This window comes from Streptomyces sp. T39, assembly GCF_008042045.1.
Classification (GTDB): Bacteria; Actinomycetota; Actinomycetes; order Streptomycetales; family Streptomycetaceae; genus Streptomyces.
On record NZ_RDBP01000037.1, the window covers coordinates 823,392 to 881,062 of the forward strand.

General features: G+C 72.0%; 54 protein-coding genes (1 of these 54 only partly in view). 47 read left to right on the top strand and 7 right to left on the bottom strand.

The window, feature by feature from the left end; genetic code table 11:
* Positions 1-11: 11 nt before the first annotated feature.
* A complete protein-coding gene (locus EAO77_RS26280) occupies positions 12-1,676 on the bottom strand; it encodes a hypothetical protein (RefSeq protein WP_147990736.1) in 1,665 nt (554 codons plus the stop codon).
* A 153-nt stretch (positions 1,677-1,829) separates the two neighbouring features.
* Entirely contained in the window at positions 1,830-4,040 is a 2,211-nt protein-coding gene (locus tag EAO77_RS26285) for an elongation factor G-like protein EF-G2 (protein WP_147990737.1), read from the bottom strand.
* Positions 4,041-4,301: 261 nt separating this feature from the next.
* On the opposite strand from EAO77_RS26285, the gene pgsA reads away from it, so the two are divergent.
* The 15 genes from pgsA to EAO77_RS26360 all read left to right on the top strand — a co-directional run bounded on the left by pgsA (position 4,302) and on the right by EAO77_RS26360 (position 19,735).
* On the top strand, positions 4,302-5,003 hold the full coding sequence (gene pgsA, locus EAO77_RS26290; RefSeq protein ID WP_147990738.1) for a phosphatidylinositol phosphate synthase: 702 nt from the start codon (positions 4,302-4,304) through the stop codon (positions 5,001-5,003).
* Positions 5,003-5,899, top strand: a complete 897-nt coding sequence (locus EAO77_RS26295) for a phosphatidylinositol mannoside acyltransferase (RefSeq protein ID WP_147991041.1) — start codon at positions 5,003-5,005, stop codon at positions 5,897-5,899. Before pgsA ends, EAO77_RS26295 begins: the two co-directional genes overlap by 1 nt.
* Positions 5,896-7,059 (top strand): glycosyltransferase family 4 protein, encoded by a 1,164-nt coding sequence (locus tag EAO77_RS26300; RefSeq protein WP_147990739.1) that lies wholly within the window; start codon positions 5,896-5,898, stop codon positions 7,057-7,059. Before EAO77_RS26295 ends, EAO77_RS26300 begins: the two co-directional genes overlap by 4 nt.
* Positions 7,060-7,240: 181 nt before the next feature.
* Positions 7,241-7,735, top strand: coding sequence for a hypothetical protein (locus EAO77_RS26305; protein ID WP_187283430.1), 495 nt, complete (start codon positions 7,241-7,243; stop codon positions 7,733-7,735).
* Positions 7,736-8,037: 302 nt separating this feature from the next.
* Positions 8,038-8,955: a pyridoxal 5'-phosphate synthase lyase subunit PdxS gene (gene pdxS, locus EAO77_RS26310; protein ID WP_147990741.1), complete on the top strand. Its 918-nt coding sequence runs from the start codon at positions 8,038-8,040 to the stop codon at positions 8,953-8,955.
* A complete protein-coding gene (pdxT, locus tag EAO77_RS26315) occupies positions 8,955-9,539 on the top strand; it encodes a pyridoxal 5'-phosphate synthase glutaminase subunit PdxT (RefSeq protein ID WP_147990742.1) in 585 nt (194 codons plus the stop codon). Before pdxS ends, pdxT begins: the two co-directional genes overlap by 1 nt.
* Before the next feature lie 62 nt (positions 9,540-9,601).
* Positions 9,602-10,354: a YebC/PmpR family DNA-binding transcriptional regulator gene (locus EAO77_RS26320; protein WP_147990743.1), complete on the top strand. Its 753-nt coding sequence runs from the start codon at positions 9,602-9,604 to the stop codon at positions 10,352-10,354.
* A 120-nt stretch (positions 10,355-10,474) separates the two neighbouring features.
* Positions 10,475-11,038: a crossover junction endodeoxyribonuclease RuvC gene (gene ruvC / locus EAO77_RS26325; RefSeq protein ID WP_147990744.1), complete on the top strand. Its 564-nt coding sequence runs from the start codon at positions 10,475-10,477 to the stop codon at positions 11,036-11,038.
* Positions 11,035-11,643: a Holliday junction branch migration protein RuvA gene (ruvA, locus tag EAO77_RS26330; RefSeq protein ID WP_147990745.1), complete on the top strand. Its 609-nt coding sequence runs from the start codon at positions 11,035-11,037 to the stop codon at positions 11,641-11,643. Before ruvC ends, ruvA begins: the two co-directional genes overlap by 4 nt.
* A 132-nt stretch (positions 11,644-11,775) precedes the next feature.
* Positions 11,776-12,846, top strand: a complete 1,071-nt coding sequence (gene ruvB / locus EAO77_RS26335; protein ID WP_147990746.1) for a Holliday junction branch migration DNA helicase RuvB — start codon at positions 11,776-11,778, stop codon at positions 12,844-12,846.
* A 164-nt stretch (positions 12,847-13,010) separates the two neighbouring features.
* Complete coding sequence (gene yajC, locus EAO77_RS26340) at positions 13,011-13,466, top strand: preprotein translocase subunit YajC (RefSeq protein ID WP_147990747.1); 456 nt, start codon at positions 13,011-13,013, stop codon at positions 13,464-13,466.
* A gap of 145 nt (positions 13,467-13,611) precedes the next feature.
* Entirely contained in the window at positions 13,612-15,399 is a 1,788-nt protein-coding gene (gene secD, locus EAO77_RS26345; RefSeq protein ID WP_147990748.1) for a protein translocase subunit SecD, read from the top strand.
* A 1-nt stretch (position 15,400) separates the two neighbouring features.
* A complete protein-coding gene (gene secF / locus EAO77_RS26350; protein WP_147990749.1) occupies positions 15,401-16,516 on the top strand; it encodes a protein translocase subunit SecF in 1,116 nt (371 codons plus the stop codon).
* Positions 16,513-17,058 (top strand): adenine phosphoribosyltransferase, encoded by a 546-nt coding sequence (locus tag EAO77_RS26355; RefSeq protein WP_147990750.1) that lies wholly within the window; start codon positions 16,513-16,515, stop codon positions 17,056-17,058. The genes secF and EAO77_RS26355 overlap by 4 nt, the downstream gene beginning before the upstream one ends.
* Positions 17,059-17,248: 190 nt before the next feature.
* Positions 17,249-19,735, top strand: coding sequence for a RelA/SpoT family protein (locus tag EAO77_RS26360; protein WP_147990751.1), 2,487 nt, complete (start codon positions 17,249-17,251; stop codon positions 19,733-19,735).
* Positions 19,736-19,816: 81 nt separating this feature from the next.
* Here EAO77_RS26360 and EAO77_RS26365 read toward each other — a convergent pair whose 3' ends face one another.
* The gene (locus EAO77_RS26365; protein ID WP_147990752.1) at positions 19,817-21,046 is read right to left on the bottom strand and encodes a DUF349 domain-containing protein; all 1,230 of its coding nucleotides are present in this window, start codon (positions 21,044-21,046) and stop codon (positions 19,817-19,819) included.
* 173 nt (positions 21,047-21,219) lie between these two features.
* The gene (locus tag EAO77_RS26370) at positions 21,220-22,014 is read right to left on the bottom strand and encodes a peptidylprolyl isomerase (protein ID WP_147990753.1); all 795 of its coding nucleotides are present in this window, start codon (positions 22,012-22,014) and stop codon (positions 21,220-21,222) included.
* A gap of 231 nt (positions 22,015-22,245) precedes the next feature.
* On the opposite strand from EAO77_RS26370, the gene EAO77_RS26375 reads away from it, so the two are divergent.
* The 4 genes from EAO77_RS26375 to EAO77_RS26390 all read left to right on the top strand — a co-directional run bounded on the left by EAO77_RS26375 (position 22,246) and on the right by EAO77_RS26390 (position 26,434).
* Positions 22,246-22,956 carry an MBL fold metallo-hydrolase gene (locus EAO77_RS26375; RefSeq protein WP_147990754.1) on the top strand — a complete coding sequence of 237 codons (711 nt, stop codon included), beginning with the start codon at positions 22,246-22,248 and terminating at the stop codon, positions 22,954-22,956.
* Between the two features lie 12 nt (positions 22,957-22,968).
* A complete protein-coding gene (hisS, locus tag EAO77_RS26380; protein WP_147990755.1) occupies positions 22,969-24,231 on the top strand; it encodes a histidine--tRNA ligase in 1,263 nt (420 codons plus the stop codon).
* A 172-nt stretch (positions 24,232-24,403) separates the two neighbouring features.
* A complete protein-coding gene (locus EAO77_RS26385; RefSeq protein ID WP_187283407.1) occupies positions 24,404-25,039 on the top strand; it encodes a vitamin K epoxide reductase family protein in 636 nt (211 codons plus the stop codon).
* 45 nt (positions 25,040-25,084) lie between these two features.
* Positions 25,085-26,434 carry a replication-associated recombination protein A gene (locus tag EAO77_RS26390; protein ID WP_147990757.1) on the top strand — a complete coding sequence of 450 codons (1,350 nt, stop codon included), beginning with the start codon at positions 25,085-25,087 and terminating at the stop codon, positions 26,432-26,434.
* Between the two features lie 126 nt (positions 26,435-26,560).
* On the opposite strand, the gene EAO77_RS26395 is transcribed toward EAO77_RS26390, so the two are convergent.
* The gene (locus tag EAO77_RS26395; protein WP_147991042.1) at positions 26,561-27,253 is read right to left on the bottom strand and encodes a DUF2470 domain-containing protein; all 693 of its coding nucleotides are present in this window, start codon (positions 27,251-27,253) and stop codon (positions 26,561-26,563) included.
* A 206-nt stretch (positions 27,254-27,459) separates the two neighbouring features.
* On the opposite strand from EAO77_RS26395, the gene rpsD reads away from it, so the two are divergent.
* The gene (gene rpsD, locus EAO77_RS26400; protein WP_147990758.1) at positions 27,460-28,074 is read left to right on the top strand and encodes a 30S ribosomal protein S4; all 615 of its coding nucleotides are present in this window, start codon (positions 27,460-27,462) and stop codon (positions 28,072-28,074) included.
* Positions 28,075-28,157: 83 nt separating this feature from the next.
* Here rpsD and EAO77_RS26405 read toward each other — a convergent pair whose 3' ends face one another.
* Positions 28,158-30,338 carry an ATP-binding protein gene (locus EAO77_RS26405; protein WP_147990759.1) on the bottom strand — a complete coding sequence of 727 codons (2,181 nt, stop codon included), beginning with the start codon at positions 30,336-30,338 and terminating at the stop codon, positions 28,158-28,160.
* 161 nt (positions 30,339-30,499) lie between these two features.
* On the opposite strand from EAO77_RS26405, the gene EAO77_RS26410 reads away from it, so the two are divergent.
* The 15 genes from EAO77_RS26410 (at position 30,500) to nusB (ending at position 44,747) form a co-directional block, all read left to right on the top strand.
* Positions 30,500-30,931, top strand: a complete 432-nt coding sequence (locus EAO77_RS26410) for a DUF948 domain-containing protein (protein WP_147990760.1) — start codon at positions 30,500-30,502, stop codon at positions 30,929-30,931.
* 6 nt (positions 30,932-30,937) lie between these two features.
* Complete coding sequence (locus tag EAO77_RS26415; protein ID WP_147990761.1) at positions 30,938-31,327, top strand: hypothetical protein; 390 nt, start codon at positions 30,938-30,940, stop codon at positions 31,325-31,327.
* Positions 31,327-33,996: an alanine--tRNA ligase gene (gene alaS / locus EAO77_RS26420; RefSeq protein WP_147990762.1), complete on the top strand. Its 2,670-nt coding sequence runs from the start codon at positions 31,327-31,329 to the stop codon at positions 33,994-33,996. Before EAO77_RS26415 ends, alaS begins: the two co-directional genes overlap by 1 nt.
* A 100-nt stretch (positions 33,997-34,096) precedes the next feature.
* Complete coding sequence (gene ruvX / locus EAO77_RS26425) at positions 34,097-34,561, top strand: Holliday junction resolvase RuvX (RefSeq protein ID WP_147990763.1); 465 nt, start codon at positions 34,097-34,099, stop codon at positions 34,559-34,561.
* 101 nt (positions 34,562-34,662) lie between these two features.
* Positions 34,663-36,561, top strand: coding sequence for an endolytic transglycosylase MltG (mltG, locus tag EAO77_RS26430; protein WP_147990764.1), 1,899 nt, complete (start codon positions 34,663-34,665; stop codon positions 36,559-36,561).
* Complete coding sequence (locus tag EAO77_RS26435; protein WP_147990765.1) at positions 36,551-37,387, top strand: shikimate dehydrogenase; 837 nt, start codon at positions 36,551-36,553, stop codon at positions 37,385-37,387. The genes mltG and EAO77_RS26435 overlap by 11 nt, the downstream gene beginning before the upstream one ends.
* 50 nt (positions 37,388-37,437) lie before the next feature.
* Entirely contained in the window at positions 37,438-37,854 is a 417-nt protein-coding gene (locus tag EAO77_RS26440) for a hypothetical protein (RefSeq protein ID WP_147990766.1), read from the top strand.
* 162 nt (positions 37,855-38,016) lie between these two features.
* Positions 38,017-39,201: a chorismate synthase gene (gene aroC, locus EAO77_RS26445; RefSeq protein ID WP_147990767.1), complete on the top strand. Its 1,185-nt coding sequence runs from the start codon at positions 38,017-38,019 to the stop codon at positions 39,199-39,201.
* Positions 39,198-39,755 (top strand): shikimate kinase, encoded by a 558-nt coding sequence (locus EAO77_RS26450; protein WP_261994145.1) that lies wholly within the window; start codon positions 39,198-39,200, stop codon positions 39,753-39,755. The genes aroC and EAO77_RS26450 overlap by 4 nt, the downstream gene beginning before the upstream one ends.
* On the top strand, positions 39,752-40,846 hold the full coding sequence (gene aroB / locus EAO77_RS26455; RefSeq protein WP_147990768.1) for a 3-dehydroquinate synthase: 1,095 nt from the start codon (positions 39,752-39,754) through the stop codon (positions 40,844-40,846). Before EAO77_RS26450 ends, aroB begins: the two co-directional genes overlap by 4 nt.
* Positions 40,843-41,283, top strand: coding sequence for a type II 3-dehydroquinate dehydratase (gene aroQ, locus EAO77_RS26460; protein WP_147990769.1), 441 nt, complete (start codon positions 40,843-40,845; stop codon positions 41,281-41,283). Before aroB ends, aroQ begins: the two co-directional genes overlap by 4 nt.
* Positions 41,284-41,466: 183 nt before the next feature.
* On the top strand, positions 41,467-42,300 hold the full coding sequence (locus EAO77_RS26465) for a Pro-rich N-terminal domain-containing protein (RefSeq protein WP_147990770.1): 834 nt from the start codon (positions 41,467-41,469) through the stop codon (positions 42,298-42,300).
* Between the two features lie 285 nt (positions 42,301-42,585).
* The gene (locus EAO77_RS26470) at positions 42,586-43,692 is read left to right on the top strand and encodes an aminopeptidase P family protein (protein WP_147990771.1); all 1,107 of its coding nucleotides are present in this window, start codon (positions 42,586-42,588) and stop codon (positions 43,690-43,692) included.
* A 57-nt stretch (positions 43,693-43,749) separates the two neighbouring features.
* Positions 43,750-44,316, top strand: a complete 567-nt coding sequence (efp, locus tag EAO77_RS26475) for an elongation factor P (RefSeq protein ID WP_147990772.1) — start codon at positions 43,750-43,752, stop codon at positions 44,314-44,316.
* Between the two features lie 2 nt (positions 44,317-44,318).
* Positions 44,319-44,747, top strand: a complete 429-nt coding sequence (nusB, locus tag EAO77_RS26480; protein WP_147990773.1) for a transcription antitermination factor NusB — start codon at positions 44,319-44,321, stop codon at positions 44,745-44,747.
* 194 nt (positions 44,748-44,941) lie between these two features.
* Here nusB and bldD read toward each other — a convergent pair whose 3' ends face one another.
* The gene (gene bldD / locus EAO77_RS26485) at positions 44,942-45,442 is read right to left on the bottom strand and encodes a transcriptional regulator BldD (protein ID WP_015032294.1); all 501 of its coding nucleotides are present in this window, start codon (positions 45,440-45,442) and stop codon (positions 44,942-44,944) included.
* A gap of 230 nt (positions 45,443-45,672) precedes the next feature.
* Between bldD and pyrR the strand changes: the two genes are divergently transcribed.
* The 12 genes from pyrR to coaBC form a co-directional block, all read left to right on the top strand.
* A complete protein-coding gene (gene pyrR, locus EAO77_RS26490) occupies positions 45,673-46,251 on the top strand; it encodes a bifunctional pyr operon transcriptional regulator/uracil phosphoribosyltransferase PyrR (protein ID WP_147990774.1) in 579 nt (192 codons plus the stop codon).
* An 88-nt stretch (positions 46,252-46,339) separates the two neighbouring features.
* Positions 46,340-47,317 carry an aspartate carbamoyltransferase catalytic subunit gene (locus EAO77_RS26495; RefSeq protein ID WP_147990775.1) on the top strand — a complete coding sequence of 326 codons (978 nt, stop codon included), beginning with the start codon at positions 46,340-46,342 and terminating at the stop codon, positions 47,315-47,317.
* A gap of 5 nt (positions 47,318-47,322) precedes the next feature.
* Positions 47,323-48,609 carry a dihydroorotase gene (locus tag EAO77_RS26500; RefSeq protein ID WP_147990776.1) on the top strand — a complete coding sequence of 429 codons (1,287 nt, stop codon included), beginning with the start codon at positions 47,323-47,325 and terminating at the stop codon, positions 48,607-48,609.
* A gap of 11 nt (positions 48,610-48,620) precedes the next feature.
* On the top strand, positions 48,621-49,190 hold the full coding sequence (locus EAO77_RS26505; RefSeq protein ID WP_410088725.1) for a hypothetical protein: 570 nt from the start codon (positions 48,621-48,623) through the stop codon (positions 49,188-49,190).
* Complete coding sequence (carA, locus tag EAO77_RS26510) at positions 49,187-50,323, top strand: glutamine-hydrolyzing carbamoyl-phosphate synthase small subunit (protein ID WP_147990778.1); 1,137 nt, start codon at positions 49,187-49,189, stop codon at positions 50,321-50,323. The genes EAO77_RS26505 and carA overlap by 4 nt, the downstream gene beginning before the upstream one ends.
* The gene (gene carB, locus EAO77_RS26515) at positions 50,316-53,624 is read left to right on the top strand and encodes a carbamoyl-phosphate synthase large subunit (protein WP_147990779.1); all 3,309 of its coding nucleotides are present in this window, start codon (positions 50,316-50,318) and stop codon (positions 53,622-53,624) included. Before carA ends, carB begins: the two co-directional genes overlap by 8 nt.
* A 61-nt stretch (positions 53,625-53,685) precedes the next feature.
* Positions 53,686-54,798 (top strand): quinone-dependent dihydroorotate dehydrogenase, encoded by a 1,113-nt coding sequence (locus EAO77_RS26520; protein ID WP_147990780.1) that lies wholly within the window; start codon positions 53,686-53,688, stop codon positions 54,796-54,798.
* Positions 54,795-55,643 (top strand): orotidine-5'-phosphate decarboxylase, encoded by an 849-nt coding sequence (gene pyrF, locus EAO77_RS26525; protein ID WP_147990781.1) that lies wholly within the window; start codon positions 54,795-54,797, stop codon positions 55,641-55,643. The genes EAO77_RS26520 and pyrF overlap by 4 nt, the downstream gene beginning before the upstream one ends.
* A gap of 266 nt (positions 55,644-55,909) precedes the next feature.
* Positions 55,910-56,233 carry an integration host factor gene (locus EAO77_RS26530; RefSeq protein ID WP_005319887.1) on the top strand — a complete coding sequence of 108 codons (324 nt, stop codon included), beginning with the start codon at positions 55,910-55,912 and terminating at the stop codon, positions 56,231-56,233.
* A 132-nt stretch (positions 56,234-56,365) separates the two neighbouring features.
* Positions 56,366-56,929, top strand: coding sequence for a guanylate kinase (gene gmk, locus EAO77_RS26535; protein WP_147990782.1), 564 nt, complete (start codon positions 56,366-56,368; stop codon positions 56,927-56,929).
* A gap of 45 nt (positions 56,930-56,974) precedes the next feature.
* Complete coding sequence (gene rpoZ, locus EAO77_RS26540; RefSeq protein WP_005319902.1) at positions 56,975-57,247, top strand: DNA-directed RNA polymerase subunit omega; 273 nt, start codon at positions 56,975-56,977, stop codon at positions 57,245-57,247.
* Between the two features lie 129 nt (positions 57,248-57,376).
* Positions 57,377-57,671: the 5' end (the start) of a bifunctional phosphopantothenoylcysteine decarboxylase/phosphopantothenate--cysteine ligase CoaBC gene (gene coaBC, locus EAO77_RS26545; protein ID WP_147990783.1), read on the top strand. It continues 956 nt past the right edge of the window; 295 of the gene's 1,251 nt are visible here — the first part of the coding sequence; its start codon is at positions 57,377-57,379; its stop codon lies beyond the right edge, outside the window.

Genomic DNA, 57,671 nt, shown 5'->3' on the forward strand with positions numbered 1-57,671 from the left:
GCGGCGTACGGCTACGCGTCGTAGACGTCGGCCTTCCCCGGCGACGGGTCCTGCACCGCGCCGCTGACCATCATCGAGCGGTTGCCGAAGCGCTCCGTGTCCACGCCGTTCTCCTGGAGCACCCGGATCGCCGCGGCATGGGCCGCGCGCAGGACGGGCGTCGCGGCCCGCAGCGCGTCGTCCGCCATGAACCGGTGCCGCCACGGCTTCTCCGCCCACGCGTGGCGCAGGCCGAACGGCTCGGGGAGGACGAGCTTCCCGCCCAGGAAGTCCAGCAGCGGCGGGTACCAGGTGAAGGGCGCGCGCACGGCGAGGCGCACGACCTCGGGGGCGTCGATCAGCGGGAGCACCCGGTCGACCGTCTCCCAGAAGCGGACCGTCTTGCTCACGGTGACCGTCTTGGGCTCGGGCTTGGTGGTGAAGAGCGAGTGGACGGGGCCGAGGGCGTGCCCGGTGACCTCCACGCGCAGGGTCTCGTGCAGCACCGTGACGGTGATCATCATGGTGATCACCAACTGGCCGTCCCAGAGGGTGAACTGGACGCCCAGGTAGTGCCGGTTCCCGCCGCCGAACTGCTGGTGGTTGCAGATCCGCTGGATCTCGTGGCCCTTGACCTGGAAGTTGTCCACGTCCTGGCCCTCGGGCCGGGCGACGGCGCCCGCGTTCTCCCCGATCGGCGAGACGATCCAGTGCCGGACGGACGGCTTGGGGAATCCGCCCGAGTTGAGCGGGCCGCGCTCCAGCAGCTTCAGCTTGTCGTGGATGGCACGTATCACGTCCCAGCTGCGGAACTGGTTGATCTCCTTGCCGGGGTCCTTGGAGACCAGCTCCTCGGCCATCTGCCAGCTGCCCCAGCGGGTGCCCATGCCGAGTATGCCCTTGGGACCGGCGTAGAAGACGACGTTGGAGTGCTGTTCGGCGGTGAGCTTCTGCAGGCCCTGGCGCAGCTGTTCGCGCGCGGTCTCGTTCGGGTCGCCCGGGACGGCCTCGGGGATCTTGGCGCCGACGCCGCCGCCGGCCAGCAGGCTGTCCCAGCGGTCGCGCAGGTCCCGGGCGGTGGACTCGCAGATCCGCTTGGCGAGCAGCCAGCCGATCACCGGCGCGACGATCATGCCGCGGAGGTAGTAGCCCCAGAACCCGGAGAACGGCAGCTTCAGCAGCATGATCACGGCCAGGCCCCCGAGGCCGACCAGCAGCACGGTGCCCGCGGCGCCCGCGCGCTTGTTCTGGGCGCCCGCGAGCGTGCGGCGCAGCTGGAACACGCCCATCCACAGCAGCAGTCCGGGCAGGAAGAGCAGCCCGCACAGCGCCATCACGGCGGTCAGCCTGGTGTCGCGCTCCTTGCGGATGCGGGAGGCGGCGAGACAGTGCTCCACCACCGCCTGCGGTTCCGTGCCGAAGGACTGGATCAGCCCCTTGCGCCCGCCGCCGAGCATCCTGACCTGGACCGCGCGGGAGAACGCCTCGCCCAGGTTGGGCTCGAAGAGGGAGAACTTCCCCTTCTTGACGTCCGACGCGTGCCAGTCGCTGTTGGCCTTGAGGATGTCGGCGACCGGGCTGTCCCGGTACGCCGCCGACGCCAGCGCGTGCGTTGCCGCGGTCTGTCCGGCCGACCCCGTGAGCGGGACCTGGGCCCCGGGTGAGAAATCGAATCCGTCTGTCACTACCGCCCCCATCGCCGCAAGCGTCCGCACTGCGGCCTGTTCCCAACTGCCGCGCCCCGCACACCTGGTGAGCTGGGCACCTGAAGCGTATCGGGGGCGGGGCGGGCGCGGCAGTGGACATTCGGGGGGCGCCCGCCCCGTGGGTGCTCCGAGGGGTGTTTTCGGTCAGTGGGCGCCGGCCCCCACCTCGTCGCGCATCCGGTCGGCGACCTGCTGCGGCATGGGCTCGTGGCGGGTGTACGTCCTGCTGAACCGGCCGGTGCCGTGGGAGAGGGAGCGAAGATCGACGGCGTACCGGCCGATCTCGATCTCCGGGACCTCGGCCCGTACCAGCGTGTGGGCGTCACCCGTCTGTTCGGTGCCGACGACCCGGCCGCGCCGGCCGGACAGGTCGCTCATCACCGTGCCCACGTACTCGTCCGCCACCAGGACCTCGAGTTCGGCGACCGGCTCCAGCAGATGGATCCGCGCCTGCGCCGCGGCCTCCCGCAGCGCGAGGGCGCCGGCCGTCTGGAAGGCGGCGTCCGAGGAGTCGACGGAGTGCGCCTTGCCGTCGCGCAGGGTGATGCGCACGTCGACCAGCGGATATCCGGCGACGACCCCGCGTGCGGCCTGCGCCCGTACGCCCTTCTCCACCGAGGGGATGAACTGGCGCGGAACCGCCCCTCCCACGACCTTGTCGACGAACTCGATCCCGGAACCCGCCGGCAGCGGTTCCACGTCGATCTCGCAGATCGCGTACTGGCCGTGGCCGCCGGACTGCTTGACGTGCCGGCCGCGGCCCGCCGCGTTCCCGCCGAACGTCTCCCGCAACTGCACCCGGTGCGGGACGACGTCGACCTGCACGCCGTAGCGCTTGCGCAGCCGTTCCAGGGCGACGTCGGCGTGCGCCTCGCCCATGCACCAGAGCACCACCTGGTGGGTGTCCTGGTTCTGTTCGAGCCGCATGGTCGGGTCCTCGGCGGCGAGCCGCGTCAGCCCCTGGGAGAGCTTGTCCTCGTCGGCCTTGCTGTGGGCCCGGATGGCGAGCGGCAGCAGGGGGTCCGGCATCCGCCACGGCTCCATCAGCAGGGGGTCGTCCTTGGCGGACAGGGTGTCCCCGGTCTCCGCGCGGGACAGCTTCGCGACGCAGGCCAGGTCGCCGGCGACGGCGTGCGGGAGGGGCCGCTGCTGCCTGCCGAAGGGCGCCGTGAGCGCGCCGACCTTCTCGTCGACGTCGTGGTCCTCGTGCCCGCGGTCGGCCAGGCCGTGCCCCGACACATGGACGGTCTCGTCGGGGCGCAGCGTCCCGGAGAAGACCCGCACCATCGAGATCCGGCCGACGTACGGATCCGACGCGGTCTTGACGACCTCCGCCACCAGCGGCCCGGCGGGGTCGCAGTCGAGGGCGGGACGGGGCGCGCCGTCCGGCGTGGTCACCGCGGGCGCCGGGTGCTCCAGCGGGGTCGGGAAGCCGCCCGTGATCAGTTCCAGCAGCTCCACCGTGCCGAGGCCCTGGCGGGCGTCGCCGGCGGCCGGCGCGGCGGCGAGCACGGGATGGAAGGTGCCGCGGGCGACCGCCTTCTCCAGATCCGCGACGAGCGTCGCGAGGTCGATCTCCTCGCCGCCCAGATAGCGGTCCATGAGGGTCTCGTCCTCGCTCTCCGCGATGATCCCCTCGATCAGGCGGTTGCGGGCCCCGTCGAGGAGCGCCGTCTCCTCGGGACCGGGCTCCAGCTCGGTGCGCTCGCCGGTCGTGTAGTCGAACACCTTGCGGCTGAGCAGCCCGGTCAGACCGGTCACCGGGCTGTGCCCGTCGGCGTGCGGGGCGCCGTGGCGGGGGAGGTAGAGCGGCAGCACGGCGTCCGGGTCGTCGCCCCCGAAGATCCGGCCGCAGACGGCGGTGAGCTCCTCGAAGCCGGTCCGCGCGGTCTCCAGATGGGTGACGACGATGGCGCGCGGCATGCCGACCGCGGCGCACTCCTGCCACACCGCGCGGGTGGCACCGTCGACGGCGTCCGCCTCCTGGGCGGCCGAGACCACGAAGAGGGCCGCGTCCGCCGCACGCAGACCGGCCCGCAGCTCGCCGACGAAGTCGGCGTACCCGGGGGTGTCCAGGAGGTTGATCTTGCACCCGCCCCAGCCGAGGGGGACGAGCGAGAGCTGTACGGAGCGCTGCTGCCGGTGCTCGATCTCGTCGTGGTCCGAGACCGTCGCGCCGTCCTCCACCCGGCCGGCCCGGCCCACCGCCCCCGCGGTCAGCGCCAGGGCCTCGACGAGGGTGGTCTTTCCCGATCCGCTGTGGCCGACCAGCACCACGTTCCGTACGGACGCGGGGTGGTCGGCCGTTACCGCTCTGCCGGCGGCTCCGGGGTGTGTGCGTGATGTGGCGCCCATGATTCTGCCTCCCGATCGGTGGCACGGGGGAGAGGAATCCGCGGGCGCGGGAGGCCGGGACGGGCCCCGGGCGGTGTCCGGGGCAGGTCCGGCGATGCCCGCGGTCGTCATTCGAGCTTTCCACTGTCGGGGGGTCGCGTCCATACGTCGGACGGCGCGGCCCCTGTCCGGGTCCCGGCGCTGCGGCCCTCCGGTGGTGACTACGATGGGCCAGCCGGTGGCCGAAGGGGCCGCGCGGCTCACCGAGCCCTCGGGAAGGCCATGCTGAACAAGTACGCGCGTGCATTCTTCACGCGTGTCCTCACACCGTTCGCCGCGTTTCTGCTCCGCCGCGGGGTGAGCCCCGACGCCGTCACGCTCATCGGCACCGCCGGTGTCATGGCGGGAGCGCTGGTCTTCTTCCCCAGGGGCGAGTTCTTCTGGGGCACGATCGTCATCACCCTGTTCGTGTTCTCCGACCTCGTCGACGGGAACATGGCGCGCCAGGCGGGGATCTCCAGCCGCTGGGGCGCGTTCCTCGACTCCACGCTGGACCGCGTCGCCGACGGCGCGATCTTCGGCGGCTTCGCCCTCTGGTACGCGGGCAACGGCGACAACGACGTGCTCTGCGCCGTCTCGATCTTCTGCCTGGCCAGCGGCCAGGTCGTCTCGTACACCAAGGCCCGCGGAGAATCGATCGGCCTGCCCGTGGCCGTGAACGGCCTCGTCGAGCGCGCCGAGCGGCTCGTGATCTCCCTGGTCGCCGCCGGCCTCGCTGGGCTGCACGGCTTCGGCGTCCCGGGCATCGACATCCTGCTGCCGATCGCGCTGTGGATCGTCGCGGTGGGCAGCCTGGTGACCCTGGGACAGCGCGTGGTGACCGTGCGCCGGGAGTCGGCGGAAGCCGAGGCGGCGGCCGCGGGGACGGACACGGACACGGCCGGCGCGGGCGGCGCGCGGCCGCAGGGAGGCGAGGCCCCGTGATGCGCGACCGTCTCACCGACGCCCTGTACGGCCTGGGCTGGGCCGCGGTGAAGAAGCTCCCCGAGCCCGCCGCGACCCGCCTCGGCCGCACCATCGCCGACAGCGTCTGGAAGCGGCGCGGCAAGGGCGTGCTGCGCCTGGAGGCCAATCTGGCCCGCGTCGTCCCCGACGCGGGACCCGAGCGCCTCGCCGAGCTGTCGAAGGCCGGGATGCGCTCGTACATGCGCTACTGGATGGAGTCCTTCCGGCTGCCGACCTGGAGTCCGGAGCGCGCCCGGCAGAGTTTCGAGGTCAAGGACCTCCACCACCTCACCGACGGGCTGGCCGCCGGCCGGGGCGTCGTCCTCGCCCTGCCCCACCTCGCCAACTGGGACGTGGCCGGAATCTGGGTGACGCGCGTGCTGGGTGTCCCGTTCACCACCGTCGCCGAGCGTCTCAAGCCCGAGAGCCTCTACGACCGGTTCGTGGCCTACCGCGAGAGCCTCGGCATGGAGGTGCTGCCCCACACCGGGGGAGCGGCCTTCGGCACCCTGGCCCGGCGGCTGCGCGACGGCGGCCTCGTCTGCCTGGTCGCCGACCGCGACCTGTCGGCGTCCGGTGTGGAGGTGGACTTCTTCGGCTCCACGGCGCGGATGCCCGCCGGCCCCGCCCTGCTCGCCCAGCAGACCGGCGCCCTGCTGCTGCCGGTGACCCTCTGGTACGAGGAGACACCGGTGATGAAGGGCCGCGTCCATCCCCCCGTGGAGGTTCCCGGGTCGGGCACGCGGATGGAGAAGACGTCCGCGATGACGCAGGCCCTGGCCGACGCCTTCGCCGGGGGCATCGCCGAACACCCGGAGGACTGGCACATGCTGCAACGGCTCTGGCTCGCCGATCTCGAGGAGCGCCCCGCGTGAAGATCGGCATCGTCTGCCCGTACTCCTGGGACGTGCCCGGTGGCGTGCAGTTCCACATCAGGGACCTCGCCGACCATCTGATCCGCCTCGGCCACGACGTCTCCGTGCTCGCGCCCGCCGACGACGACACACCGCTGCCGCCGTACGTCGTCTCCGCGGGCCGCGCGGTGCCCGTGCCCTACAACGGGTCGGTCGCCCGGCTCAACTTCGGCTTCCTGTCGGCGGCCAGGGTGCGGCGCTGGCTGCACGACGGCACGTTCGACGTGATCCACATCCACGAGCCGGCCTCGCCGTCGCTCGGCCTGCTCTCGTGCTGGGCCGCGCAGGGGCCGATCGTCGCCACCTTCCACACGTCCAACCCCCGTTCGCGCGCCATGATCGCCGCCTATCCGATCCTGCAGCCGGCACTGGAGAAGATCAGCGCCCGCATCGCGGTGAGCGAGTACGCCCGGCGCACCCTCGTCGAGCACCTGGGCGGCGACGCGGTCGTCATCCCGAACGGCGTGGACGTCGGCTTCTTCGAGAAGGCGGAGCCGAAGAAGGAGTGGCAGGGGGACACGATCGGCTTCATCGGCCGCATCGACGAACCGCGCAAGGGCCTGCCGGTGCTCATGAAGGCGCTGCCCGCCATCCTCGCCGGGCACCCCGGGACCCGGCTCCTCGTCGCCGGCCGGGGCGACGAGGAGGAGGCCGTCGCCTCGCTGCCGCACGGGATGCGCTCGCGCGTCGAGTTCCTCGGGATGATCAGCGACGAGGACAAGGCACGGCTGCTGCGCAGCGTCGACGTGTACGTGGCCCCCAACACGGGGGGCGAGAGCTTCGGCATCATCCTGGTGGAGGCGATGTCGGCCGGCGCCCCCGTGCTCGCCGCCGACCTGGACGCCTTCGCGCAGGTGCTGGACCAGGGCGCGGCGGGGGAGATGTTCGCCAACGAGGACGCCGACGCGCTGGCCGCCGCGGCGGTGCGGCTGCTGCGCGATCCCGCCCGGCGCGCGGAACTGCGCGCCCGGGGCAGCGCCCATGTGCGCCGCTTCGACTGGTCGACCGTGGGCGCGGACATCCTCGCGGTCTACGAGACCGTGACGGACGGGGCCGCATCGGTGGCCGCCGACGAACGCACCGGTCTGCGTGCGCGCTTCGGTCTCGCGGCGCGCGACTGAGCGGAACGTCCCGACGGGCGGAACGTCCCGACCGCCCGACCGAGGGACGGAAGCCGTGCCACGGCCCGTGGGCGGGGCGGGTTCGGGGCGGCCGGGGTGACATGGGGCGTGCGCCCGGCCGGTAGCCTTGCGGCCCGTGAGCACTGTGATCTGGATCGTCGTCGCCCTCGTGCTGATCGGCATGTACCTCAGCTGGACCGCCGGCCGGCTCGACCGGCTCCACGCCCGGATCGACGCCGCGCGTGCCGCGCTCGACGCCCAGCTCCTGCGCCGCGCGTCGGTGGCCCAGGAACTGGCGACCTCCGGCGTGCTCGACCCCGCCGCGTCGATCGTGCTCTACGAGGCCGCGCACGACGCGCGGCAGTCGGAGGAGGAGCACCGCGAGGTGGCCGAGAGCGAACTGAGCGCGGCGCTGCGCGCGGTCTTCGGCGAGGCGGAGCAGGTCGAGGCGCTGCGCCAGGTGCCGGGCGGCGACGAGGCCGCGACCGAACTCGCCCAGGCGGTACGGCGGGTGCCGATGGCCCGGCGTTTCCACAACGACGCGGTGCGTGCGGCCAGGGCGCTGCGCCGGCACCGCACGGTGCGCTGGTTCCGGCTCGCGGGCCACGCGCCGTTCCCCCTGGCGTTCGAGATGGACGACGAGCCGCCGACCGCGCTGGCGGACCGCCCCACCTGATCGCGCCGGGAAACCGGAAAGCCGGAAGCCGGAAAGCCGGAAGCCGGAAGCCGGAAAGCCGGAAGCCGCCGGCCGCACGTCGACGCCCGCAGACCCCTGGCCCGCAGGCAGGCGCCCGGCACCGCCGACGGCCGGGGCGCGTGGCCTGCTCCGGACGGGTACCGACGGGCCCGCAAGCCCCCTGACCACCCCCTGAGCCGGCCAAAACGATCCACCGCCTCTCCATTGGCCCTTGATGTGGACTGGTCCGCGGATGTTCCATCGGTGACGCATCGCAACGTCGTCATCGAGTGAGGTCCTCCGTGTCCGTCAACCCCACCCCGCAGCCCGCCGACGCCCCCGCGACCGGCACCTCCCGCGTCAAGCGCGGCATGGCCGAGCAGCTCAAGGGCGGCGTGATCATGGACGTGGTCAACGCCGAGCAGGCGAAGATCGCCGAGGACGCCGGCGCCGTCGCCGTCATGGCCCTGGAGCGGGTGCCCGCCGACATCCGCAAGGACGGCGGAGTGGCCCGGATGTCCGACCCGAACATGATCGAGGAGATCATCGGCGCGGTCTCCATCCCGGTCATGGCCAAGTCCCGCATCGGCCACTTCGTCGAGGCCCAGGTGCTGCAGTCCCTCGGCGTCGACTACATCGACGAGTCCGAGGTCCTCACCCCGGCCGACGAGGTCAACCACTCCGACAAGTGGGCCTTCACCACCCCCTTCGTCTGCGGCGCCACCAACCTGGGCGAGGCCCTGCGCCGGATCGCCGAGGGTGCGGCCATGATCCGCTCCAAGGGCGAGGCCGGCACCGGCAACGTCGTCGAGGCCGTCCGCCACCTGCGGCAGATCAAGAACGAGATCGCCCGCCTGCGCGGCTTCGACAACAACGAGCTCTACGCCGCCGCCAAGGACCTGCGCGCGCCCTACGAGCTCGTCAAGGAGGTCGCCGAGCTCGGCAAGCTGCCCGTGGTGCTGTTCTCCGCAGGCGGCGTCGCCACCCCCGCGGACGCCGCGCTGATGCGCCAGCTGGGCGCGGAGGGCGTCTTCGTGGGCTCCGGCATCTTCAAGTCCGGCGACCCGGCCAAGCGCGCCGCCGCCATCGTCAAGGCGACGACCTTCTACGACGACCCGAAGATCATCGCGGACGCCTCCCGGAACCTGGGCGAGGCCATGGTCGGCATCAACTGCGACACCCTCCCCGAGGCCGAGCGCTACGCGAACCGGGGCTGGTGATGACCTCACCCGTGATCGGTGTCCTGGCACTCCAGGGCGACGTCCGGGAGCACCTGATCGCCCTGGCCGCGGCGGACGCCGTGGCCAGGCCGGTCCGGCGGCCCGAGGAACTGGCCGAGGTCGACGGCCTGGTGATCCCCGGCGGCGAGTCCACGACCATGTCCAAGCTCGCGCACCTCTTCGGCATGACGGAACCGCTGCGCGAGCGCATCGCGGCCGGACTGCCCGTCTACGGCACCTGCGCCGGCCTGATCATGCTCGCCGACAAGATCCTCGACCCGCGCTCGGGCCAGGAGACGCTCGGCGGCATCGACATGATCGTGCGCCGCAACGCCTTCGGCCGGCAGAACGAGTCCTTCGAGGCGACGGTGGAGGTGAACGGCGTCGGCCCCGTGGAGGGCGTCTTCATCCGGGCCCCCTGGGTGGAGTCCGTCGGCGCCGAGGCCGAGGTGCTCGCCGAGTACGACGGCCACATCGTCGCCGTCCGGCAGGGCGCCGTGCTCGCCACGTCGTTCCACCCGGAGCTCACCGGCGACCACCGCGTCCACGCGTTCTTCGTCGACATGGTGCGCGCGGGCCGGTGACCCGATCCCGGTAGGATCTCTGGGGTTCGTCCAGTAAAGGGTTACGCGAAGGAGACAGGCAGATGTCCGGCCACTCTAAATGGGCTACGACGAAGCACAAGAAGGCCGTGATCGACGCCAAGCGCGGCAAGCTCTTCGCGAAGCTGATCAAGAACATCGAGGTCGCCGCGCGGACCGGTGGCGCCGACATCGACGGCAACCCGACGCTCTTCGACGCCATCCAGAAGGCCAAGAAGAGCTCCGTCCCGAACAAGAACATCGACTCCGCGGTCAAGCGCGGCGGCGGCCTCGAGGCCGGCGGCGTGGACTACGAGACGATCATGTACGAGGGCTACGGGCCCAACGGCGTCGCGGTGCTCATCGAGTGCCTCACCGACAACCGCAACCGTGCCGCCTCCGACGTCCGCGTCGCCATGACGCGCAACGGCGGATCCATGGCCGACCCCGGTTCGGTGTCCTACCTGTTCAACCGCAAGGGCGTCGTCATCGTCCCCAAGGGTGAACTGTCCGAGGACGACGTCCTCGGCGCCGTCCTCGACGCCGGTGCCGAGGAGGTCAACGACATCGGCGAGTCCTTCGAGGTGCTCAGCGAGGCGACGGACCTGGTCGCGGTCCGCACCGCCCTCCAGGACGCCGGCATCGACTACGACTCGGCCGAGGCCAACTTCGTCCCGACCATGCAGGTCGAGCTGGACGAGGAGGGCGCGCGCAAGATCTTCAAGCTGATCGACGCGCTGGAGGACAGCGACGACGTGCAGAACGTCTTCGCCAACTTCGACGTCTCGGACGACGTCATGGCGAAGGTCGACGCCTGACGCCGGCTCACATCGGCAGCACGGGACGGGCCGACGGGGAGACACCCCCGTCGGCCCGTCCGCGCGTTGTCGGTGGCAGCCGATAGCCTGCACGAACAGGTGACCGGAGAAGGGGGCGGCGTGCGCGTACTGGGTGTGGACCCCGGGCTGACGCGGTGCGGTGTCGGCGTGGTCGAAGGCGTCGCCGGCCGGCCGCTGACGATGCGCGGCGTCGGCGTCGTGCGCACCCCTCCGGACGAGGAGCTCGGCCGCCGGCTGGTCGCCATCGAGCGGGGCATCGAGATCTGGCTGGACGAGCACCGGCCCGACATCGTCGTCGTGGAGCGGGTCTTCAGCCAGCACAACGTCCGCACGGTGATGGGCACGGCCCAGGCCAGCGCGGTCGCCATGCTCTGCGCGTCCCGGCGCGGCCTCCCCGTCGCCCTGCACACGCCCAGCGAGGTCAAGGCGGCCGTCACCGGCAGCGGCCGCGCCGACAAGGCGCAGGTCGGAGCCATGGTCACGCGGCTGCTGCGCCTCGACGCACCGCCGAAGCCCGCCGACGCGGCCGACGCCCTCGCCCTCGCCATCTGCCACATCTGGCGCGCCCCGGCGCAGAACCGCCTCCAGCAGGCGGTGACGGCCCACCGGGCCGCCCGGCCCGTCACCCCCGTACCGCCCGTCAGGAAAGGCCCGACCGCATGATCGCCTTTGTGAGCGGCACCGTCGCCGCGCTCGCCCCCACCACCGCGGTGATCGAGGTCGGCGGCGTCGGCATGGCCGTGCAGTGCGCCCCGAACACCCTCTCCACCCTGCGCATCGGCCAGGAGGCCAGGCTGGCCACGTCCCTGGTGGTCCGCGAGGACTCGCTCACCCTCTACGGGTTCGCCGACGACGACGAACGCCAGGTGTTCGAGCTGCTCCAGACCGCGAGCGGGGTCGGCCCGCGCCTGGCCCAGGCGATGCTCGCCGTCCACACCCCCGACGCGCTGCGGGTGGCCGTCGCCACGGCGGACGAGAAGGCCCTCACCGCCGTGCCGGGCATCGGCAGGAAGGGCGCCCAGAAGCTGCTCCTGGAGCTCAAGGACCGCCTCGGCGAGCCGCTGGGCACCGTCCCCGCGGTCGGCGCCCCCGTGAGCCAGTCCTGGCGCGACCAGCTCCACGCCGCGCTGCTCGGCCTCGGCTACGCGACCCGCGAGGCCGACGAGGCCGTCGCCGCGGTCGGCCCCCAGGCGGAGTCCATGGGCCCGGCACCGGCCGTGGGGCCGCTGCTGCGGGCCGCCCTCCAGACGCTGAACCGCACCCGCTGAGGGCGGGCCGGCACTCCCGCCGGCCGCGCCCCTCCCGTGCCCGGCAGCGGCCGCCCGCGCAGGCCGGCCGCCGCAAGAAGCACGCCAGAAGGCAACCCGCCCCCACCCGCGCAAGAAGGCAGAAGACACCACGTGAACTGGGACGACGACACCACCGCCGACACCGAGCAGCGCCTTGTCGGCCCGTCGGCCGACGGTGAGGACCAGGCCGTGGAAGCGGCCCTGCGCCCCAAGTCGCTGCACGAGTTCGTCGGCCAGGAGCGGGTGCGCGAGCAGCTCGACCTGGTGCTCAAGGCCGCCCTCGCCCGTGGCGCCACCGCCGACCACGTCCTGCTCTCCGGTGCCCCGGGCCTGGGCAAGACCACCCTGTCGATGATCATCGCGGCCGAGATGAACGCGCCGATCCGCATCACCTCGGGCCCCGCCATCCAGCACGCGGGCGACCTCGCGGCGATCCTCTCCTCCCTCCAGGAGGGCGAGGTCCTCTTCCTCGACGAGATCCACCGGATGTCCCGGCCGGCCGAGGAGATGCTCTACATGGCCATGGAGGACTTCCGGGTGGACGTGATCGTCGGCAAGGGCCCCGGCGCCACCGCCATCCCGCTGGAGCTGCCCCCGTTCACCCTGGTCGGGGCGACGACCCGGGCCGGACTGCTGCCGCCGCCGCTGCGCGACCGCTTCGGCTTCACGGCGCACATGGAGTTCTACGAGCCCGCCGAGCTGGAGCGGGTGATCCACCGGTCCGCCCAGCTGCTGGACGTGGACATCGAGGCGGAGGGCGCCGCCGAGATCGCCGGCCGCTCCCGCGGCACGCCCCGTATCGCCAACCGGCTCCTGCGCCGGGTGCGGGACTACGCGCAGGTCAAGGCGGACGGGCTGATCACCCGCGAGGTGGCCGAGGCGGCCCTCGGTGTGTACGAGGTCGACAGCCGCGGCCTCGACCGGCTCGACCGTGCCGTGCTGAAGGCGCTGCTGAAGCTCTTCGGCGGCGGCCCGGTGGGGCTGTCGACGCTGGCGGTCGCGGTCGGCGAGGAGCGGGAGACGGTGGAGGAGGTCGCGGAGCCCTTCCTGGTACGGGAGGGTCTGCTGGCCCGTACGCCCCGTGGCAGGGTGGCCACACCGGCGGCCTGGACGCACCTCGGACTCGTGCCGCCCCAGCAGGCGCCGGGCGCAAGCGGACAACAGGGGTTGTTCGGGGCGTGACGGCGAGGAGAGTCGTCCCGCGCGGAACCACGGTGGGATGCTGGGCGTTGTTCCAGTGATGCGGACTCGCTTAGACTCCGCCGATGCCGCCCTTCCAGGGACGGCGTGCCCACCCCCGTATACAGGCCGTTCGTCAGCGCGGTCGTGCGAAGGAATTCCCCGCCGTGGATATCTTGACCCTCCTCCCCTTCATCGTGCTCATCGGGGCCATGTTCCTGATGACCCGCTCCGCCAAGAAGAAGCAGCAGCAGGCCGCGAACATGCGCGACTCGATGCAGCCCGGCACCGGAGTGCGGACCATCGGTGGCATGTACGCGACCGTCAAGGAGGTCAACGACGACACGGTCCTCCTCGAGGCGGCGCCCGGCGTGCACCTCGTCTTCGGCAAGAACGCCGTCGGCGCCGTGCTCTCCGACGAGGAGTACAACCGCATCGTCCACGGTGACGACGAGTCCCACGACGACGGCGCCACGGTCGTCCCGGACGACGCCTCCTCGCTGACCGCCGGCTCCGACGACGCGCCCGCCGACGGCGACCGCGTCGACCTGGGCAAGAAGGACGCCGCCGACGAGGCCGAGACCAAGGACGGCAAGGCCGACGGCGAGGGCGACGCGAAGTAGTCATGATCGGGGACCGCCGCGGCGCACAGGCGCCGCGCGGTCCCCGGGTCGTGCCGACGCAACCCGGGGGCAGGCCCCACAACACTTCGTGGCCGCCGCGGCGCACACCCGGCGCCGGGGCGGTTGGACAGGGAGAAACGAGAAGGTGGCAGCACCGAACAGGGGCCGAAGGCCCACGGGGTCTCAGGGGAAGCCCGGGCGCGCCCTGGCTCTGATCCTGATCGCCATGGTCGCGCTCACGGGCGGCATGTTCTGGGCGGGTCAGCTCACGCCGCGCCTGGGCATCGACCTGGCGGGCGGTACGACCATCACGCTCGAGGCGAAGAATCAGCCGGGCGCCCCGAACGCCATCAACGAGACCAACATGAACACCGCGGTCGGCATCATCGAACGCCGTGTCAATGGTCTGGGTGTCTCCGAGGCCGAGGTTCAGACCCAGGGCGACCGGAACATCATCGTCAACATCCCCAAGGGGACGAACTCCCAGCAGGCCCGGGAGCAGGTCGGCACCACCGCCCAGCTCTACTTCCGGCCGGTGCTGACGGTCGCGGCGGGCGCCCCGAACCAGGAGCAGCCGCCCGCGAGCCCCAGCCCGAGCGCCTCGGAGTCCAAGAAGCCCGCGGACGGCGACAAGGCGACGGACAAGCCCGAGGCCAACGCGCCCTCCGGCTCACCCTCCCCTTCCGCGACCACCCAGGGCCGTGCGGTCACCGAGGGCCTGAAGGCCCCGGCCGCCAGCCCGTCGCCCTCGGGCTCCGGCGAGCCGAAGGCCTCCGGGTCCCCTGCGCCGTCCGACACCCCGGCGCCGGACCCGTCGAGCGACCCGGCCACCGCCGCGCTCCAGAAGAAGTTCACCGAACTGGACTGCTCGAACGCCAAGGTCCGCGGCACGCTCGGCGACAACGTCAAGCCCGGCGACACCACCGTGGCCTGCGGCAAGAACGGCGCCGACCAGTGGGAGAAGTACATCCTCGGCCCGGCCGAGGTGGACGGCAAGGACGTCGACGACGCCAAGGGTGAGCTCGACCAGCAGCGTGGCCTGTGGAAGGTCACGATGGAGTTCACGGACAAGGGCGCCAAGAAGTTCTCCACGATCACCAGCCGCCTCTCGCAGCAGCAGCCCCCGATGAACCAGTTCGCCATCGTCCTCGACGGCGAAGTGGTCTCGGCCCCGCAGGTGAACCAGACGCTGAGCGCCAGCGCCGAGATCACCGGTGACTTCACCCAGGACTCCGCCCAGAACCTGGGCAACATCCTGTCCTACGGTGCCCTGCCCCTCACCTTCGAGGAGCAGAGCGTCACCACCGTCACCGCCGCGCTCGGCGGCGAGCAGCTGGAGGCCGGTCTGATCGCCGGCGCCATCGGCATCGCGCTCGTCGTGATCTACCTGGTCGTCTACTACCGCGGCCTGTCGCTGATCGCGATCCTGAGCCTCATGGTCTCCGCGGTCCTCACCTACACGATCATGGCCCTGCTCGGCCCCGGCATCGGCTTCGCGCTCAACCTGCCCGCGGTCTGCGGCGCCATCGTCGCGATCGGCATCACCGCGGACTCGTTCATCGTCTACTTCGAACGCATCCGGGACGAGATCCGCGAGGGCCGCACCCTGCGTCCGGCCGTCGAGCGTGCCTGGCCGCGCGCCCGGCGCACCATCCTCGTCTCCGACTTCGTGTCGTTCCTCGCCGCCGCGGTGCTGTTCGTCGTGACCGTCGGAAAGGTGCAGGGCTTCGCCTTCACCCTCGGTCTGACGACCCTGCTCGACGTGGTCGTGGTCTTCTTCTTCACCAAGCCGGTGATGACGATCCTCGCCCGCCGGAAGTTCTTCGCGGAGGGCCACCCGTGGTCCGGCCTCGACCCGAAGCGACTCGGCGCCAAGCCCCCGCTGCGCCGGTCCCGCCGTGTGTCCGTCCCCACCGACCCGAAGGAGGCGTGAGATGTCCCGACTCGGCAACCTCGGCGCCCGTCTCTACCGCGGTGAGGTCGGATACGACTTCGTCGCCAAGCGCAGGATCTGGTACGGCGTCTCGATCCTGATCACGATCACCGCCATCGTCGGCCTCGCGGTGCGCGGCCTCAACATGGGCATCGAGTTCAAGGGCGGCGCGGTCTTCACCACGCCCAAGGCCGAGGTCTCGGTCTCCCAGGCGCAGGAGGTGGCGGAGGAGGCCTCGGGCCACCCCGCCATCGTCCAGGAGCTCGGCACCGGCGGTATGCGCATCCAGGTCAGCGAGCTGGACACCGCGCAGGCCGACAAGGTGCAGACGCAGCTCGCCGAGGAGTTCGGCGTCGACCGGGACAGGATCAACGCCGAGCTGGTGGGCCCGAGCTGGGGCGAGCAGATCGCCAACAAGGCGTGGACGGGCCTCGGCGTGTTCATGTTCCTGGTGGTGATCTACCTCGCGATCGCCTTCGAGTGGCGCATGGCCGTCGCCGCCCTGATCGCCCTGATCCACGACATCACCATCACCGTCGGTGTGTACGCCCTGGTCGGCTTCGAGGTCACCCCGGGCACGGTGATCGGTCTGCTGACCATCCTCGGTTACTCGCTCTACGACACCGTGGTCGTCTTCGACTCCCTCAAGGAGGGGTCGAAGGACATCACCAAGCAGACCCGCTGGACGTACAGCGACGTCGCCAACCGCAGCATCAACAGCACCCTGGTGCGTTCCATCAACACCACGGTCGTCGCGCTCCTCCCGGTCGCGGGCCTGCTGTTCATCGGTGGCGGTGTCCTCGGCGCCGGCATGCTGAACGACATCTCGCTGTCGCTGTTCGTCGGCCTGGCCGCCGGTGCCTACTCCTCGATCTTCATCGCCACGCCGCTCGTCGCCGACCTCAAGGAGCGCGAGCCGCAGATGAAGGCCCTCAAGAAGCGGGTCCTCGCCAAGCGCGCGGCCGCCGCGGCCAAGGGCGAGACGGAGCCGGGCAGCGAGGACGCCGACCACGACGGCGACGGGCCGGCCGACGACGACGCGGCCCCCGCGGCCGCGGGCGCCGTGGTGGGCCAGCGCGGCCGTGGCCGCGGCCGCCCGTCGGGCAGGCGCCGATGACCGCCGCGGACACCCGCGAGCTGCTGCTCGGCCGGATCCGGGACGTACCCGACTACCCGAAGCCGGGAGTGGTGTTCAAGGACATCACGCCGCTGCTCGCCGACCCCGTCGCCTTCACGGCGCTCACGGACGCCCTCGGCGGGCTCTGCGAGCGGTACGGCGCGACGAAGATCGTCGGGCTCGAGGCCCGCGGCTTCATCCTCGCCGCGCCGGTCGCGGTCCGCTCCGGCATCGGTTTCGTCCCCGTCCGCAAGGCGGGCAAGCTGCCCGGAGCCACGCTGTCCCAGGCGTACGAGCTGGAGTACGGCACCGCCGAGATCGAGGTGCACGCCGAGGACCTCGGCGCGGGCGACCGCGTCATGGTCATCGACGACGTCCTCGCCACCGGCGGCACCGCACAGGCGTCGCTGGACCTGATCCGGCGGGCCGGCGCGGACGTCGCGGGCGTCGCGGTCCTGATGGAGCTCGCCTTCCTCGGAGGGCGGGCCCGCCTCGAAGCGGCCCTGCGCGGGGCTCCGCTGGACGCCCTCATCACGCTCTGACGCCACACGCGCACAGGCACACCGAAGGTGCCCCGGGGAGATCTCCCCGGGGCACCTTCCGTGTCCCGGGCCTCACCCGGAGGGCGGACACGGGACCGGCGCCACCGCCTCGTGCGCACCGGTCCGGCCGGGTCGATACCATGGGCTTTCCGGGCCTGACCGGGGACCCGGAACCGCACGAGGAGTGCCCTTGCCAGACGAGGCCCAGTCCGCCGCCGCGCAGCCCGGCCAGAAGGCCGACAAGCCCGCGGCAGCCCCTGCCGTGCCCGAGGCCCAGCCCGCCCGGAAGGCGCAGCCCGCCGTTCCGGAGCGCACGGGCCCCGTGCCCGTCTCCGCGCCCAAGCCCGTGCCGCCGGCCGCGGCCACCCGCACCGGCGGTTCGTCGAACCGGGTGCGCGCCCGCCTCGCCCGCCTGGGCGTGCAGCGCTCGTCGCCGTACAACCCCGTGCTGGAGCCGCTGCTGCGGATCGTGCGCAGCAACGACCCGAAGATCGAGACGTCCACGCTGCGCCAGGTCGAGAAGGCGTACCAGGTCGCCGAACGCTGGCACCGGGGACAGAAGCGCAAGAGCGGCGACCCGTACATCACCCACCCGCTGGCCGTCACCACCATCCTGGCCGAGCTCGGCATGGACCCGGCGACGCTGATGGCGGGCCTGCTGCACGACACGGTGGAGGACACCGAGTACGGCCTGGACCAGCTCCGGCGCGACTTCGGGGACTCGGTCGCCCTGCTCGTCGACGGTGTCACCAAGCTCGACAAGGTGAAGTTCGGCGAGGCCGCGCAGGCCGAGACCGTGCGCAAGATGGTCGTCGCCATGGCCAAGGACCCGCGGGTCCTGGTCATCAAGCTCGCCGACCGCCTCCACAACATGCGCACCATGCGCTACCTCAAGCGGGAGAAGCAGGAGAAGAAGGCCCGCGAGACGCTGGAGATCTACGCCCCGCTGGCCCACCGGCTGGGCATGAACACCATCAAGTGGGAGCTGGAGGACCTCGCCTTCGCGATCCTCTACCCCAAGATGTACGACGAGATCGTGCGTCTGGTCGCCGAGCGGGCCCCCAAGCGCGACGAGTACCTCGCCATAGTGACCGACGAGGTCCAGTCCGACCTGCGGGCCGCCCGCATCAAGGCCACCGTGACCGGACGGCCGAAGCACTACTACAGCGTCTACCAGAAGATGATCGTCCGCGGCAGGGACTTCGCGGAGATCTACGACCTGGTCGGCATCCGCGTCCTCGTCGACACGGTCCGTGACTGCTACGCGGCGCTGGGCACGGTCCACGCCCGCTGGAACCCGGTTCCCGGGCGGTTCAAGGACTACATCGCGATGCCCAAGTTCAACATGTACCAGTCCCTGCACACGACGGTCATCGGACCCAACGGCAAGCCCGTCGAGCTCCAGATCCGCACCTTCGACATGCACCGGCGTGCCGAGTACGGCATCGCCGCGCACTGGAAGTACAAGCAGGAGACCGTCGCCGGCACCTCCAAGGTGCGCACCGACGTCCCGCGCGCCGCCAAGGGCAGCGCCGGCCAGGACACCGTCAACGACATGGCCTGGCTGCGCCAGCTGCTCGACTGGCAGAAGGAGACCGAGGACCCCGGCGAGTTCCTGGAGTCCCTGCGGTTCGACCTGTCGCGCAACGAGGTCTTCGTCTTCACACCCAAGGGCGACGTCATCGCCCTGCCCGCCGGCGCCACACCGGTGGACTTCGCGTACGCCGTCCACACCGAGGTCGGCCACCGGACGATAGGCGCCCGGGTCAACGGGCGCCTGGTGCCGCTCGAATCGACCCTGGACAACGGCGACCTGGTCGAGGTCTTCACCTCCAAGGCGGAAGGCGCGGGCCCCTCCCGCGACTGGCTCGGCTTCGTCAAGTCGCCCCGCGCCCGCAACAAGATCCGCGCCTGGTTCTCCAAGGAACGCCGGGACGAGGCCATCGAGCAGGGCAAGGACGCCATCGTCCGCGCGATGCGCAAGCAGAACCTGCCGATCCAGCGGATCCTCACCGGGGACTCCCTGGTCACCCTCGCCCACGAGATGCGCTACCCGGACATCTCCTCGCTCTACGCGGCGATCGGCGAGGGCCATGTCGCGGCCCAGGGCGTCGTCCAGAAGCTGGTGCAGGCGCTCGGCGGCGAGGAGGCCGCCAGCGAGGACATCGCCGAGTCGACGCCGCCGTCCCGCAGCCGCTCCAAGCGGCGGGGCAGCGCCGACCCCGGCGTCGTCGTCAAGGGCGTCGAGGACGTCTGGGTCAAGCTCGCCCGCTGCTGCACGCCCGTCCCCGGCGACCCGATCATCGGATTCGTCACCCGGGGCAGCGGCGTCTCCGTGCACCGTGCCGACTGCGTCAACGTCGACTCGCTCTCCCAGCAGCCCGAGCGCATCCTCGACGTCGAGTGGGCGCCCACCCAGTCCTCCGTCTTCCTGGTCGCCATCCAGGTCGAGGCGCTGGACCGGTCCCGGCTGCTCTCCGACGTCACCCGCGTCCTGTCCGACCAGCACGTCAACATCCTGTCCGCGGCCGTCCAGACCTCGCGCGACCGCGTGGCCACCTCGCGCTTCACCTTCGAGATGGGCGACCCCAAGCACCTCGGCCACGTCCTCAAGGCCGTGCGCGGCGTGGAGGGCGTCTACGACGTCTACCGCGTCACCTCGGCCCGGCGGCCGTAGGCCGCGGGGCCGAGAGGCCCCCTGAACGGCCGGAGCCCCGGCGGTGGGATCACCGCCGGGGCTCCGTGACGAGCGGACGGCTCAGCCGCCGAACTCCTCCAGGCCCTTCAGCGCCTGGTCCAGCAGCGCCTGCCGGCCCTCCAGCTCCCGGGAGAGCTTGTCGGCGCGGGCGTTGTTGCCCGAGGCGCGGGCCGCGTCGATCTGCCCACGCAGCTTGTCGACGGCCGCCTGGAGCTGCCCCGTCAGACCCGCGGCACGCGCACGCGCCTCCGGGTTCGTACGGCGCCACTCGTTCTCCTCGGACTCCTGGAGGGCACGCTCCACCGCCTGCATCCGGCCCTCCACCTTCGGACGGGCGTCGCGCGGCACGTGGCCGATGGCCTCCCAGCGCTCGTTGATGGCCCGGAACGCGGCACGCGCCGCCTTGAGGTCCGTCACCGGGACGAGCTTCTCGGCCTCGGCCGCGAGCTCCTCCTTGAGCTTGAGGTTCTCGCCCTGCTCCGCGTCCCGCTCGGCGAAGACACCGCTGCGCGCGGCGAAGAAGACGTCCTGGGCGCCGCGGAAGCGGTTCCACAGGTCGTCCTCGGCCTCGCGCTGGGCGCGGCCCGCCGCCTTCCACTGCGCCATCAGGTCGCGGTAGGCGGCCGCGGTCGGGCCCCAGTCCGTCGAACCGGACAGTGCCTCGGCCTCGGCGACCAGCCGCTCCTTGGTCCGGCGGGCCTCCTCGCGCTGCGCGTCCAGCGACGCGAAGTGCGCCTTGCGCCGCTTGGAGAACGCCGAGCGCGCGTGCGAGAAGCGGTGCCACAGCTCGTCGTCGGACTTGCGGTCGAGCCGGGGAAGGCCCTTCCACGTGTCCACCAGTGCCCGCAGCCGCTCACCCGCGGCCCGCCACTGCTCGCTCTGCGCCAGCTCCTCGGCCTCGGCGACCAGCGCCTCCTTGGACTTGCGCGCCTCGTCGCTCTGCTTGGCGCGCTGGACCTTGCGCTCCTCGCGGCGCTTGTCCACCGTCGCCACCAGCGCGTCCAGCCGCACGCGCAGCGCGGCGAGATCGCCGACCGCGTGGTGCTCGTCCACCTGCTGGCGCAGGTGGTCGATCGCGGTCTGGGCGTCCTTCGCCGACAGATCGGTGGTCTTCACCCGGCGCTCGAGGAGGCCGATCTCGACCACCAGGCCCTCGTACTTGCGCTCGAAGTAGGCCAGAGCCTCCTCGGGAGTCCCGGCCTGCCACGAACCGACGACCTGCTCGCCCTCGGCAGTACGCACGTACACGGTGCCCGTCTCGTCGACGCGGCCCCACGGGTCGCTGCTCACAGCGCCTCCTCAACCTGATGTCCGCGGGGGAGTGGTCCCCCGGGCATCGTCCACAGTTTCCTTGACGGGTCCCGCCCGCCGTACGCAACGCGCATCCAGTCCGCGCTGCACAACGCCAATCTAGGCGACCGGCCGCCCGGCTGTCCGCACTCAGCGCGGCCGAATTCCCCGGCTCACACCTTCGGGACGGTGGCCTTCTCGATGGTGACCGGCTTCTTGGGCGCCCCGTCGGTGGCGCCGCCCTCCACGCCGGCCTTGCCGACCGCCTCGACGACCTTCAGGCTCTTCGCGTCGAGCGTGCCGAACGGCGTGTACGACGGCGGCAGCTTGGTGTCCTTGTACACCAGGAAGAACTGGCTGCCGCCGGTGCCCGGCTGGCCGGTGTTGGCCATCGCCACCGTGCCCGCCCGGTACGTCACCGAGCCGTCGGCGCCGGCCTTGCCGAGCGAGGTCAGGTTCTCGTCGGGGATGGTGTAGCCGGGGCCGCCGGTGCCGTCGCCCTTCGGGTCGCCGCACTGGAGCACGAAGATGCCCTGCGTGGTCAGGCGGTGGCACTTGGTCCCGTCGAAGTAGCCCTTGTCCGCGAGCGACTTGAACGAGTTCACGGTGTGCGGGGTCTTCGCCGCGTCCATCGCGATGCTGATCGCACCCTCGTTGGTCTCGATCGCGAAGGTGTACTTGGCCTTCTTGTCGATCGCCATCTCCGGCTCGGGAGCCTTGCTCTCCGTCTGCGACGGCTCGGGGCTCGGCGAGTTCTCCGCGGAGGGCGAGGCGCTGTCGTCCTTGTCGCCCCCGCCCAGGCTCACCCCGGCGTACACGGCGCCGCCGGAGGCGAGGACCACGGCGATCACGGCCGCGATGACCGTGTTGCGCTGCTTCGCCTTCTTCCGAGCCTTCTCCCGACGCTGCTGCTGGCGCTCGAACTTCTCCCGGGCGAGCTGCCGCCGCCGCTGATCGCTGCTGACCACCGGGTCTTCTCCTTGTAGTTCGTGGACATGGTTCGTGGACGTCGAAACAGGGCCGTACGCCGCGGGTGCTGAGCACGTCGCGTGATGCTGACCGCCGAGCTTGCCCCGTACGGTATACGGGTTGGCTGTGGATGGAGGAGCGCCGGTAGGCTCTGAGCAGCTGTGATCGGCACGGACCGGCCGCCCGCCGGTCCCGCCACATGCCTCTCGACGACCGAACTGAGGACGAACGTGCTTATTGCCGGGTTCCCCGCCGGAGCCTGGGGGACCAACTGTTACCTGGTCGCCCCGGCCGCAGGCGAGGAGTGCGTGATCATCGACCCCGGCCACCAGGCCGCCCAGGGTGTCGAGGAGACGCTCAGGAAGCATCGGCTCAAGCCCGTCGCCGTCGTGCTCACCCACGGGCACATCGATCATGTCGCCTCCGTCGTCCCCGTCTGCGGCGCGCACGACGTGCCGGCGTGGATCCACCCCGCCGACCGGTACATGATGAGCGACCCGGAGAAGGCCCTCGGCCGCTCCATCGGCATGCCGCTCATGGGCGAACTGACGGTCGGGGAGCCCGACGACGTCAAGGAGCTCGCCGACGGCGCCGCGCTGAGCCTGGCCGGTCTGGAGTTCTCCGTCGCGCACGCACCCGGCCATACCAAGGGGTCGGTGACCTTCCGGATGCCCGAGGCCGCGGACGTGCCGTCCGTCTTCTTCTCGGGCGACCTGCTGTTCGCCGGCTCCATCGGACGCACGGACCTGCCCGGCGGCGACATGGACGAGATGCTCGCCTCGCTGGCCCGGGTGTGCCTGCCGCTCGACGACTCGACCGTGGTGCTGTCCGGCCACGGCCCCCAGACGACCATCGGCCGTGAGCGCGCCTCCAACCCGTATCTGCGCGAGGTGGCCTCCGGCCCCGGGAGCACCCAGCCCGCTCCCCGACGAGGAATGTGACGAGATTCCGACGTGAACACCTTCCAGGCCCCCCGGGGCACCTATGACCTGATCCCGCCGCGCTCCGCCGCCTTCCTGGCGGTCCGCGACGCGATCTCCACCCCGCTGAAGAACTCCGGCTACGGGTACGTCGAGACGCCCGGCTTCGAGAACGTCGAGCTCTTCGCGCGCGGCGTCGGCGAGTCCACCGACATCGTCTCCAAGGAGATGTACGCCTTCGAGACCAAGGGCGGCGACCGTCTGGCGCTGCGCCCCGAGGGCACCGCATCGGTGCTGCGCGCCGCCCTCCAGGCCAACCTCCACAAGGCGGGCAACCTGCCGGTGAAGCTCTGGTACTCCGGCTCGTACTACCGCTACGAGAACCCGCAGGCGGGCCGCTACCGCCACTTCTCCCAGGTGGGCGCCGAGGCGATCGGCGCCGAGGACCCGGCTCTCGACGCCGAGCTGATCATCCTGGCCGACCAGGCGTACCGCTCCCTGGGGCTGCGCGACTTCCGCATCCTGCTCAACTCGCTCGGCGACAAGGAGTGCCGTCCGGTCTACCGCGAGGCGCTCCAGGGCTTCCTGCGCGATCTCGACCTCGATGAGGACACCCGCCGCCGGGTCGAGATCAACCCGCTGCGCGTCCTCGACGACAAGCGCGCCGACGTCCAGAAGCAGCTGACCGGGGCGCCCGTGCTGCGCGACTACCTGTGCGACGCCTGCAAGGCGTACCACGAGGAGGTCCGGGCGCTGATCACGGCGGCGGGCGTCGCCTTCGAGGACGACGAGAAGCTGGTCCGCGGACTGGACTACTACACCCGCACCACCTTCGAGTTCGTGCACGGCGGACTCGGCTCCCAGTCCGCGGTGGGCGGCGGCGGCCGGTACGACGGCCTCTCCGAGATGATCGGCGGGCCCGCCCTGCCCTCGGTCGGCTGGGCCCTCGGCGTGGACCGCACGGTGCTCGCCCTGGAGGCCGAAGGCGTCGTCCTCGACATCCCGGCGTCCACCAGCGTGTACGCCGTCCCGCTCGGCGAGGAGGCCCGCCGCGTGCTCTTCGGCGTGGTGACGGAGCTGCGCAGGGCCGGTGTGGCGGCGGACTTCAGCTACGGCGGCAAGGGCCTCAAGGGGGCCATGAAGAACGCCAACCGGTCCGGGGCGCCGTACGCCCTGGTGGCCGGCGAGCGCGACCTCGCCGAGGGCGTGGTCCAGCTCAAGGACATGGAGTCCGGCGAGCAGCGGGCCGTGCCGCTGGAGACCGTCGTCTCCGAGCTGCGCGCGCAGCTGGCCTGACCGCTCCACGCGAAGGGGCTCCGGGTGTCAACTGCCCGGAGCCCCTTCGCCGTTGCGGGGGAACGCGGCCGTCACCCGGCACGGGTCCTTATGCGGATCGAACGGAGACCGCGGGGCACCGTGGGGCAGAATGGCCCTGCTCCAGCCACCGGCGAGACGATGGAACGGCGACATGACCTCTTCAGCAGCCCGCGACGTGCCCACCGGCACCCAGGACCGACCCGACGGGGGCAGGATCGGGGCGAGCCGCGCCTTCGCGTGGATGCTGGTGGTCACCGGGGCGGCCGGGCTGCTGGCCGCGTGGGTGATCACGATCGACAAGTTCAAGCTGCTGGAGGATCCGGGCTTCACCCCGGGGTGCAGTCTGAACCCGGTCGTCTCGTGCGGGAACATCATGAAGAGCGAGCAGGCCGAGGTCTTCGGGTTCCCCAACCCGATGCTGGGCCTGGTCACCTACTCGATGGTGATCGCGATCGGTGTCGCGCTGCTGGCCGGCGCCCGCTGGGCCCGCTGGTACTGGCTCGGGCTGAACGCGGGCTGCCTCTTCGGCGTCGGCTTCTGCACCTGGCTGATGCAGCAGTCGCTCTACGAGATCAACGCCCTGTGCCTGTGGTGCTGCCTCGCCTGGGCGGGCACGATCGTCATGTTCTGGTACGTCACCTCCCACAACGTGCGCCGGGGCGTGCTGCCCGCGCCGGCCGGCCTGCGCACCTTCTTCGGCGAGTTCACCTGGGTCCTGCCCGTCCTGCACATCGGCGTGATCGGGATGCTGGTCCTGACCCGCTGGTGGGACTTCTGGACCTCCTGACCCGGCCGCACGGGGCTGTCGGTCCCCTGGCATAGGCTTCACAGCGTGGAACCCGACCTGTTCACCGCCGCTGCCGAAGAGCGCCAGGAGACCGACCCGACCAGCAGCCCCCTGGCCGTGCGGATGCGCCCGCGCACCCTGGACGAGGTCGTCGGGCAGCAGCATCTGCTGAAGCCGGGCTCACCCCTGCGCCGCCTCGTCGGCGACGGGGCGAACGGCCGCGCCGGTGCCTCATCGGTGATCCTCTGGGGCCCGCCGGGCACCGGAAAGACGACCCTCGCGTACGTCGTCTCCAAGGCCACGGACAAGCGGTTCGTGGAGCTCTCCGCGATCACCGCGGGCGTCAAGGAGGTCAGGGCGGTCATCGAGGGCGCCCGCCGGGCCGCCGGCGGTTACGGCAGGGAGACCGTGCTCTTCCTGGACGAGATCCACCGCTTCTCCAAGGCCCAGCAGGACTCCCTGCTGCCCGCCGTGGAGAACCGCTGGGTCACCCTGATCGCGGCCACCACGGAGAACCCGTACTTCTCGATCATCTCCCCGCTGCTCTCGCGGTCGCTGCTGCTGACCCTGGAACCGCTCACCGACGACGACATCGCCGCCCTGCTGGAGCGCGCCCTCACCGAGGAGCGGGGCCTCGACGGCGCGGTCGTGCTCGCCCCCGAGGCCCGGGACCATCTGCTGCGCATCGCCGGCGGCGACGCACGCCGGGCGCTGACCGCTCTGGAGGCGGCCGCGGGAGCGGCCATCGACAAGGGGGAGGAGGAGATCTCCCTGGCGACGGTCGAGGAGACCGTCGACCGTGCGGCGGTGAAGTACGACCGGGACGGCGACCAGCACTACGACGTCGCCAGCGCGCTCATCAAGTCCATCCGGGGTTCCGACGTGGACGCGGCACTGCACTACCTGGCACGGATGATCGAGGCGGGGGAGGACCCGCGGTTCATCGCCCGCCGTCTGATGATCTCCGCGAGCGAGGACATCGGCCTGGCGGACCCGACGGCGCTGCCCACGGCCGTGGCGGCCGCCCAGGCGGTGGCCATGATCGGGTTCCCCGAGGCCGCGCTGACGCTGAGCCACGCCACGATCGCCCTCGCGCTGGCCCCGAAGTCCAACGCGGCGACGCTCGCCATCGCCGCCGCCCAGCAGGACGTCCGCAACGGCATGGCCGGTCCCGTGCCGGCCCATCTGCGCGACGGCCACTACAAGGGCGCCGCCAAGCTGGGCCATGCGCAGGGCTACGTCTATCCGCACGACGTCCCGGGCGGCATCGCGGCACAGCAGTACGCACCGGACGCGGTGCGCGGCCGCCGCTACTACGAGCCGACCCGCTACGGCGCGGAGGCCCGCTACGCGGACGTGGTGGAGAAGGTGCGCGAACGGCTGCGGGGCGACTGAGGCCCTTCAGCGGGCCTCGCGCGGGGTGACCGGCCCGTGGGCCGCGCTCGGGTCGCGCCGTGGTTCGGCTGCGGGCCCGGTGGTCGCGGCACCCGGGCTCACCTTGTGCCGCGCGCCCCCGGCGCGCTACCCCGCCGCCGCGAACAGCGTGTGCATCGCCCGCCGCAGCTCCGTGACGTCGTGTACCGGCGCCGGGAAGTCGAACCGCGCGTCGAAGGCCGGCTCCCCGGTGAACCGCACCCGCAGCCCGAACCGGTCCAGCGCCAGCGGCACCGCCCGCCTGCCCCGGCCGCCGGTGTCCGCCGCCCGCTCGCCGAGCAGGGCGCACAGCCCCTGCACCTGGTCGTCGTGGGCGGCGGCGAGGTGCTGGAGCAGCTCGGCCTCGTGGGCCACCAGCGGGTCCACGGCCGCCGCGGCGAAGTCCTCGGGGTCGACGCCGCCGGTGCCCCAGAGGTCGTCGACGCTCGCCTCGCCGACCTCCAGTCGCAGCATCATGGCCCCGGGTTCCGAGGCGAGCCCCGGGGCGCAGGTCAGCCAGCCGGAGACCCAGGCGCGGCCGCGGATACGGTGGGGGACGGAGACCGGTGCGACGTCGGTGATCTCCAGCACGGCCGGCAGCTCGTCGTGGACCGCGTGGGTGGCGGCGCGCACGGCGGGGGAGTCGGCGGAGAAGAGCAGGTACACCTCGCCGTCCGGACCGACCGCCCGGGCCTGCGGCGCGAGCTGCTCCGGTCGGGCCGCCTCCACTCCGTGAACGAGCAGCACCGCTGAGCATGTACTCTGTACGAGAGTTCGTGTGCGTTCGGCTGCTGACGGCATCCGAGTGATTTCAAGCCCGCTGGGACGCGGCTGACCATGAGCTGATCGGACCTCCGTCACCTCGACGCCGGACGTCATCGCGACGTCCGACGATGCGTCGGCGTTCTTCGTGCTGTCCGTGATGCGCTTGGTGTTCCCAGGGCGAGACATGCGATCTCCTTGAGTAAGGTAAGCCTAACCTAACCTACTACGGAGGTCTGGAGAACGTGCCTAACCAGTCGCGTCCCAAGGTCAAGAAGTCCCGTGCGCTCGGTATCGCCCTGACGCCGAAGGCCGTCAAGTACTTCGAGGCTCGCCCCTACCCGCCGGGTGAGCACGGCCGTGGCCGCAAGCAGAACTCGGACTACAAGGTCCGTCTGCTCGAGAAGCAGCGCCTGCGTGCGCAGTACGACATCAGCGAGCGCCAGATGGCCCGCGCCTACGACCGCGCCAAGAAGGCCGAGGGCAAGACCGGCGACGCGCTCGTCGTCGAGCTCGAGCGCCGTCTCGACGCCCTGGTCCTGCGTTCGGGCATCGCCCGCACCATCTACCAGGCCCGTCAGATGGTCGTCCACGGCCACATCGAGGTCAACGGCGGCAAGGTCGACAAGCCGTCCTTCCGCGTCCGTCCCGACGACGTCGTGATGGTCCGCGAGCGCTCCCGCGAGAAGGCCCTCTTCCAGGTGGCCCGCGAGGGTGGCTTCGCCGCCGACGGCGAGACCCCGCGCTACCTCCAGGTCAACCTGAAGGCCCTGGCCTTCCGCCTGGACCGCGACCCGCAGCGCAAGGAAGTCCCGGTCATCTGCGACGAGCAGCTCGTCGTCGAGTACTACGCCCGCTGATCCGGCCGGACACCTCCCGGTGAGAGCCGGGAGGCCCGCCGCCCAGGCGTGCCGTGTCCGGCGGGAGACCGCCGGACACCGCCTCAGCCCGCCGCTTCCCCACCCTTCCCGGTGGGGAGGCCGGCGGGCTCTCGCGTGTCCGGGGGCGGTCCCGTGCGCTGCCGGGCCCGGAAGACGCGCACCCGCTCGGGAGCCGTGAGCGCCCGCCGCACCGCCGCGTCCAGCGGCAGGGCCCGGCCGGTCCGCACGCACTCCTCGTACCGGCGCGCCCCCAGCTGTTCCAGGGTCCGCCGGGCGCACAGCTCCCGCGGGGCCCCGAAGTGGACCGAGCCGAAGACCGCGACCCCCACCGAGTCCCAGACGGGCGCCGCCGCGCCCTGGAGCACCGCGGCCTCCGCCGGTTCGCCCTCGGACGCGGTCACCAGGGCCAGCAGCTCGATCGCGAGGACCAGTCCGACCAGATCGTTGAACCGGTGGTCGACGGTGATGCACTCGGTGAGCAGCGCCCGGGCGCGAACGTGCTCACCGGCCGTCCAGGCCGCGTAGGCCAGGACGTACAGCGCGTATGCGCGGGTCCACTGCTCCCCGAACGTCTCGCACACCTCCCGCACGTCCTCGCACACCGCGACGGCCTCCGCCAGCCGGTCCTGGAAGACCAGGGTCATGGCCAGCTCCACCCGCCCCATCAGCACGTTGCTGTTGAGCTCTCCCACGCGGTCGTAGTCCCCGAGCGCCCGGCGCAGCAGCCGCTCCGCACGCGGCATGTCGTCGGACAGCAGGGCGAGGCAGCCCTTGCGATGGGTCGCGTACGCGCCGGCCAGCACGTTCCCGCCGGCCGCGGCGCCCTCGCCGCACTCGTGCAGCGCGGCGGCCGCCGCCGCGTCGTCGCCCTGGAGCACGGCCACGTACCCGAGCACCCACAGCGCCTTGAGCCGGGCGTCCGCGTACGGCGTCTCCTCCGCGAGGACCCGGTCGAGCCAGTGCCGTCCCTCGGCGAGCCGTCCGCACCCGGCCCAGTAGAACCAGAGGGTGCCGGCCAGATGCTGCCCGAGGTGCGCCTCGTGCGGACGCTCCAGACACACCTCGACGGCCGCCCGCAGATTCGGCAGGGCGTCGTCCGCGCAGGCCGCGACGTCCGCCTGCCGGGGACCGAACCACTCCAGCTCGCACCAGGTGGCCAGCCCCATGTACCAGTCGCGGTGCCGGCTGCGCAGCCGCTCGGTGTCGCCGAGCGAGGCGAGCCACTCGGCGCCGTAGGCGCGCACCGTGTCGAGCATCCGGTAGCGGGCGCCGCCCGCGCCCTGCGTGCGGGTGACCACGGACTGGGCGATCAGCTCGCCGAGCACGTCCAGCACCGTGCCGGCCGGCAGATCCGGTCCGCTGCAGACGTACTCGACGGCCTCCAGGTCGAAGGAGCCCGCGAAGACCGACAGCCGTGCCCACAGCAGCCGTTCGGCCGGGGAGCACAGCTCATGGCTCCAGCCGACGGCCGTGCGCAGCGTCCGGTGCCGCGGCAGCGCGCCCCGCACGCCGCCGGTCAGCAGCCCGAACCGGTCGTCCGTCCGGTCCAGCAGCTGCTCCAGCGAGAGCGCGGGGAGCCTGCCGGCGGCCAGCTCCAGCGCGAGCGGGACCCCGTCGAGGCGCCGGCACAGCTCCCGCACCCGTGCCGGGTCCCCCTCCGCGGGCCGCCAGGCGCTCGCGGTGCCGGCCGCCCGGACGGTGAACAGCCGTGCGGCGTCCTCCTCGGACATCGGCCCCAGCGGCAGCACCGTCTCGCCGTCCAGCCTCAGCGGCCTGCGGCCCGCCGCCAGCACCGTGACGCCCGGCGCGTTGCGCAGGACGTCACGGAGCAGGGGGGCGCACGTGTCGACCAGATGCTCGAACCCGTCGACGACGAGGAGCAGCCGGGCCGGGCCCAGGTGTTCCAGCAGCACCTCACGGGCGGGCCGGCCGGTGTGGTCCGTCACGCCGATCGCCTGCACCAGGGCGTGTGCCACGAGCCGGGGGTCCCGCAGCAGCGACAGCTCGGCCAGCCGCACGCCGTCGCCGTACCGATTCTTCAGCGCCGCCGCGGCACGCAGCGCCAGGCGGGTCTTGCCGATACCGCCCGGGCCGGCGACCGTGACCAGCCGCGAGGCATCCAGCGCGCGTGCCGCSGCGGCCAGTTCGTCGGTCCGGCCGACGAAGGCGTTCAGCTCGGCGGGCAGGCCGCACGGGGCCGGTGGAGCGGGGCGGTGGGGTTCACCGGGGCCGGGGTAGCGCATAGCGCACGCAGCGTACCGAGACGTGTGCGCTGCGTACAACCGTCCCGTCGTCCGGGCCGCCCGGCGGCCCGGCAATCCGGTACGGTGCGCCACCCCGGGCGCGATAGGGTCGGGGGCGCGGACAATTCAGTGCCGGACGACGACTCAGGGAGCGGTGCGCAGTGACCGGTGGAGAGGTTGCCGGGATCCTGGTGGCCGTCTTCTGGGCGATCCTGGTGTCCTTCCTCGCCGTGGTGCTGGTGAGGCTGGCGCAGACGCTCAGGGCGACCACCCGGCTCGTGGCGGACGTGACCGAACAGGCCGTCCCGCTGCTGGCCGAGGCGTCGAGCGCGGTCCGCTCCGCGCAGACCCAGCTCGACCGCGTCGACGCGATCGCCAGCGACGTCCAGGAGGTCACCTCCAACGCCTCCGCGCTCTCCACCACCGTGGCCTCGACGTTCGGCGGCCCCCTCGTCAAGGTCGCGGCCTTCGGCTACGGCGTGCGCCGGGCGCTGGGCCGCAAGGGCGAGGACGCACCGCCCGAGGACACCCGTCGCACCGTGATCGTCGGCCGGACCGTACCGGGCGCACGGCGCAAGAAGCGGAAAGGCTGACGCTCCATGTTCCGCCGTACCTTCTGGTTCACCGCGGGCGTGGGCGCCGGCGTGTGGGCCACCACCAAGGTCAACCGCAAGCTGAAGCAGCTCACCCCCGAGAGCCTCGCCGCGCAGGCGGCCGACAAGGCGATCGACGCGGGGCACCGCCTCAAGGGCATCGCCGTCGACATCCGCGCGCAGATGGCGCAGCGCGAGGCCGAACTCGGCGAGGCCCTCGGGCTGAACGCCCGCTCCGGGCTGCCTCCGGCCACCCGCCGTCCGGCCGTCGGACCCGGCCGGCCCGCCCCCGTGACGCGCCTGCACGCCACGGACGACGACCCCCGCCGCACCACCGAGAACACCACCGAGGACCCGGGCACCGGGACCTCGTACAACCGGAATGAGGACCACTGATGGAGTCGGCTGAAATCCGCCGCCGCTGGCTGAGCTTCTTCGAGGAGCGCGGCCACACCGTCGTCCCTTCGGCGTCGCTCATCGCGGACGACCCGACTCTGCTGCTGGTCCCCGCGGGCATGGTCCCCTTCAAGCCCTACTTCCTCGGCGAGGTCAAGCCGCCCGCACCGCGCGTCACCAGCGTGCAGAAGTGCGTGCGCACCCCCGACATCGAAGAGGTCGGCAAGACCACCCGCCACGGCACGTTCTTCCAGATGTGCGGCAACTTCTCCTTCGGCGACTACTTCAAGGAAGGCGCCATCAAGCTCGCCTGGGAGCTGCTCACCAGCCCCCAGGACAAGGGCGGTTACGGTCTGGAGCCCGAGAAGCTCTGGATCACCGTCTACCTCGACGACGACGAGGCCGAGCAGATCTGGCGCGACGTGATCGGCGTCCCGGCCGAGCGCATCCAGCGCCTCGGCAAGAAGGACAACTTCTGGTCGATGGGCGTCCCCGGCCCCTGCGGACCGTGCTCCGAGATCAACTACGACCGCGGTCCGGAGTTCGGCGAGGAGGGCGGCCCGGCCGTCAACGACGAGCGCTACGTGGAGATCTGGAACCTGGTCTTCATGCAGTACGAGCGCGGCGCCGGCGACGGCAAGGAGGACTTCCCGATCCTCGGCGACCTGCCGAGCAAGAACATCGACACCGGTCTCGGCCTGGAACGCCTCGCGATGATCCTGCAGGGCGTGCAGAACATGTACGAGACCGACACCCTGCGCGTCGTCATGGACAAGGCCACCGAGCTGACCGGCGTCCGCTACGGCGCCGAGCCCGGCTCCGACGTCTCGCTGCGCGTGGTCGCCGACCACATCCGCACCTCCACCATGCTCATCGGCGACGGCGTCACCCCCGGCAACGAGGGCCGCGGCTACGTCCTGCGCCGCATCATGCGCCGCGCCATCCGCAACATGCGCCTGATGGGCGCCACGGGCCCGGTCGTCAAGGACCTCGTCGGCGTCGTGATCGACACCATGGGCCGGCAGTACCCGGAGCTGGTCACCGACCGCGGCCGCATCGAGACCGTCGCCGTGGCCGAGGAGTCCGCCTTCCTCAAGGCCATCAAGGGCGGCACCAACATCCTCGACACCGCCGTCACCGAGACCAAGGCCGCGGGCGGCACGGTGCTCGCCGGCGACAAGGCGTTCCTGCTCCACGACACCTGGGGCTTCCCGATCGACCTCACCCTGGAGATGGCCGCCGAGCAGGGCCTGTCCGTGGACGAGGACGGCTTCCGCCGCCTGATGAAGGAGCAGCGGGACCGGGCCAAGGCCGACGCCAAGGCCAAGAAGACCGGCCACGCGGACCTCTCCGCCTACCGCGAGGTCGCCGACAACTCGGGCACCACCGAGTTCACCGGCTACTCGTCCCTCGAGGGCGAGTCCACCGTCGTCGGCCTGCTCGTCGACGGTGTCTCCTCCCCGGCCGCGTCCGAGGGCGACGAGGTCGAGGTCGTCCTCGACCGCACCCCGTTCTACGCCGAGGGCGGCGGCCAGCTGGCCGACCAGGGCCGCATCCGGCTGGACTCCGGCGCGGTCATCGAGGTCCGCGACGTGCAGCAGCCGGTCCCCGGCGTCAGCGTCCACAAGGGTGTCGTCCAGGTCGGCGAGGTCACCGTCGGCGCCGCGGCCCACGCCGCCATCGACGTGCGCCGCCGCCGGGCCATCGCCCGCGCCCACAGCGCCACCCACCTGACCCACCAGGCCCTGCGCGACGCCCTCGGCCCGACGGCCGCCCAGGCCGGCTCGGAGAACTCCCCGGGCCGCTTCCGGTTCGACTTCGGGTCGCCGAACGCCGTCCCCGGTACGGTCCTCACCGACGTCGAGCAGAAGATCAACGAGGTCCTCTCGCGTGAACTCGACGTCCACGCCGAGGTCATGAGCATCGACGAGGCCAAGAAGCAGGGCGCCATCGCCGAGTTCGGCGAGAAGTACGGCGAGCGGGTGCGCGTCGTGACCATCGGCGACTTCTCCAAGGAGCTGTGCGGCGGCACCCACGTCGGCAACACCTCGCAGCTCGGCCTGGTGAAGCTGCTCGGCGAGTCCTCCATCGGCTCCGGCGTGCGCCGTGTCGAGGCCCTCGTCGGCGTCGACGCGTACAACTTCCTCGCCAAGGAGCACACGGTCGTGGCCCAGCTCCAGGAGCTGGTGAAGGGCCGCTCCGAGGAGCTCCCGGAGAAGATCGCCGCCATGCTCGGCAAGCTGAAGGACGCCGAGAAGGAGATCGAGAAGTTCCGCGCCGAGAAGGTGCTGGGTGCGGCCGCCGGCCTCGCCGAGGGCGCCAGGGACGTCCGCGGTGTGGCCCTGGTGACCGGCACGGTCCCCGACGGCACCTCCGCCGACGACCTGCGCAAGCTGGTGCTCGACGTCCGCGGCCGCATCCCGGGCGACCGTCCGGCCGTCGTGGCCGTCTTCACCACGGCGAACGGCCGCCCGCTGACGGTCATCGCCACCAACGAGGCCGCCCGTGAGCGCGGGCTGAAGGCGGGCGACCTGGTCCGCACCGCGGCCAAGACCCTCGGCGGCGGCGGAGGCGGCAAGCCGGACGTCGCCCAGGGCGGCGGCCAGAACCCGGACGCCATCGGCGACGCGATCGCCGCCGTCGAGCGCCTTGTCGCCGAGACCGCGTGAGCACGGCCGCCGACCCGCGGCGCGTCCGGACGCGCGCACGGAACCTCCGTGCGCGCGTCCGGACGGCCCGGGCCGCGGCGGGGAACGGGAAGTGAGCGCCATGCGCAGAGGGCGACGGCTGGCCGTCGACGTCGGGGACGCCCGGATCGGGGTGGCCTCGTGCGACCCCGACGGGCTGCTCGCCACACCCGTGGAGACCGTCCCGGGCCGCGACGTCCCGGCCGCCCACCGGCGGTTGCGGCAGCTGGTCGAGGAGTACGAGCCCATCGAGGTCGTGGTCGGGCTGCCCCGCTCGCTCAGCGGTACGGAGGGGCCGGCCGCCAGGAAGGTCCGCAGCTTCGCCCGAACACTGGCCCAGGGCATCAAGCCGGTGCCGGTGCGTCTGGTCGACGAGCGGATGACGACGGTGACGGCCACTCAGGGACTGCGTGCGTCGGGCGTGAAGGCGAAGAAGGGCCGGTCCGTCGTCGACCAGGCCGCCGCCGTGGTGATCCTGCAGAACGCCCTGGAGTCCGAACGGGTGTCGGGCCGGCCCCCGGGCGAGGGCGTCGAAACGATTGTCTGATCGCGATACGGTAACGTTCCGCGCAATGCGGCCGTGTTCGAACAGCTGCCGCACAGAGAAGAGGCGGATCGTCTTCGCCGTCTCGCGGCCCTAGGGGATCGATGACTGAGTATGGCCGGGGCCCCGGCTCCGAACCGTGGCATCCCGAGGACCCGTTGTACGGGGACCAGGGATGGGGAGGCCGGCAGTCCACCGAAGGTCACGCTCCGTACACCGGTGAGTCCCAGCAGTATCCGCAGGGGCAGCACCAGCAGTACGGCCCGCACGACCCCCAGCAGGGCGGTCACCCGCAGCAGTACGGCTCCCAGGACCCGTACGCGCAGCAGCAGCAGTACGGCGGCCAGGACCCGTACGGGCAGCAGCAGTACGGCGGGCAGCAGTACGGCACCCAGGGCGGCGGCGAGTACGGCGGTCAGGGCCGGTACGGCGCTCAGCCGTACGACCAGCAGCACCAGCAGCACCAGCAGCACCAGCAGCACCAGCAGGGCGGCGCGCAGTACGACCAGCAGCAGTACGGCAACCAGGGGTACGACCCCGCCTGGGACACCGGTCAGCAGGCGGCGATGCCCTACGGCACCGACCAGACCGGCGGCTACGGAGCCCACCCCCCGGGCTACGGCAGCCGGCAGGAGGCCGACTACTACGCCACGCCCGAGGCGTACCCCCCGCCCGAGCCCCCCGGCCGCCGGGGCCGGCAGCAGCCCGAACCGGAACCCGCCGTCGACTGGGACCGGGAGGCCGAGCAGGAGGAGGACCACCCGTTCTTCACGGGTGAGGACACCGGCCCCGGCCGTCGCGGCGAGAGCCGGGCACGCGGCCGTGAGCAGGCACGGCGCGGTGACGGCGGCCACGACGGCGACGGTGGCGACGACGGCGACGACGACGGGTACGACGACGAGCCCCGCTCCGGCGGCGGCCGCGGAGCCGGTAAACGGAAGGGCCGCAACGGCCTGGCGTGCCTGGTGGTCGCCGCGGTCCTGGTCGGCGGATTCGGCGGCATCGGCTACTTCGGCTACCAGTTCTGGCAGGACCGCGGGAAGGTCGAGGACTTCGCCGGAGCGGGCACCGGCCAGGTGTCGGTCGAGATCCCCAAGGGCGCGACCGGCTCCATGATCGGCCAGATCCTCAAGCGCGAAGGTGTCGTCAAGAGCGTGGACGCCTTCGTCCAGGCGCAGAACGACAACCCCAAGGGCCGCTCCATCCAGGACGGCAGCTACCTCCTGAAGAAGGAGATGTCGGCGAAGAGCGCGGTGGAGCTGATGCTCAGCGACGCCAGCCGCAACAACCTCATCATCGCCGAGGGCCGCCGCAACGCGACGATCTACGCCGACATCGACAAGCGTCTCGGCCTGGAGGCCGGTACCACCGCCGACGTCGCCGAGAAGAACGCGGACTCGCTCGGACTGCCCGAATGGGCGAAGGGCCATGCCGATGTGAAGGACCCGCTGGAGGGCTTCCTCTTCCCGGCCGCCTATCCCGTCGCCAAGGGCACCAAGCCCGAGGCCGTCCTGAAGAAGATGGTCGCCAGGGCGAACAGCGAGTACGAGAAGGCGGGCCTCGAGGACAAGGCCGAGGGGCTCGGTCTGGAGAGCCCCTGGGAACTGCTGACGCTCGCCAGCCTCGTCCAGGTCGAGGGCAAGACGCACGACGACTTCCGCAAGATGTCCGAGGTCGTCTACAACCGTCTCAAGCCGACCAACACCGAGACCAACCAGCTGCTCCAGTTCGACTCGGCCTTCAACTACCTCAAGGGCGAGAGCAACATCGACATCTCCGAGGCGGAGATCAACAAGAACCAGGACCCGTACAACACGTACACCCAGCGGGGCCTGACGCCCGGGCCCATCAGCAACCCGGGCAACGACGCCATCGCCGCGGCGCTCAATCCGACGGACGACGGCTGGATGTACTTCGTCGCCACGGACGGCATGAAGGTGACGGAGTTCGCCAAGACCCATGCCGAGTTCCTGAAGCTGAAGGACAAGTTCAATGCCAGTTAGGCCCGGGGCGCGACGGGCCGCCGTGCTCGGCTCGCCCGTCGCCCACTCGCTCTCCCCGGTGCTCCACAACGCCGCCTACGCCGCCATGGGCCTGGAAGGCCGGACCTACGAGCGGTTCGACGTCGACGAGGCGGCGCTGCCCGGCTTCGTCGCCTCCCTCGACGAGACCTGGGCGGGCCTGTCGCTGACGATGCCGCTCAAGCGCGCCGTCATCCCGCTGCTCGACGAGATCAGCGAGACCGCCGCCGCGGTGGAGGCGGTCAACACCCTGGTCTTCACCGAGGACGGGCGCAGGACCGGCGACAACACCGACATCCCGGGGATGATCGCCGCTCTGCACGAGCGGGGCGTGGAGAAGGTGGAATCCGCCGCCGTGCTCGGCGCCGGGGCCACCGCGTCCTCCGCGCTGGCCGCACTGTCGCGCCTGTGCACCGGTCCGGTCACCGCCTACGTCCGCAGCGCGGCCCGGGCGGCCGAGATGCGCGGCTGGGGCGAGCGGCTCGGTGTCGACGTGACGGTCGCGGACTGGGCGGACGCCGCCGAGGCGCTGTCCGCACCCCTGGTGGTGGCCACCACGCCGGCGGGCACGACCGACGCCCTGGCGGCCGCGGCGCCCTCGCGGCCCGGCACCCTGTTCGACGTCCTGTACGAGCCGTGGCCCACGCGCCTGGCGTCGGCGTGGGCGGAACGCGGCGGTGCCGTCGTCGGCGGTCTGGATCTGCTGGTCCACCAGGCGGTGCTCCAGTGCGAGCAGATGACGGGCATCTCGCCGGTGCCGGCCGAGGCCATGCGCACCGCCGGTGAACAGGCCCTGCGGGCCCGCTAGTATCTGCCCGTTCAATCAGGGGCACGACAAAAGCGCAGGGGGATCCGGCCATGGAAACCGGTCAGCCGCAGGCATCCGTACTGAAGAACATCTTCGAGGGAGTCGTCTCCTTCCTCCCCGACTGGCTGCAGATCCCGATCCTCTGCCTGATCGTCCTGCTCGTGCTCCTCGGCTGGATCTCCTCGATCCGCGGGAAGCTCGCCCGGCGCCGGGCGGCCCGGTCGCCGCAGCCCGTGGCAGCCCCGCCGGCCGGCGGGAGCGGCGGCGCGGCCTTCCTCGGCCCGTACGCGCCCCCCGCCCAGCAGCCCTCCGGGCCCAGCGGGGCTGACTTCCTCGGCCCCTACGCGCCCGCCGCGCAGCAGCCCGCCCAGCCTCCGGCAGCGCCCGCCGCGCAGCAGCAGGGCGGCGCGGCCTTCCTCGGGTCCTACGCCCCGCCGGCGCGCCCCGACGGGAACGACGGGTCCTGAGCCCCCCGGCCCACGTCCGCCTGATGGGACGGTGGCCGGGCGGCGGGCCGGGACGTGGGAGGATCGGGGGAGGCGGGCCTGGGCCGCGCGCCCCCAGTTCACCACTGGGCGGTGCCCCGGGCCGGGCCGTCGCAGTACGAGGCGCGAGCATGAGGAGCACCGTTGAGCAGGTTGCGTTGGCTGACCGCGGGCGAGTCGCACGGACCCGCACTGGTGGCGACGCTGGAGGGTCTTCCCGCCGGTGTCCCCGTCACCACCGACATGGTGGCGGACCACCTCGCCAGGCGGCGTCTCGGTTATGGGCGCGGTGCCCGTATGAAGTTCGAGCGCGACGAGGTCACCTTCCTCGGCGGCGTACGCCACGGTCTGACCATGGGCTCCCCGGTGGCCGTGATGGTGGGCAACACCGAATGGCCCAAGTGGGAGAAGGTCATGGCGGCCGACCCCGTCGACCCCGACGAGCTCGCGCAGCTGGCCCGCAACGCCCCGCTCACCCGCCCGCGCCCCGGCCACGCCGACCTCGCGGGCATGCAGAAGTACGCGCTCGACGAGGCCCGCCCCGTGCTGGAGCGGGCGAGCGCCCGCGAGACGGCCGCCCGGGTGGCGCTCGGCGCGGTCGCCCGCTCGTACCTGAAGGAGACGGCGGGGATCGAGATCGTCTCCCACGTCGTCGAACTCGCCTCCGCCAAGGCGCCGTACGGCGTCGTCCCCGTGCCCGCCGACGAGGAGCGCCTCGACGCCGACCCCGTCCGCTGCCTGGACGCCGACGCGAGCAAGGCGATGGTGGCCGAGATCGACCAGGCCCACAAGGACGGGGACACCCTCGGCGGCGTCGTCGAGGTGCTCGCCTACGGCGTGCCCGTCGGCCTCGGCTCCCACGTCCACTGGGACCGCAGGCTCGACGCCCGGCTCGCCGCCGCGCTCATGGGCATCCAGGCCATCAAGGGCGTCGAGGTCGGTGACGGCTTCGACCTCGCCCGGGTGCCCGGCTCGAAGGCCCACGACGAGATCGTCCCCACCGACGAGGGCATCCGCCGCACCTCCGGCCGCTCCGGCGGCACCGAGGGCGGCATGTCCACCGGTGAGCTGCTGCGCGTGCGCGCCGCGATGAAGCCGATCGCGACCGTGCCGCGCGCGCTGCGGACCGTCGACGTCGAGACCGGCGAGCCCGCCGCCGCCCACCACCAGCGGTCCGACGTGTGCGCCGTGCCCGCCGCCGGCATCGTGGCCGAGGCCATGGTGGCGCTCGTCCTCGCGGACGCGGTGGCCGAGAAGTTCGGCGGCGACAGCGTCGCCGAGACCCGGCGCAACGTCCGCTCGTTCCTCGACAACCTCCAGATCCGGTGAGCGCCCCCCTGATCGTCCTCGTCGGCCCCATGGGGTCCGGCAAGTCCACCGTCGGCGAACTGCTCGCCGCGCGGCTGGACGTGGCGTTCCGGGACACCGACGCCGACATCGTCGCCGCCGAGGGCCGTGAGATCTCCGACATCTTCGTCGACGAGGGCGAGGAGCACTTCCGCGCGCTGGAGCGCGCCGCGGTCGCCGCCGCGCTCTCCGCGCACACCGGGGTCCTCGCCCTCGGCGGCGGCTCGGTGCTCGACGACGGAACCCGCGAGCTGCTCGGCGGCCTGCCGGTCGTCTACCTCTCCATGGAGGCCGAGGAGGCCGCCCGCCGGGTCGGGCTCAACCAGGCCAGACCGCTGCTCGCCGTCAACCCGCGCCGCCAGTGGCGCGAGCTGATGGACGCCCGGCGCCACCTCTACACGGAGGTCGCCCGCGCCGTCGTCCCCACCGACGACCGCACCCCCGCCGAGGTGGCCGACGCCGTCCTCGACGCACTGGAGCTGAAGACCGCAACGCCGGGGGAGACGACCCCGGACCCCCGCCAGGAGAAGCAGTGACGGACCAGGCAGTGACCCGCATCCAGGTCGGCGGCACGGCCGGCACCGACCCCTACGAGGTGCTGATCGGCCGGCAGCTGCTCGGCGAACTGCCGGGCCTCATCGGCACGCAGGCCCAGCGGGTGGCCGTGATCCACCCCGAGGCGCTGGCCGGGACCGGAGAGGCGCTGCGCGCCGATCTCGCGGAACAGGGCTACGAGGCCGTGGCCATCCAGGTGCCCAATGCCGAGGAGGCGAAGACCGCCGAGGTCGCCGCCTACTGCTGGAAGGCGCTCGGCCAGACCGGCTTCACCCGGACCGACGTCATCGTCGGCGTCGGGGGCGGTGCCACCACCGACCTCGCCGGTTTCGTGGCCGCCAGCTGGCTGCGCGGGGTGCGGTGGATCGCCGTCCCGACCACCGTGCTCGCCATGGTGGACGCCGCCGTCGGCGGCAAGACCGGCATCAACACCGCCGAGGGCAAGAACCTCGTGGGCGCCTTCCACCCGCCGGCCGGAGTCATCTGCGACCTGGCGGCCCTCGACTCGCTGCCGGTCAACGACTACGTCAGCGGCATGGCCGAGATCATCAAGGCCGGCTTCATCGCCGACCCGGCGATCCTCGACCTCGTCGAGTCCGACCCGCAGGGCGCCCGCACCCCGGCCGGACCGCACACCGCCGAGCTGATCGAGCGCTCGATCCGGGTGAAGGCCGACGTCGTCTCCAGCGACCTCAAGGAATCCGGCCTGCGGGAGATCCTCAACTACGGGCACACGCTCGCCCACGCCATCGAGAAGAACGAGCGCTACAAGTGGCGGCACGGCGCCGCCGTCTCCGTCGGCATGGTCTTCGCCGCCGAGCTGGGCCGCCTCGCGGGCCGGCTCGACGACGCCACCGCCGACCGGCACCGCAGCGTCCTGGAGTCCGTCGGGCTGCCGCTCACCTACCGCGGCGACCAGTGGCCCAAGCTGCTGGAGACCATGAAGGTGGACAAGAAGTCCCGCGGCAGCGTGCTGCGCTTCATCGTGCTCGACGGGCTCGGCAAGCCGACCGTGCTGGAGGGCCCCGACCCGGCCGTGCTGCTCGCCGCGTTCGGAGAGGTCTCCGCGTGAGCCGCCGTGTCCTGGTGCTCAACGGGCCGAACCTCGGCCGGCTCGGATCCCGTGAGCCCGACGTGTACGGCGCGACGTCCTACGCGGGTCTGGTCGAGGCGTGCGGGACGCTCGGCAGGGAACTCGGCCTCGACGTCGAGGTGCGCGAGACCAACGACGAGGGGGAGATGATCCGCTGGCTCCACGAGGCCGCGGACCATGCGATTCCGGTCGTTCTCAACCCGGGTGCCTTCACGCACTACTCGTACGGGATGCGCGACGCGGCGGCCCAGCGGACGGCGCCCCTCGTCGAGGTGCACATCTCCAACCCGTACACCCGCGAGACGTTCCGCCACACCTCCGTCGTCGCCGCGGTCGCCAGCGGCACGGTGGCCGGCTTCGGCATCGGCTCCTACCGGCTGGCGCTGCGCGCGCTGGTGGAGGAACTCGACGCCTGAGCCCGCCCCGCCTCCCGCGCGAACGGGCTTGCCCGGCAGGGCACTTCGGGCCGCCACCGGCCGTTGTCGCGACAGCGGCCGGAGGCGGTCGCACATCCGAACGGTCGCGAAAGGGTAACGTTCGGAGGCGGGGGGCCGACGGCCGCCCATCAGCGTCAGTCGTACGAGACGGAGTTGCACCGGATGCAGCACGCAGTGGGGGCTCCGCTGCCACCGCCCCACGGACCGGGGCAGGGACCGGCCGCATGGACACCCAGCGCTCACCACCCCGGGCCGGTGCCCGGCCCGCCCGCCGGGCCTCCGCCACCCCCGCAGGGGCCGCCGGCGCCCGGCGGCTGGAGCGGCCCCGCGCCCCGGCACCCGTCGGGGCCACCGCAGCGCGAGACGACGGGGCACGTGCAGCTGCCCCCGGGGGAGCCCGTGCCCATACCCGCGCCGCCCCCGTCCGACGGCACCGGCGCGGCCATGCTCGCCGTGCTGCTGATCGGCCCGGCCGGGGCGGGGAAGACGACGGTCGCCCGCCACTGGGCGAGGCGCCGCCGTGTGCCCACCGCGCACATCAGCCTCGACGACGTCCGCGAGTGGGTCTGCTCGGGATTCGCCGACCCCCAGGACGGCTGGAACGACCACTCCGAGGCGCAGTACCGCCTGGCGCGCCGCACCTGCGGCTTCGCCGCCCGCAACTTCCTGGCCAACGGGATCTCCTGCATCCTCGACGACGCGGTCTTCCCCGACCGGCCCGTGGTCGGCCTCGGGGGCTGGAAGCGCCACGTCGGCCCGGGTCTGCTGCCCGTGGTGCTCCTCCCGGGGCTGGAGATCGTCCTGGAACGCAACGCGGAGCGCTCCGGCAACCGCCGCCTCTCCGACGAGGAGGTCGCGGGGATCCACGGCCGGATGGCGGGCTGGTACGGCTCGGGCCTGCCGATCATCGACAACTCCACGTACGACGTCGAGACGACCGCCCGCGTCCTCGACGAGGTCCTCGCCCGCGCGATCGCCAGCCCTCCGACCTGGTAGGCCCTCGGGCGGGCGGCGTGTCCGCGGGCGCCCGCCCCGGGGTGCGGCGAAGACCGTCCGGCGTGCGGGGACACCGCGCGCAGCGGGGTGCGGTGACGGGTGGCGGGCGGTGGGCCGACGAGCGGGGGTCCCGTTCGGCTGTCCGCGGGCACGGCCTGCGGCCGCGTCCCCGATCGCCGGGCGGGCCGGGATCTGGCACCGGTCCGCCCCGTACTCCTCCGCCGGACGGCCCCCGCACGGGCCCGCCGCCGGGCCGAGTGCGCGTGGGGCTCGTACGCTCGGAGAATGTCCGAGGTGTATGGCGTCCGGCGCGGCCGGCTGCGTGATCGGTGCGCGGCGGCCGGGAGCGCGGCGGTCCTGGTGTCCCGGCCCGCCAATGTCCGCTATCTCGCCGGGGCCGCCCCGCCCGGCGCGGTCCTCCTGCTCGGCAGCCGGGAGGACGTGCTGCTGTGCCCCCGCGGCCCCGCGGGCGATCCGGCGGGCGGACGGCCGGACGACGGGCTCCGGCTCGTCGTGCTGCCGGCCGGCACGGCCGACCCCGTCGTCGCCGCGGCCGAGCTGGCCCGGGGCACGGGCACCCAGGCGCTCGCCGTCGAGGAGCACCATCTGACCGTGGCGCGCCACCGGGCCGTCGGCTCGGTCGCCCCGCAGGTGCGGATCACCGATCTCGGCCTCGCCGTGGAGCAGCAGCGCATCGTCAAGGACGACGACGAGATCGCCTCCCTGCGCATCGCCGCCGAGATCACCGACCAGGCGCTCGGCGAGCTGCTGGAGTCGATCCTGGTCGGCCGGACCGAGCGGCATCTCGCCCTGGAGCTGGAGCGCCGTCTCGTGGACCACGGCGCCGACGGCCCCGCGTTCCCCACCTCGGTCGCCACCGGGCCCAACAGCGGGCTCCAGGGTCACCGGCCCTCCGATCGCCGGGTCGAGGAGGGCGATTTCCTCTCGGTCTCGCTCGGCGCCAACTACCGCGGCTACCGCTGCGAGATCGGCCGCACCTTCGTCATCGGCACCTCGCCCGCGGACTGGCAGATCGAGCTCTACGAGCTCGTCTTCGCCGCTCAGCGCGCCGGACGCGAGGCCCTGCTGCCCGGTACCGCGTACCGCGACGTGGACCACGCGGCCCGGCAGGTCCTGGACGCCGCGGGGCACGGCGAGCACCTCGCGCCCCGCACCGGGCACGGTGTCGGGCTGGAAATCGGTGAGGACCCGCAGCTGGCCCCTGCGGCCATGGGTAAACTGGACGCTTGCGTGCCGGTCACCGTCGAACCGGGGGTCCACCTCCCGGGACGGGGCGGGGTCCGGATCGATGACACGCTCGTCGTGCGCCAGGAGGCGGACGGCGGACCCGAGCTACTCACCATCACGACCAAGGAGCTGCTCGCGCTGTAGCGCGTCCCCGCGGCCACTTCGTCGTCCACCAGCGTCAGTCCAGGAGATTCCGCAACCGTGGCTTCCACGAACGACCTCAAGAACGGCATGGTGCTCAAGCTCGACGGAGGCCAGCTCTGGTCCGTCGTCGAGTTCCAGCACGTCAAGCCCGGCAAGGGCCCGGCCTTCGTGCGCACCAAGCTCAAGAACGTCCTCTCCGGCAAGGTCGTCGACAAGACCTTCAACGCCGGCGTGAAGGTCGAGACGGCCACCGTCGACCGCCGCGACATGCAGTTCTCGTACATGGACGGCGAGTACTTCGTCTTCATGGACATGCAGACGTACGACCAGCTGATGGTCGACCGCAAGCAGGTCGGGGACGCCGCGAACTTCCTCATCGAGGGCTTCACCGCCAGCGTCGCGCAGCACGAGGGCGAGGTGCTCTACGTCGAGCTCCCGGCCGCCGTCGAGCTGGTCATCGAGCACACCGAGCCCGGTGTCCAGGGCGACCGCTCCACCGGTGGCTCCAAGCCCGCCCGCCTGGAGACCGGCTACGAGATCCAGGTGCCGCTCTTCATCACCACCGGCGAGAAGATCAAGGTCGACACCCGCTCGGGCGACTACCTCGGCCGGGTGAACAGCTAACCGTGGCTGCCCGTAACAAGGCCCGCAAGCGCGCCTTCCAGATCCTCTTCGAGGCAGACCAGCGCGGGGCGTCCGTGCAGAGCGTCCTCGCGGACTGGGTACGGCACGCGCGGTCGGACGACCGCCAGCCGCCGGTCGCCGAGTACACGATGGACCTCGTCGAGGGGTACGCGGGGCACGCGGACCGCATCGACGAGCTGATCGCCACGTACGCGGTCGGCTGGACGCTCGACCGCATGCCGGTCGTCGACCGCAACATCCTCCGCCTCGGCGCGTACGAGCTGGTGTGGGTGGACGAGACGCCGGACGCCGTGGTGATCGACGAGGCGGTGCAGCTCGCCAAGGAGTTCTCCACCGACGAGTCGCCGTCCTTCGTGAACGGCCTGCTGGGCCGTTTCAAGGACCTCAAGCCGAGCCTCCGCCGCGACTGACCCCGCGGCCGGCCGGACGGCTTCCACCGGGCCCGGGGCGGGAGGACGACCAGTCCTCCCGCCCCGGGCCCGGTGCGTCGTGCGCCCCCGCGGATGCACCCGCACCGGGCCCGGACGCGCCCGAGGGCGGGACCGGTCCGGACCGGTCCCGCCCTCGGGCGTGACGTTTTTTCAGAAGGCGCGCGCGGGGTGGTTCAGTTCTCCTCGTGCGCGACCGCGCGGCGCGCGTCCGCGTCCAGGACGCCCCAGCTGATCAGCTGCTCGGTCAGCACCGAGGGGGACTGGTCGTAGATCACGGCCAGGGTGCGCAGGTCGTCCTGGCGGATCGAGAGCACCTTGCCGTTGTAGTCGCCGCGCTGCGACTGGATCGTGGCCGCGTACCGCTGGAGCGGGCCCGCCTTCTCCTGCGGGACGTGCGCCAGGCGCTCGAGGTCGAGGACGAGCTTCGGCGGCGGCTCGGCGGCCCCGCCCGGTGTCGTGCCCGGAAGCAGCTCCTGCACCGGGACGCCGTAGAAGTCCGCCAGCTCGGCGAGGCGCTGCACGGTCACGGCACGGTCGCCGCGCTCGTACGAACCGACCACGACGGCCTTCCAGCGGCCCTGGGACTTCTCTTCCACGCCGTGGAGGGAAAGCCCCTGCTGGGTGCGGATGGCGCGGAGCTTGGCCCCGAGCTGCTTTGCGTATTCGCTGGACATATAGCTCCCCGGACGCTGTGACAACGTGCGGCTCCGCCGCGCGACTGGTAACTCACTGTGAGGTTACGCAGCGTGACTTGGCTGAGTCAAGCCGAATGGTCCGGACCGGTTCCGGCCACGGACCGGCGTACCCGGATCAGTACACCCATCAAGCCCTGGTAACGTGGACGGCGCAATTCCGACGTCCTTTAAGAGCCGTCCCGTGAGGCGGAGAAGGAGGTCCGTTTCGTATGGACGCACAGCACAGCCCCGACGTCGCCCGGCCCGTCCTGGAGGCCCCGGACATCGCGCGGGCACTGACCCGCATCGCCCACGAGATCGTCGAACGCGCCAAGGGCGCCGACGACGTGGTGCTCCTCGGCATCCCGACCCGCGGGGTGCACCTCGCCCACCGCCTCGCCGACAAGCTCGAAGGCATCACCGGCCAGAAGATGGCGGTCGGCTCGCTCGACACCACCATGTACCGGGACGACCTGCGCCTGAAGCCCGCGCGGACGCTGGCCCGCACCGAGATCCCCGCCGACGGCATCGACGGCCGCCTCGTCGTCCTCGTCGACGACGTGCTCTTCTCCGGGCGCACCATCCGCGCCGCCCTGGACGCCCTCGGCGACATCGGCCGGCCGCGCGCCGTGCAGCTCGCCGTCCTGGTCGACCGGGGCCACCGCGAGCTGCCCATCCGCGCCGACTACGTCGGCAAGAACATCCCCACGTCGCTCCGCGAGACGGTCCGGGTCCAGCTGGCCGAGGAGGACGGTCGCGACACCGTGCTGCTCGGGCTGAAGGAGACCGCTCCGGCCGGCGAGCAGTAGCGCCTCCGTACCACCACCCCGCGTACGGCGAGCGCTCCCGCGCGCCCGCATGCCTGTCTGACTCCACAGATCTGGAGAGAACCCCCCGATGATGCGCCACCTCATCTCGGCCGCCGACCTCACCCGCGACGAAGCAGTCCGCATCCTCGACACCGCCGAGGAGATGGCCCGGGTCGCCGACCGGCCGATCAAGAAGCTTCCGGCCCTGCGCGGCCGCACCGTGTGCAACCTCTTCTTCGAGGACTCGACCCGCACCCGGATCTCCTTCGAGGCCGCGGAGAAGCGCCTGTCCGCGGACGTCATCAACTTCGCCGCCAAGGGCTCCAGCGTCTCCAAGGGGGAGTCGCTCAAGGACACCGCGCAGACCCTGGAGGCCATGGGCGTCGACGCCGTCGTCATCCGGCACAGCGCCTCCGGCGCGCCCTACCGGCTCGCGACCTCCGGCTGGATCGACGCCCCCGTCATCAACGCAGGCGACGGCACCCACCAGCACCCCACCCAGGCGCTGCTGGACGCCTTCACCATGCGCCGCCGCCTCGTCGGCCGCGACGCCGGGATCGGGCAGGACCTCGCCGGCCGCCGGATCACCATCGTCGGCGACGTGCTGCACAGCCGGGTCGCCCGCTCCAACGTCGACCTGCTGCACACCCTCGGCGCCGAGGTCACCCTCGTCGCGCCGCCCACCCTGGTGCCCGTCGGCGTCGGGAGCTGGCCCTGCGAGGTCTCCTACGACCTGGACTCCACGCTCACCAAGTCCGACGCGGTCATGATGCTCCGCGTCCAGCGCGAGCGGATGAACGCGGCGTTCTTCCCCACCGAGCGCGAGTACTCCCGCCGCTACGGCCTGGACGGCGACCGCATGGCCAAGATGCCCGGGCACGCCATCGTGATGCACCCCGGACCCATGGTCCGCGGCATGGAGATCACCGCGGAGGTCGCCGACTCCGACCGGTGCACCGTCATCGAGCAGGTGGCCAACGGCGTCTCCATCCGCATGGCCGTCCTCTACCTGCTGCTCGGCGGCAACGAATCCGACGCACCCAACCCCCGTACCGAGGAGAAGTAAGAACCATGAGCAAGATCCTTATCCGCGGTGCGAAGGTGCTGGGCGGCGAGGCGCAGGACGTGCTGATCGACGGCACCACCGTCGCCGCCGTCGGCACCGGACTGTCCGACGAGGGCGCCCAGGTGATCGAGGCGCAGGGCCGGATCCTCCTGCCGGGCCTGGTCGACCTCCACACCCACCTGCGCGAGCCGGGTCGCGAGGACTCCGAGACGGTGCTCACCGGCACCCGCGCCGCCGCGAGCGGCGGCTACACCGCCGTGTTCGCCATGGCCAACACCTTCCCCGTCGCCGACACCGCGGGCGTCGTCGAGCAGGTCTACCGGCTCGGCAAGGAGTCCGGCTACTGCGACGTGCAGCCCATCGGCGCCGTCACCGTGGGCCTGGAGGGCAAGAAGCTCGCCGAGCTCGGCGCCATGCACGACTCGGCCGCCGGCGTCACCGTCTTCTCCGACGATGGCAAGTGCGTCGACGACGCGGTCATCATGCGCCGCGCCCTGGAGTACGTGAAGGCCTTCGGCGGCGTCGTCGCCCAGCACGCCCAGGAGCCGCGCCTCACCGAGGGCGCCCAGATGAACGAGGGCGTCGTCTCGGCCGAACTCGGACTCGGCGGCTGGCCCGCCGTCGCCGAGGAGTCGGTCATCGCCCGCGACGTCCTCCTCGCCGAGCACGTCGGCTCGCGGGTGCACATCTGCCACCTGTCCACCGCCGGCTCCGTCGAGATCGTCCGCTGGGCCAAGTCCCGCGGCATCGACGTCACCGCCGAGGTCACCCCGCACCACCTCCTCCTCACCGACGAGCTGGTCCGCAGCTACAACCCCGTCTACAAGGTCAACCCGCCGCTGCGCACCGAGCGCGACGTGCTGGCCCTGCGCGAGGCGCTCGCCGACGGCACCATCGACATCGTCGCCACCGACCACGCCCCGCACCCGCACGAGGACAAGGACTGCGAGTGGGCGGCGGCCGCCATGGGCATGGTCGGCCTGGAGACCGCGCTCTCCGTCGTCCAGCAGACGATGGTCGAGACCGGGCTGCTCGACTGGGCCCAGGTGGCGGACCGGATGTCCTTCGCCCCCGCGCGCATCGGACGGGCCCAGGGACACGGACGCCCCGTCTCGGCTGGTGAGCCCGCGAACCTCACGCTGGTCGATCCGGCATACCGTGGTGTGGTGGACCCCGCGGGCTTCGCCTCCCGCAGCCGCAACACCCCGTACGAGGGCCGCGAGCTGCCGGGACGCGTCACCCACACCTTCCTGCGGGGCCGGGCGACGGTCGTGGACGGGAAGCTGGCGTGACACCTGCACTGATGAATCTGGCGGCGGACGCGGCCGCCGACGCCGAGCGCAAGTCGGCGGAGGTCACCGACTGGGCCGCTCGGATCGGCTGGGTGGTCGGCCTGGTCCTCTTCGTCGCCTTCGTCTACTGGCTGATGCGCCAGGGATGGAAGTGGCGCGGCAGCCTCCAGTCGGACCTGCCCGAACTCCCCCAGGCGCCCGAGGCGCCCGGTGAGGCACGGCTGACGATGACCGGCCGCTACCACGGCTCCACCACGGCCGGGCAGTGGCTCGACCGGATCGTCGCCCACGGGCTGGGCGTGCGCAGCCGGGCGGAACTCACGCTCACCGACGCGGGGCTCGCGGTCGTGCGCCCCGGCGCCGAGGACTTCTTCGTACCGGCCGGCGCCCTGCGCGGCGCCCGGCTCGACAAGGGGATCGCGGGCAAGGTCCTCGCCGAGGGCGGTCTGCTGATCGTCACCTGGGCGCACGGGGACCGGCAGATCGACTCCGGCTTCCGCTCGGACCACGCGGCCGAGCAGACCACCTGGGTCGACGCAATCGAGAACATGATCAAGACGACGGAAGGCACCGCACGATGACGATCTCCACCCGGGGAGCCGGTAAAGCTCCCGCCGTACTCGTCCTGGAGGACGGCCGCATCTTCCGCGGCCGCGCCTACGGGGCCGTGGGGGAGACCTTCGGCGAGGCGGTGTTCAACACCGGCATGACCGGCTACCAGGAGACCCTCACCGACCCGTCCTACCACCGCCAGGTGGTCGTGATGACCGCTCCTCACGTGGGCAACACGGGCGTCAACGACGACGACGACGAGTCGAAGCGGATCTGGGTCGCCGGGTACGTCGTCCGCGACCCCGCCCGCATCCCCTCCAACTGGCGCTCCCGCCGCTCCCTCGACGACGAGCTCACCGCTCAGGGCGTCGTCGGGATCTCCGGCATCGACACCCGCGCGCTCACCCGCCACCTGCGCGAGCGCGGCGCCATGCGCGTCGGCATCTTCTCCGGCGAGGCGCTGGCCGACGACGCGGCGCTGCTCACCCGGGTCCAGCAGGCCCCCGAGATGAAGGGCGCCGACCTCTCCGCGGAGGTCGCCACCACCGAGACGTACGTCGTGCCGGCCATCGGCGAGAAGAAGTTCACCGTCGCCGCCCTCGACCTCGGCATCAAGGGCATGACCCCGCACCGGATGGCCGAGCGCGGCATCGAGGTGCACGTGCTGCCCGCCACCGCCACCGCCGAGCAGGTCTACGCGGTGAACCCGGACGGCGTCTTCCTCTCCAACGGCCCGGGCGACCCGGCCACCGCCGACCTGACGGTCATCAAGGCGGTCCTGGAGCGCCGGACCCCGCTCTTCGGCATCTGCTTCGGCAACCAGCTGCTCGGCCGCGCCCTCGGCTTCGGCACCTACAAGCTGAAGTACGGCCACCGCGGCATCAACCAGCCGGTGCAGGACCGCACCACCGGCAAGGTCGAGGTCACCGCGCACAACCACGGATTCGCCGTCGAGGCCCCCCTCGACACGGTCTCCGACACCCCCTACGGCCGCGCCGAGGTGTCCCACGTCTGCCTGAACGACAACGTGGTGGAGGGGCTCCAGCTGCTCGACCAGCCGGCCTTCAGCGTCCAGTACCACCCCGAGGCGGCCGCCGGCCCGCACGACGCCGCGTACCTCTTCGACCGTTTCGTATCACTGATGGAGGCCGAGCGTGCCTAAGCGCACCGATATCCAGTCCGTCCTGGTCATCGGCTCCGGCCCGATCGTCATCGGCCAGGCCGCCGAGTTCGACTACTCCGGCACCCAGGCCTGCCGCATCCTCAAGGCAGAGGGCCTGCGCGTCATCCTGGTGAACTCCAACCCGGCGACGATCATGACCGACCCGGAGATCGCCGACGCCACCTACGTCGAGCCGATCACCCCCGAGTTCGTCGAGAAGATCATCGCCAAGGAGCGGCCCGACGCGCTGCTGCCCACCCTGGGCGGCCAGACCGCGCTCAACACCGCGATCTCCATGCACGAGCAGGGTGTGCTGGAGAAGTACAACGTCGAGCTGATCGGCGCCAACGTCGAGGCGATCAACAAGGGCGAGGACCGCGACCTGTTCAAGGAGGTCGTCGAGGCCGTCCGCGCCAAGATCGGCCACGGCGAGTCCGCCCGCTCGGTCATCTGCCACTCCATGGACGACGTCATCGCGGGCGTCGAGACGCTCGGCGGCTACCCCGTCGTCGTCCGCCCCTCTTTCACCATGGGCGGCGCCGGCTCCGGCTTCGCGCACGACGAGGAGGAGCTGCGCCGCATCGCCGGCCAGGGCCTCACGCTCTCCCCGACCACCGAGGTGCTCCTGGAGGAGTCCATCCTCGGCTGGAAGGAGTACGAGCTGGAGCTGATGCGCGACAAGAACGACAACGTCGTGGTCGTGTGCTCCATCGAGAACTTCGACCCGATGGGCGTCCACACCGGCGACTCCATCACCGTCGCGCCCGCGATGACGCTGACCGACCGCGAGTACCAGCGGCTGCGCGACATCGGCATCGCGATCATCCGCGAGGTCGGCGTCGACACCGGCGGCTGCAACATCCAGTTCGCGGTCGACCCGGCCGACGGCCGGATCATCGTCATCGAGATGAACCCCCGTGTCTCCCGGTCGTCCGCGCTCGCGTCCAAGGCGACCGGCTTCCCGATCGCCAAGATCGCCGCGAAGCTCGCCGTCGGCTACACGCTGGACGAGATCCCGAACGACATCACCGAGAAGACCCCGGCCTCCTTCGAGCCCACCCTCGACTACGTCGTGGTCAAGGCGCCCCGGTTCGCCTTCGAGAAGTTCCCCTCGGCGGACTCCACCCTCACCACCACCATGAAATCGGTGGGCGAGGCCATGGCCATCGGCCGCAACTTCACCGAGGCGCTCCAGAAGGCCCTGCGCTCGCTGGAGAAGAAGGGCAGCCAGTTCGACTTCACCGGCGACCCGGGGAACAAGGACGAGCTGCTGCGGGAGGCCGTGCGCCCCACCGACGGCCGGATCAACACCGTCATGCAGGCCATCCGCGCGGGCGCCACGCCCGAGGAGGTCTTCGAGGCGACGAGGATCGACCCCTGGTTCGTCGACCAGCTGTTCCTGATCAAGGAGTACGCCGACGAGCTCGCCGCCGCCGAGAAGCTGGAGCCCGAGCTGCTGGCCGAGGCCAAGCGGCACGGCTTCTCCGACGCCCAGATCGCCGGTGTCCGCGGTCTGCGCGAGGACGTCGTCCGCGAGGTCCGCCACGCGCTCGGCATCCGCCCGGTCTACAAGACGGTCGACACCTGCGCCGCCGAGTTCGCCGCCCGCACCCCGTACTTCTACTCGTCCTACGACGAGGAGTCCGAGGTCGCGCCGCGCACCAAGCCCGCCGTGATCATCCTCGGCTCCGGGCCCAACCGCATCGGCCAGGGCATCGAGTTCGACTACTCCTGCGTCCACGCCTCCTTCGCGCTGCACGACGCCGGGTACGAGACGGTGATGGTCAACTGCAACCCGGAGACCGTCTCCACCGACTACGACACCTCCGACCGGCTGTACTTCGAGCCGCTCACGCTGGAGGACGTGCTGGAGATCGTGCACGCCGAGTCGCTGGCCGGCCCGATCGCCGGTGTCGTGGTCCAGCTCGGCGGCCAGACGCCGCTCGGACTGTCCCAGGCGCTCAAGGACAACGGCGTCCCCGTCGTCGGCACCTCCCCGGAGGCCATCCACGCCGCCGAGGACCGCGGCGCCTTCGGCCGCGTCCTCGCCGAGGCGGGGCTGCCCGCGCCGAAGCACGGCACCGCCACCACCTTCGCCGGCGCCAAGGCCATCGCCGACGAGATCGGCTACCCGGTCCTCGTCCGCCCGTCCTACGTGCTCGGCGGCCGCGGCATGGAGATCGTCTACGACGAGGCGCGCCTGGAGTCGTACATCGCCGAGTCCACCGAGATCTCGCCGACCCGCCCGGTGCTGGTGGACCGTTTCCTCGACGACGCGATCGAGATCGACGTCGACGCCCTCTACGACGGCCACGAGCTCTACCTCGGCGGCGTCATGGAGCACATCGAGGAGGCCGGCATCCACTCCGGCGACTCCGCCTGCGCCCTGCCCCCGATCACCCTCGGCGGCTTCGACGTCAAGCGGCTGCGCGCCTCCACCGAGGCCATCGCCAAGGGCGTCGGCGTCCGCGGCCTGATCAACATCCAGTTCGCCATGGCCGGTGACATCCTCTACGTGCTGGAGGCCAACCCCCGCGCCTCCCGCACGGTGCCCTTCACCTCCAAGGCGACCGCGGTGCCGCTGGCCAAGGCCGCGGCGCGGATCTCGCTCGGCGCGACCATCGCCGAGCTGCGCCAGGAGGGGCTGCTGCCGCGCAGCGGCGACGGCGGCACCCTGCCGCTGGACGCGCCGATCTCCGTCAAGGAGGCCGTGATGCCGTGGTCGCGCTTCCGCGACGTCCACGGACGCGGTGTGGACACCATCCTCGGCCCGGAGATGCGTTCCACCGGCGAGGTCATGGGCATCGACTCGGTCTTCGGCACCGCGTACGCCAAGTCGCAGGCCGGCGCGTACGGCCCGCTGCCCACCAAGGGCCGCGCGTTCGTCTCCGTCGCCAACCGGGACAAGCGCTCGATGATCTTCCCCGCGCGCGAGCTGGTCGCCCACGGCTTCGAGCTGCTGGCCACCTCCGGCACGGCCGAGGTCCTCCGCCGCAACGGCATCAGCGCCACCGTCGTGCGCAAGCAGTCCGAGGGCGTGGGCCCGAACGGCGAGAAGACCATCGTCCAGCTCATCCACGACGGCGAGGTCGACCTCATCGTCAACACCCCGTACGGCACCGGCGGCCGGCTCGACGGCTACGACATCCGTACGGCGGCGGTGGCCCGTTCCGTCCCGTGCCTGACCACGGTCCAGGCGCTCGCGGCGGCCGTCCAGGGCATCGACGCGCTCAACCGGGGCGACGTCGGCGTCCGATCGCTCCAGGAACACGCGGAACACCTGACCGCGGCCCGCGACTAGTCACCCGAGGGGGACACCGGAAACGGTGTCCCCCTCCTCATGAGGACACCAGGACACCACCGTGTACAAACTCTTCTTCGCTCTGGTCTTCACGCGGATGGACCCCGAGAAGGCCCACCACCTGGCCTTCCGCTGGATCCGCCTCGCCTCCCGCGTCCCCGTGCTCCGGACGTTCGCCGCAGCCGTCCTCGCCCCCCGGTACAAGGAGCTCCGCACCGAGGCGCTGGGCCTGCGGATGCACGGGCCGTTCGGTCTCGCGGCCGGCTTCGACAAGAACGCCCGGGCCGTGGACGGCATGGCGATGGTCGGCTTCGACCATGTCGAGATCGGCACCGTCACCGCCGAGCCCCAGCCGGGCAACCCCAAGAAGCGCCTCTTCCGGTTGGTTGAGGACCGCGCCCTGATCAACCGCATGGGCTTCAACAACGAGGGTTCCGCCGCCGTGGCCGAGCGCCTGGCCGCCCGGCGGGAGATCTTCCGCACCACCCTCGGCGTCAACATCGGCAAGACGAAGGCAGTCCCGGAGGAGGAGGCCGTCGCCGACTACGTCACCTCCACCGAGCGGCTCGCCCGCCATGCGGACTACCTCGTCGTCAACGTCTCCTCGCCCAACACCCCCGGGCTGCGCAACCTCCAGGCCACCGAGTCGCTGCGCCCGCTGCTCACCGCCGTGCGCGAGGCCGCGGACCGCACGGTCACCGGCCGCCGGGTGCCGCTGCTCGTCAAGATCGCCCCCGACCTCGCGGACGAGGACGTCGACGCCGTGGCCGACCTGGCGCTCGAACTCGGCCTCGACGGCATCATCGCCACCAACACCACGATCGCGCGCGAGGGCCTCGGCCTCTCGTCGCCCGCCGACGTCGTGGCGGAGACCGGCGGCCTCTCCGGAGCCCCGGTCAAGACGCGCTCCCTGGAGGTCCTGCGCCGCCTGTACGCCCGTGTCGGCGACCGCATCACCCTCGTCGGCGTCGGGGGCATCGAGAACGCCGAGGACGCCTGGCAGCGCATCCTCGCCGGAGCCACCCTGGTCCAGGGCTACAGCGCCTTCGTGTACGAGGGCCCGTTCTACGCCCGGTCGATCCACAAGGGCCTCGCCGCCCGCCTCGCGGCCAGCCCGTACGCCACCCTCGCCGAGGCCGTCGGCGCAGAGACACGGAAGGCAGCCACCGCATGAGCCCCCTGGAACCGTTCGGCACCCGCCTGCGCCACGCCATGGACACCCGCGGGCCCCTGTGCGTGGGCATCGACCCGCACGCCTCGCTGCTCACGGCGTGGGGCCTCGCCGACGACGTCGCCGGCCTGGAGCGGTTCACCCGCACCACGGTGGAGGCGCTCGCCGACCGGGTGGCGGTCCTCAAGCCCCAGTCCGCCTTCTTCGAGCGCTTCGGCTCCCGGGGCATCGCGGTCCTGGAGAAGGCCGTCGAGGAGGCGCGGTCGGCCGGCGCCCTGGTGCTGATGGACGCCAAGCGCGGTGACATCGGCTCCACGATGGGCGCCTACGCGGAGACCTTCCTGCGCAAGGACTCGCCGCTCTTCTCGGACGCCGTCACCGTCTCCCCGTACCTCGGCTTCGGGTCGCTGCGGCCGGCGCTGGACCAGGCCGTGCTCAGCGGCAGCGGCGTCTTCGTCCTCGCCCTGACCTCCAACCCGGAGGGCGCCGAGGTGCAGCGCGCCACCGCGGCGGACGGGACCTCGCTCGCCCAGCTGATGCTGCGGCACATGGCGGCGGAGAACGAGGGGGCCGACCCGCTCGGTTCCGTCGGCGCGGTGGTGGGCGCGACCCTCGGCGACGCCGGCGTCGACCTCGCGATCAACGGCCCGCTGCTCGCGCCGGGCATCGGCGCGCAGGGCGCGACCCCGGCGGACCTGCCCCGGGTCTTCGGCGCCGCGGTGGGCAACGTCGTGCCCAGCGTCAGCCGCGGCGTCCTGCGCCACGGTCCGGACGCGGCGGCGCTGCGTTCCGCCGCCGAGCGTTTCGCCGACGAGGTCCGCGAGGCCGTGGCCTCGGCGGGCGTCTGAGCGGCCCGGGACGGCCCGGAGCCCGGACCTTGACATTTTCTTGACAGAAATGTCGGTCGTTTTGTCTGAAAAGTCCTGGTCGGTCGATGCTGACCAGGACTTTTCGTCCGTTCTCGCTGACTGGAGACGTGTTGGCCGCTAGTCTCCGTCGAAGAGCGCGCGAGCAGGGCGGTGAACTGCACTGTTCGTAGCTCACCTGGTGCGGGGCCGACATCGGTCCCCACCGGTCCGTATCCGACCAGTTCGACATCCGAGGTGACGTAGGCGTGGCTCTTCCGCCCCTTACCCCTGAACAGCGCGCAGCCGCGCTCGAAAAGGCCGCCGCGGCTCGCCGGGAGCGGGCCGAGGTCAAGAATCGACTCAAGCACTCCGGCGCCTCCCTCCACGAGGTCATCAAGCAGGGCCAGGAGAACGACGTCATCGGGAAGATGAAGGTCTCCGCTCTCCTCGAGTCCCTGCCGGGCGTGGGCAAGGTCCGCGCCAAGCAGATCATGGAGAGGCTCGGCATCTCCGAGAGCCGCCGCGTGCGCGGTCTCGGCTCGAACCAGATCGCTTCCCTGGAGCGAGAGTTCGGCGGCGGCGCCGCCTGACGTCCCTGGCGCCACACCCGGCGCGTGACGCCCGGTGGGCGGCCCGGTCCGCGGACGCGGCCCGGGCCCGCCTGCCGGCCGGTACCGCCGGGTGCGGCGCGAGGCACTCCCGGGAAGCTGGATAATCGCTCCATGGCAGCAGAGGTACGTCCGCGGCTGACCGTGCTCTCCGGCCCCTCGGGGGTCGGCAAGAGCACGGTCGTCGCGCATATGCGCAAGGTCCACCCCGACGTGTGGCTCTCGGTGTCGGCCACGACCCGCAAGCCGCGGCCCGGCGAGCAGCACGGTGTCCAGTACTTCTTCGTCGGGGACGACGAGTTCGACAAGCTGGTCGCCAACGGCGAGCTGCTGGAGTGGGCCGAGTTCGCGGGCAACCGCTACGGCACGCCGCGCCGTGCCGTCCTCGACCGCCTGGAGGCGGGTGAGCCGGTGCTGCTGGAGATCGACCTGCAGGGCGCCCGGCAGGTCAAGGAGTCCATGCCGGACTCCCAGCTGGTCTTCCTCGCCCCGCCGAGCTGGGAGGAGCTCGTCCGCCGGCTCACCGGCCGCGGCACCGAGTCCCCCGAGGTCATCGAGCGGCGCCTGGCCGCGGCCAAGGTCGAACTGGCCGCCGAGGCGGAGTTCGACACCACCCTCGTCAACACCTCCGTCGAAGGTGTGGCCCGTGAGCTGCTAGCCTTGATGGCAGTTGTTTGATCTTTTGTCCGAATCTTTTGTGCACGTTCTTCGGAAGGCTAGAGAGTGTCCTCTTCCATCACCGCGCCCGAGGGCATCATCAACCCGCCGATCGACGAGCTGCTCGAGGCCACTGACTCGAAGTACAGCCTCGTGATCTACGCGGCCAAGCGTGCGCGTCAGATCAACGCGTACTACTCGCAGCTCGGTGAGGGCCTGCTGGAGTACGTCGGCCCCCTGGTGGACACCCACGTCCACGAGAAGCCGCTCTCGATCGCCCTGCGTGAGATCAACGCGGGACTGCTGACGTCCGAGGCCATCGAGGGCCCGGCCCAGTAGGCGTACCACGTACCCGGCCACAGGCCCGGCGGAGTCATCCGCCGGGCCTGTGGCGTACCCGGAAGCGTCTCCGCCGGGCCCGGGCGCCGTACCGGGCCGCCGGGGCCGCCCGGTGGGCCGTGGTGCAGCATGGACACGTACCGGATCCGAGTGCGGGGAGACGCAGTGGACAAGCCGAAGGTGGTTCTGGGGGTCAGCGGGGGCATCGCCGCCTACAAGGCGTGCGAACTGCTGCGCCGGCTGACCGAGTCGGGACACGACGTGCGCGTGGTGCCCACGGCGTCCGCCCTGAACTTCGTCGGCGCGGCCACCTGGTCCGCGCTGTCCGGCAACCCGGTCTCCACCGAGGTCTGGAACGACGTCCACGAGGTCCCCCATGTACGCATCGGCCAGCACGCCGACCTCGTGGTCGTGGCGCCCGCCA

Excerpts from the sequence above, each read along its gene's own strand:
- EAO77_RS26280 (WP_147990736.1), bottom strand. The coding sequence starts at position 1,676 with ATGGGGGCGGTAGTGACAGACGGATTCGATTTCTCACCCGGGGCCCAG.
- EAO77_RS26285 (WP_147990737.1), bottom strand. The coding sequence starts at position 4,040 with ATGGGCGCCACATCACGCACACACCCCGGAGCCGCCGGCAGAGCGGTA.
- pgsA (WP_147990738.1), top strand. The coding sequence starts at position 4,302 with ATGCTGAACAAGTACGCGCGTGCATTCTTCACGCGTGTCCTCACACCG.
- EAO77_RS26295 (WP_147991041.1), top strand. The coding sequence starts at position 5,003 with ATGCGCGACCGTCTCACCGACGCCCTGTACGGCCTGGGCTGGGCCGCG.
- EAO77_RS26305 (WP_187283430.1), top strand. The coding sequence starts at position 7,241 with ATGTACCTCAGCTGGACCGCCGGCCGGCTCGACCGGCTCCACGCCCGG.
- pdxT (WP_147990742.1), top strand. The coding sequence starts at position 8,955 with ATGACCTCACCCGTGATCGGTGTCCTGGCACTCCAGGGCGACGTCCGG.
- EAO77_RS26320 (WP_147990743.1), top strand. The coding sequence starts at position 9,602 with ATGTCCGGCCACTCTAAATGGGCTACGACGAAGCACAAGAAGGCCGTG.
- ruvA (WP_147990745.1), top strand. The coding sequence starts at position 11,035 with ATGATCGCCTTTGTGAGCGGCACCGTCGCCGCGCTCGCCCCCACCACC.
- secF (WP_147990749.1), top strand. The coding sequence starts at position 15,401 with ATGTCCCGACTCGGCAACCTCGGCGCCCGTCTCTACCGCGGTGAGGTC.
- EAO77_RS26355 (WP_147990750.1), top strand. The coding sequence starts at position 16,513 with ATGACCGCCGCGGACACCCGCGAGCTGCTGCTCGGCCGGATCCGGGAC.
- EAO77_RS26385 (WP_187283407.1), top strand. The coding sequence starts at position 24,404 with ATGACCTCTTCAGCAGCCCGCGACGTGCCCACCGGCACCCAGGACCGA.
- EAO77_RS26395 (WP_147991042.1), bottom strand. The coding sequence starts at position 27,253 with ATGCCGTCAGCAGCCGAACGCACACGAACTCTCGTACAGAGTACATGC.
- EAO77_RS26415 (WP_147990761.1), top strand. The coding sequence starts at position 30,938 with ATGTTCCGCCGTACCTTCTGGTTCACCGCGGGCGTGGGCGCCGGCGTG.
- alaS (WP_147990762.1), top strand. The coding sequence starts at position 31,327 with ATGGAGTCGGCTGAAATCCGCCGCCGCTGGCTGAGCTTCTTCGAGGAG.
- ruvX (WP_147990763.1), top strand. The coding sequence starts at position 34,097 with ATGCGCAGAGGGCGACGGCTGGCCGTCGACGTCGGGGACGCCCGGATC.
- mltG (WP_147990764.1), top strand. The coding sequence starts at position 34,663 with ATGACTGAGTATGGCCGGGGCCCCGGCTCCGAACCGTGGCATCCCGAG.
- EAO77_RS26435 (WP_147990765.1), top strand. The coding sequence starts at position 36,551 with ATGCCAGTTAGGCCCGGGGCGCGACGGGCCGCCGTGCTCGGCTCGCCC.
- EAO77_RS26440 (WP_147990766.1), top strand. The coding sequence starts at position 37,438 with ATGGAAACCGGTCAGCCGCAGGCATCCGTACTGAAGAACATCTTCGAG.
- EAO77_RS26465 (WP_147990770.1), top strand. The coding sequence starts at position 41,467 with ATGCAGCACGCAGTGGGGGCTCCGCTGCCACCGCCCCACGGACCGGGG.
- EAO77_RS26470 (WP_147990771.1), top strand. The coding sequence starts at position 42,586 with ATGTCCGAGGTGTATGGCGTCCGGCGCGGCCGGCTGCGTGATCGGTGC.
- bldD (WP_015032294.1), bottom strand. The coding sequence starts at position 45,442 with ATGTCCAGCGAATACGCAAAGCAGCTCGGGGCCAAGCTCCGCGCCATC.
- pyrR (WP_147990774.1), top strand. The coding sequence starts at position 45,673 with ATGGACGCACAGCACAGCCCCGACGTCGCCCGGCCCGTCCTGGAGGCC.
- EAO77_RS26495 (WP_147990775.1), top strand. The coding sequence starts at position 46,340 with ATGATGCGCCACCTCATCTCGGCCGCCGACCTCACCCGCGACGAAGCA.
- EAO77_RS26500 (WP_147990776.1), top strand. The coding sequence starts at position 47,323 with ATGAGCAAGATCCTTATCCGCGGTGCGAAGGTGCTGGGCGGCGAGGCG.
- EAO77_RS26505 (WP_410088725.1), top strand. The coding sequence starts at position 48,621 with ATGAATCTGGCGGCGGACGCGGCCGCCGACGCCGAGCGCAAGTCGGCG.
- carA (WP_147990778.1), top strand. The coding sequence starts at position 49,187 with ATGACGATCTCCACCCGGGGAGCCGGTAAAGCTCCCGCCGTACTCGTC.
- pyrF (WP_147990781.1), top strand. The coding sequence starts at position 54,795 with ATGAGCCCCCTGGAACCGTTCGGCACCCGCCTGCGCCACGCCATGGAC.
- gmk (WP_147990782.1), top strand. The coding sequence starts at position 56,366 with ATGGCAGCAGAGGTACGTCCGCGGCTGACCGTGCTCTCCGGCCCCTCG.